At 41.0% G+C, this 57,671-nt stretch carries 42 protein-coding genes and 1 pseudogene (1 of these 43 cut by a window edge); 39 read left to right on the top strand and 4 right to left on the bottom strand.

From position 1 onward, the window contains the following. The first annotated feature begins 3 nt into the window (after positions 1-3). From rpoZ to HMPREF9180_RS07695, 10 genes are all read left to right on the top strand, one after another. Complete coding sequence (gene rpoZ, locus HMPREF9180_RS07740) at positions 4-318, top strand: DNA-directed RNA polymerase subunit omega (protein WP_006145972.1); 315 nt, start codon at positions 4-6, stop codon at positions 316-318. Positions 319-402: 84 nt separating this feature from the next. Further along, on the top strand, positions 403-2,799 hold the full coding sequence (locus HMPREF9180_RS07735) for a primosomal protein N' (protein ID WP_006145971.1): 2,397 nt from the start codon (positions 403-405) through the stop codon (positions 2,797-2,799). An 11-nt stretch (positions 2,800-2,810) separates the two neighbouring features. Further along, positions 2,811-3,746, top strand: a complete 936-nt coding sequence (gene fmt / locus HMPREF9180_RS07730) for a methionyl-tRNA formyltransferase (protein ID WP_006145970.1) — start codon at positions 2,811-2,813, stop codon at positions 3,744-3,746. Next, a complete protein-coding gene (rsmB, locus tag HMPREF9180_RS07725; RefSeq protein ID WP_006145969.1) occupies positions 3,739-5,052 on the top strand; it encodes a 16S rRNA (cytosine(967)-C(5))-methyltransferase RsmB in 1,314 nt (437 codons plus the stop codon). Before fmt ends, rsmB begins: the two co-directional genes overlap by 8 nt. A 15-nt stretch (positions 5,053-5,067) precedes the next feature. After that, a complete protein-coding gene (locus HMPREF9180_RS07720) occupies positions 5,068-5,805 on the top strand; it encodes a Stp1/IreP family PP2C-type Ser/Thr phosphatase (RefSeq protein ID WP_006145968.1) in 738 nt (245 codons plus the stop codon). Then, entirely contained in the window at positions 5,802-7,649 is a 1,848-nt protein-coding gene (gene pknB, locus HMPREF9180_RS07715) for a Stk1 family PASTA domain-containing Ser/Thr kinase (RefSeq protein ID WP_006145967.1), read from the top strand. The genes HMPREF9180_RS07720 and pknB overlap by 4 nt, the downstream gene beginning before the upstream one ends. A gap of 99 nt (positions 7,650-7,748) precedes the next feature. Continuing rightward, positions 7,749-8,507 carry a threonine/serine exporter family protein gene (locus HMPREF9180_RS07710; RefSeq protein WP_006145966.1) on the top strand — a complete coding sequence of 253 codons (759 nt, stop codon included), beginning with the start codon at positions 7,749-7,751 and terminating at the stop codon, positions 8,505-8,507. A gap of 1 nt (position 8,508) precedes the next feature. After that, complete coding sequence (locus HMPREF9180_RS07705; protein ID WP_006145965.1) at positions 8,509-8,958, top strand: threonine/serine exporter family protein; 450 nt, start codon at positions 8,509-8,511, stop codon at positions 8,956-8,958. 174 nt (positions 8,959-9,132) lie between these two features. Next, a complete protein-coding gene (locus HMPREF9180_RS07700) occupies positions 9,133-10,305 on the top strand; it encodes a hydroxymethylglutaryl-CoA synthase (protein ID WP_025168733.1) in 1,173 nt (390 codons plus the stop codon). Then, positions 10,305-11,579: a hydroxymethylglutaryl-CoA reductase, degradative gene (locus HMPREF9180_RS07695; protein ID WP_006145963.1), complete on the top strand. Its 1,275-nt coding sequence runs from the start codon at positions 10,305-10,307 to the stop codon at positions 11,577-11,579. Before HMPREF9180_RS07700 ends, HMPREF9180_RS07695 begins: the two co-directional genes overlap by 1 nt. Before the next feature lie 36 nt (positions 11,580-11,615). Here the strand turns inward: HMPREF9180_RS07695 and HMPREF9180_RS07690 are convergent, their stop codons facing one another. Continuing rightward, the gene (locus HMPREF9180_RS07690) at positions 11,616-12,581 is read right to left on the bottom strand and encodes a LacI family DNA-binding transcriptional regulator (RefSeq protein WP_006145962.1); all 966 of its coding nucleotides are present in this window, start codon (positions 12,579-12,581) and stop codon (positions 11,616-11,618) included. Continuing rightward, positions 12,562-14,016, bottom strand: a complete 1,455-nt coding sequence (locus HMPREF9180_RS07685) for a sucrose-6-phosphate hydrolase (protein WP_025168732.1) — start codon at positions 14,014-14,016, stop codon at positions 12,562-12,564. The genes HMPREF9180_RS07690 and HMPREF9180_RS07685 overlap by 20 nt, the downstream gene beginning before the upstream one ends. Before the next feature lie 363 nt (positions 14,017-14,379). Here HMPREF9180_RS07685 and HMPREF9180_RS07680 point away from each other — a divergent pair, with 363 nt between their 5' ends. Both HMPREF9180_RS07680 and scrK read left to right on the top strand, forming a co-directional pair. After that, on the top strand, positions 14,380-16,275 hold the full coding sequence (locus HMPREF9180_RS07680; protein WP_006145959.1) for a sucrose-specific PTS transporter subunit IIBC: 1,896 nt from the start codon (positions 14,380-14,382) through the stop codon (positions 16,273-16,275). A 138-nt stretch (positions 16,276-16,413) separates the two neighbouring features. Then, positions 16,414-17,301, top strand: a complete 888-nt coding sequence (scrK, locus tag HMPREF9180_RS07675; RefSeq protein WP_006145958.1) for a fructokinase ScrK — start codon at positions 16,414-16,416, stop codon at positions 17,299-17,301. 43 nt (positions 17,302-17,344) lie between these two features. Here scrK and HMPREF9180_RS07670 read toward each other — a convergent pair whose 3' ends face one another. Then, on the bottom strand, positions 17,345-18,535 hold the full coding sequence (locus HMPREF9180_RS07670) for a cation diffusion facilitator family transporter (RefSeq protein ID WP_006145957.1): 1,191 nt from the start codon (positions 18,533-18,535) through the stop codon (positions 17,345-17,347). Between the two features lie 269 nt (positions 18,536-18,804). Between HMPREF9180_RS07670 and HMPREF9180_RS07665 the strand changes: the two genes are divergently transcribed. The 13 genes from HMPREF9180_RS07665 (at position 18,805) to HMPREF9180_RS07605 (ending at position 35,257) form a co-directional block, all read left to right on the top strand. Next, complete coding sequence (locus HMPREF9180_RS07665; protein ID WP_006145956.1) at positions 18,805-21,489, top strand: cation-translocating P-type ATPase; 2,685 nt, start codon at positions 18,805-18,807, stop codon at positions 21,487-21,489. A gap of 104 nt (positions 21,490-21,593) precedes the next feature. Beyond that, positions 21,594-22,004 carry a peptide deformylase gene (locus HMPREF9180_RS07660; RefSeq protein WP_025168731.1) on the top strand — a complete coding sequence of 137 codons (411 nt, stop codon included), beginning with the start codon at positions 21,594-21,596 and terminating at the stop codon, positions 22,002-22,004. Between the two features lie 45 nt (positions 22,005-22,049). After that, positions 22,050-22,772 carry a peroxide stress protein YaaA gene (yaaA, locus tag HMPREF9180_RS07655; RefSeq protein WP_006145954.1) on the top strand — a complete coding sequence of 241 codons (723 nt, stop codon included), beginning with the start codon at positions 22,050-22,052 and terminating at the stop codon, positions 22,770-22,772. 133 nt (positions 22,773-22,905) lie between these two features. Then, a complete protein-coding gene (locus tag HMPREF9180_RS07650; RefSeq protein ID WP_006145953.1) occupies positions 22,906-24,192 on the top strand; it encodes a homoserine dehydrogenase in 1,287 nt (428 codons plus the stop codon). A 1-nt stretch (position 24,193) separates the two neighbouring features. Then, complete coding sequence (gene thrB, locus HMPREF9180_RS07645; RefSeq protein ID WP_006145952.1) at positions 24,194-25,063, top strand: homoserine kinase; 870 nt, start codon at positions 24,194-24,196, stop codon at positions 25,061-25,063. A gap of 122 nt (positions 25,064-25,185) precedes the next feature. Next, on the top strand, positions 25,186-26,124 hold the full coding sequence (msrB, locus tag HMPREF9180_RS07640) for a peptide-methionine (R)-S-oxide reductase MsrB (protein WP_006145951.1): 939 nt from the start codon (positions 25,186-25,188) through the stop codon (positions 26,122-26,124). A 50-nt stretch (positions 26,125-26,174) separates the two neighbouring features. Further along, positions 26,175-27,899 (top strand): ABC transporter ATP-binding protein, encoded by a 1,725-nt coding sequence (locus HMPREF9180_RS07635; RefSeq protein WP_006145950.1) that lies wholly within the window; start codon positions 26,175-26,177, stop codon positions 27,897-27,899. A gap of 1 nt (position 27,900) precedes the next feature. After that, on the top strand, positions 27,901-29,649 hold the full coding sequence (locus HMPREF9180_RS07630) for an ABC transporter ATP-binding protein (protein ID WP_025168730.1): 1,749 nt from the start codon (positions 27,901-27,903) through the stop codon (positions 29,647-29,649). A gap of 121 nt (positions 29,650-29,770) precedes the next feature. Further along, entirely contained in the window at positions 29,771-31,030 is a 1,260-nt protein-coding gene (locus HMPREF9180_RS07625) for a TRZ/ATZ family protein (protein ID WP_006145948.1), read from the top strand. Positions 31,031-31,208: 178 nt separating this feature from the next. Continuing rightward, positions 31,209-32,304, top strand: a protein-coding gene (gene prfB / locus HMPREF9180_RS07620) for a peptide chain release factor 2 (RefSeq protein WP_154645149.1) whose coding sequence is annotated in 2 segments (ribosomal slippage) — positions 31,209-31,280 and positions 31,282-32,304 — 1,095 coding nt in all. Because the reading frame shifts where the segments join, the coding sequence is not laid out codon by codon here. A gap of 15 nt (positions 32,305-32,319) precedes the next feature. Next, positions 32,320-33,012, top strand: coding sequence for a cell division ATP-binding protein FtsE (ftsE, locus tag HMPREF9180_RS07615; protein WP_006145946.1), 693 nt, complete (start codon positions 32,320-32,322; stop codon positions 33,010-33,012). After that, entirely contained in the window at positions 33,005-33,931 is a 927-nt protein-coding gene (ftsX, locus tag HMPREF9180_RS07610; RefSeq protein ID WP_006145945.1) for a permease-like cell division protein FtsX, read from the top strand. Before ftsE ends, ftsX begins: the two co-directional genes overlap by 8 nt. 171 nt (positions 33,932-34,102) lie before the next feature. Then, on the top strand, positions 34,103-35,257 hold the full coding sequence (locus HMPREF9180_RS07605; RefSeq protein WP_025168729.1) for an MFS transporter: 1,155 nt from the start codon (positions 34,103-34,105) through the stop codon (positions 35,255-35,257). Positions 35,258-35,297: 40 nt separating this feature from the next. Here the strand turns inward: HMPREF9180_RS07605 and HMPREF9180_RS07600 are convergent, their stop codons facing one another. Next, on the bottom strand, positions 35,298-35,918 hold the full coding sequence (locus HMPREF9180_RS07600; protein WP_006145943.1) for a TVP38/TMEM64 family protein: 621 nt from the start codon (positions 35,916-35,918) through the stop codon (positions 35,298-35,300). Between the two features lie 136 nt (positions 35,919-36,054). On the opposite strand from HMPREF9180_RS07600, the gene HMPREF9180_RS07595 reads away from it, so the two are divergent. From HMPREF9180_RS07595 to pnp, 14 genes and pseudogenes are all read left to right on the top strand, one after another. Next, the gene (locus HMPREF9180_RS07595; protein ID WP_025168728.1) at positions 36,055-38,700 is read left to right on the top strand and encodes a DEAD/DEAH box helicase family protein; all 2,646 of its coding nucleotides are present in this window, start codon (positions 36,055-36,057) and stop codon (positions 38,698-38,700) included. 74 nt (positions 38,701-38,774) lie between these two features. Beyond that, positions 38,775-41,765: a type I restriction endonuclease subunit R gene (locus tag HMPREF9180_RS07590; protein ID WP_006145941.1), complete on the top strand. Its 2,991-nt coding sequence runs from the start codon at positions 38,775-38,777 to the stop codon at positions 41,763-41,765. A 51-nt stretch (positions 41,766-41,816) separates the two neighbouring features. Next, positions 41,817-44,060, top strand: coding sequence for a hypothetical protein (locus tag HMPREF9180_RS07585; protein WP_006145940.1), 2,244 nt, complete (start codon positions 41,817-41,819; stop codon positions 44,058-44,060). A 12-nt stretch (positions 44,061-44,072) separates the two neighbouring features. Then, a complete protein-coding gene (locus HMPREF9180_RS07580; RefSeq protein WP_006145939.1) occupies positions 44,073-45,227 on the top strand; it encodes a restriction endonuclease subunit S in 1,155 nt (384 codons plus the stop codon). A 16-nt stretch (positions 45,228-45,243) separates the two neighbouring features. After that, positions 45,244-46,440, top strand: coding sequence for an HAD family hydrolase (locus HMPREF9180_RS07575; RefSeq protein ID WP_006145938.1), 1,197 nt, complete (start codon positions 45,244-45,246; stop codon positions 46,438-46,440). Between the two features lie 28 nt (positions 46,441-46,468). Then, positions 46,469-48,247, top strand: coding sequence for a P-loop NTPase fold protein (locus HMPREF9180_RS07570; protein ID WP_006145937.1), 1,779 nt, complete (start codon positions 46,469-46,471; stop codon positions 48,245-48,247). A gap of 18 nt (positions 48,248-48,265) precedes the next feature. Next, positions 48,266-49,021, top strand: a complete 756-nt coding sequence (locus tag HMPREF9180_RS07565) for a hypothetical protein (protein ID WP_006145936.1) — start codon at positions 48,266-48,268, stop codon at positions 49,019-49,021. A 46-nt stretch (positions 49,022-49,067) separates the two neighbouring features. Next, positions 49,068-50,669 carry a type I restriction-modification system subunit M gene (locus tag HMPREF9180_RS07560; RefSeq protein WP_006145935.1) on the top strand — a complete coding sequence of 534 codons (1,602 nt, stop codon included), beginning with the start codon at positions 49,068-49,070 and terminating at the stop codon, positions 50,667-50,669. Positions 50,670-50,772: 103 nt separating this feature from the next. Continuing rightward, positions 50,773-51,177, top strand: coding sequence for a YbgA family protein (locus tag HMPREF9180_RS07555; protein ID WP_006145934.1), 405 nt, complete (start codon positions 50,773-50,775; stop codon positions 51,175-51,177). After that, the gene (locus tag HMPREF9180_RS07550) at positions 51,161-51,526 is read left to right on the top strand and encodes a TIGR02328 family protein (RefSeq protein ID WP_006145933.1); all 366 of its coding nucleotides are present in this window, start codon (positions 51,161-51,163) and stop codon (positions 51,524-51,526) included. Before HMPREF9180_RS07555 ends, HMPREF9180_RS07550 begins: the two co-directional genes overlap by 17 nt. A gap of 185 nt (positions 51,527-51,711) precedes the next feature. Further along, positions 51,712-52,005, top strand: a pseudogene (locus tag HMPREF9180_RS07545) (helix-turn-helix domain-containing protein). Between the two features lie 259 nt (positions 52,006-52,264). Then, positions 52,265-54,514 (top strand): 5-methyltetrahydropteroyltriglutamate--homocysteine S-methyltransferase, encoded by a 2,250-nt coding sequence (gene metE / locus HMPREF9180_RS07540; protein WP_006145931.1) that lies wholly within the window; start codon positions 52,265-52,267, stop codon positions 54,512-54,514. Between the two features lie 62 nt (positions 54,515-54,576). Further along, the gene (metF, locus tag HMPREF9180_RS07535) at positions 54,577-55,437 is read left to right on the top strand and encodes a methylenetetrahydrofolate reductase [NAD(P)H] (protein WP_006145930.1); all 861 of its coding nucleotides are present in this window, start codon (positions 54,577-54,579) and stop codon (positions 55,435-55,437) included. Positions 55,438-55,872: 435 nt separating this feature from the next. Beyond that, positions 55,873-57,671: the 5' portion of a polyribonucleotide nucleotidyltransferase gene (gene pnp, locus HMPREF9180_RS07530; RefSeq protein WP_025168726.1), read on the top strand. It continues 406 nt past the right edge of the window; the window shows 1,799 of its 2,205 coding nt (coding positions 1-1,799); it begins with the start codon at positions 55,873-55,875; its stop codon lies off the right edge, out of view.

Raw genomic sequence — 57,671 nt, 5'->3', positions numbered from 1 at the left:
CAAATGATGCTTAAACCCTCTATTGATACCTTGCTTGACAAGGTCCCATCAAAATATTCACTCGTAATTTTAGAAGCAAAACGTGCCCATGAACTTGAATCTGGTGCACCTGCAACCCAAGAATTTAAATCCGAAAAATCAACTCTTCGTGCTTTGGAAGAAATTGAATCTGGGAATGTAACCATCCACCCAGATCCAGAAGGAAAACGCGAAGCTGTTCGTCGTCGAATCGAAGAAGAAAGACGATTGAGAGAAGAAGAAGAAAAGAAAATCAAAGAGCAAATCGCGAAAGAAAAAGAAGAAGGTGAAAAAATTTAAGGTTGGGGGGACTCAATCTTATTTTTTCTATTGCAAGAATACTCAATCAATTAAAAGGATTTAACTAGCGGAGGAGGTGAGGATATGACTATTGCAAAAATCATTGTGGATGTCCCCTTGATGCAGACGGACCAACCATACAGTTATAAGGTTCCTGAGGAATTTGCAGGGATGCTGGAAGTCGGTATGCGAGTTCACGTTCCCTTTGGAAAGGCCAATCGCTTGATTCAAGGGATCGTACTTGGAATGGAACAAGAAAATGATGCGGAAGTGGCAGAAGATGACTTGAAAGAAATTGCTGAGGTGCTGGACTTTTCTCCAGTCTTAACGGAGGAACAACTCTGGTTGGCTGAAGAACTACGTAAGTCAGTTTTTTCATACAAGATTTCTATCTTAAAAGCCATGCTCCCTGGATTTTTGAACTCTAGTTATGATAAAATCCTCTATCCTCTGGAAGGCTTGAGTCAGGAAGATAAAGAGCGATTGTTCGGTTCGCAAGAATCTCTAGCCTTTTCATCTCTCGACCTAGAAAAGCAGGCTGAGATGATGCGATTGACTCGAAAAGGACTCTTGAAGCTAGAGTATCAGGCTGTAGACCAGAAGAAGGTCAAAACACAGTCTTGGGTTCAAGTGAATCTTGATAAATTAGAAAAGCTAGAAATCTCAAATCGTGCCAAGAAGAAATTGGAACTGCGAGAATATTTATTAGCACATCTTGAAACAGTTCCTTTGGCTGATTTGTTAGAATATTACTCACGCGAACAAATTAACTTCTTTGTGGAACATGGTGCAATCACCATGGTGCAAAAGGAAGTCCAGCGCTCAGCTGCCTACTTTGAAGGAATCGAGTCAAATCAAGCCTTAGAGTTAAACCCAGAGCAAAAAGAAGCCTGTGAGGCGGTTGTTGGAGCGATTGGAAAGAAACATCCTCCATTTCTTCTACAAGGAATCACTGGAAGTGGGAAAACCGAGGTTTACCTGCAGATTATCCAAGGTGCCTTGGATATGGGAAAAACAGCGATTGTTCTTGTACCAGAGATCTCTCTGACACCTCAAATGACCGAGCGCTTTATTGCTCGTTTTGGTGAGCAAGTTGCCATCCTCCACTCAGGCTTGTCCAACGGTGAAAAGTACGACGAATGGCGCAAGGTGGAGCGTGGAGATGCTCAGGTAGTCGTTGGGGCTAGATCTGCTATTTTCGCTCCTTTGAAAGATTTAGGCGTTATCATTATCGATGAAGAGCATGAGGCTAGTTACAAGCAAGACAGCAATCCGCGTTATCATGCTAGGGATGTGGCTATTTTACGAGCTCAGTACAATCGAGCTGCCCTAGTCCTTGGTTCTGCAACACCAAGTCTAGAAAGCCGTGCGCGTGCTGGCAAGGGTGTTTATCAGCATTTGCGCCTGACTAAACGTGCCAATCCTTTAGCAAGTGTTCCTGAAGTTCAACTGATTGACTTCCGTGATTACATCGGGCAGAATGAAACATCAAACTTTACACCTCCTCTGATTGAGGCCATTCAAGATCGCCTGGCTAAAAAAGAGCAGGTTGTTCTCATGCTCAATCGCCGTGGTTATTCTAGCTTTGTCATGTGTCGGGAATGTGGGACTGTTGATACATGTCCTAACTGTGATATCTCCTTGACGCTACACATGGATACCAAAACCATGAACTGCCATTATTGTGGCTTTTCGAAGGAAATTCCACATGTCTGTCCAAACTGTCAGAGTCGTAGCATTCGTTATTATGGAACAGGGACTCAAAAGGCCTATGATGAGCTAACAGAACTCTTTCCAGAGGCACGCATTCTACGCATGGATGTGGATACAACTCGTAAGAAGGGCAGTCACCAAACTCTACTAGACCAGTTCGGAAAAGGAGAGGCAGATATTTTACTGGGGACACAGATGATTGCCAAGGGATTGGATTTTCCAAATGTGACCTTGGTTGGTGTTCTCAATGCGGATACAGCCTTGAATCTACCTGACTTCCGTTCTTCTGAGAGGACTTTCCAACTCTTGACACAGGTAGCCGGTCGTGCCGGTCGCGCTGAAAAAGCAGGTCAGGTCTTGATTCAGTCCTATAATCCTAATCATTATGCCATTCGTTTTGCAAAGGATCAGGACTACGAAGGTTTTTATGCCTATGAAATGGGAATCAGACGTCAGTTGGGTTACCCACCTTATTATTTCACTATTGGTATTACCTTGTCTCAGAAGAAAGAAGAAGAGGTTATCAAACGTGCTTATCAAGTCATGGAAATTTTGCGGTCAGGTTTATCGGATGCTAGTATCATCCTTGGACCAACGCCTAAACCTATTGCTCGCACTCATAACCTCTATCATTACCAAATTTTGATTAAATACCGTTTAGAAGATGAGTTGGCTTCTACCCTTAATCAGGTCTTAGCTCTAACTCAAGAACGAGAAAATAGCGAACTTCGTCTCAGTATTGACCACGAACCACAACAATTTTTATAAAAGGAGAAAAGATGACAAAACTAATCTTTATGGGAACGCCTGACTTTTCAGCGACCGTTTTAAAGGGCCTTTTGACAGATGATCGCTACGAGATTGTTGCGGTTGTAACTCAGCCAGACCGTGCTGTCGGCCGTAAAAAAGTTATCCACGAAACCCCGGTTAAACAAGCAGCCAAAGAGGCAGGACTTCCTATCTACCAACCTGAAAAATTATCGGGTAGTCCAGAGATGGAAGCTATCATGAATTTGGGAGCTGATGGGATTGTGACTGCAGCTTTTGGGCAATTTCTCCCAAGCAAACTTCTTGATAGCATGGATTTTGCAGTCAACGTTCATGCTTCTCTTCTTCCAAAGCACCGTGGTGGTGCTCCTATTCATTATGCCTTGATTCAAGGTGATAAAGAGGCAGGAGTGACCATTATGGAAATGGTCAAGGAAATGGATGCAGGAGACATGATTTCTCGTCGCAGTATTCCCATTACCGATGAGGACAATGTTGGAACTTTGTTTGAAAAATTGGCCATTGTCGGTCGTGATTTGCTTTTGGATACTCTTCCTGCTTATATAGCTGGTGAAATTCAGCCTCAACCACAGGATCCAAGTCAGGTTACATTTTCCCCAAATATCAAACCAGAGGAAGAAAAATTGGACTGGAACAAGACCAATCGTCAACTTTTCAACCAAATCCGTGGGTTGAATCCATGGCCAGTTGCCCACACTTTTCTAAAGGGAGAACGCTTCAAAATCTATGAAGCCCTGCCAGTAGAAGGTAATGGAAATCCGGGTGAGATACTCTCTATCGGTAAAAAAGAATTAATCATCGCAACTGCAGAAGGGGCTCTGTCTCTCAAACAGGTTCAACCAGCAGGAAAACCTAAAATGGACATTGCTTCCTTCCTCAACGGCGTGGGACGAAGTTTGGCAGTAGGAGTACGCTTTGGTGAATAAAGTAGAAACGGCTAGAAGTCTAGCTTTAGAGGTATTGGAGGACGTTCTTGTCAATCAAGCTTACTCAAATATCACCTTAAATAAACACCTTAAGGGAAGCCAATTGTCAGTAGTTGACAAAGGTTTGGTGACAGAGCTGGTGTATGGTACCGTAGCTCGAAAACTCACATTAGAGTGGTATATTTCCCACTTTATTGAGGATAGAGATAAGTTAGATAGCTGGCTCTATGTTCTACTTCTTATGAGCCTTTATCAACTTCAATATCTAGATAAACTTCCTGACCATGCAGTGGTCAATGAAGCGGTAGAAATTGCAAAATCTCATAAGAAAGGCAGTGAAAAACTTGTCAATGCTGTTTTGCGCCGTATTTTGCGTGAAGGTTTGCCAGATATTACTAGTATCAAACGTAAAAATAAGCGTGATTCCATTGCTTACTCTCTTCCAGTTTGGTTGGTTTCTAAGCTCAAGGAAGAGTACGGAGAAGAGCGAGCTCAAGCGATTTTTGAAAGTCTTTTGCAACGGAATAAAGCCAGTATCCGAGTGACAGATTTGAGCCGAAAAGAGGAAATCAAAAAATTGCTCGGTGCAAGTGATTCCATTTTGTCGGTTGCAGGTTTGGTCAAAGAGCAGGGGCATTTTGCAGGCCATGACTTATTTTCAGAGGGACTTATTACCATCCAAGATGAATCTAGTCAGTTAGTAGCGCCAACACTCGCATTACAAGGAGATGAGCAAGTTTTAGATGCTTGTGCAGCTCCTGGTGGGAAAACGGCTCATATAGCTTCTTATCTCACAGTGGGTCAAGTCACAGCTCTGGATCTCTATGACCACAAACTCACCTTAATTCAAGAGAATGCAGAACGTTTAGGCGTAGCAGACCGTGTACAAACGCAGAAACTGGATGCTCGAAAAGTGCATGAATTTTTTGGTGAGGATCAATTTGATAAGATTCTAGTTGACGCCCCTTGCTCGGGGATTGGACTTTTGCGTCGGAAACCAGATATCAAATACAATAAAGAAACAGCTGATTTCACGTCTTTACAGGAAATTCAGCTTGAAATACTAGGTAGCGTTTGTCAAACGCTACGTAAAGGTGGTATAATAACTTATAGTACCTGTACTATTGTCTCAGAGGAAAACTTTCAAGTCGTTCAGGCTTTTTTAGAAAGTCATCCCGAGTTTGAGCAGGTGAAACTAGAACATGAATGCAAGGATATTATGAAAGATGGATGTATTTTAATTACTCCTGAATTGTATGGAAGTGACGGATTTTTTATCAGTCAATTTCGCAAGATATCCAATTAGGAAGGAACTGACACAATGGAGATTTCATTATTAACAGATGTGGGTCAGAAACGAACAAATAATCAGGACTATGTCAACCACTTTGTCAACCGAGCAGGTCGTACAATGATTATCTTGGCTGACGGGATGGGAGGACATCGCGCTGGAAATATCGCTAGTGAAATGGCGGTGACTGACCTAGGTGTTGTTTGGGTAGATACTCAGATTGACACCGTGAATGAAGTTCGTGAATGGTTTGCAGAACATCTTGAGATCGAAAATCAAAAAATTTATCAAATGGGTCGTGATGATGCCTACAAGGGAATGGGTACAACTCTAGAAGCCCTTGCAATCATAGATAATCAGGCTATTTATGCCCACATTGGAGATTCTCGTATCGGCTTGATTCGTGGTGAGGAATACCATCAATTAACAAGCGATCATTCTTTGGTGAATGAATTACTCAAGGCAGGTCAATTAACACCTGAAGAGGCCGAGTCTCATCCACAAAAGAATATTATTACCCAGTCTATCGGACAAAAAGATGAGATTCAACCAGATTTAGGGATTGTAAGCTTGGAGGCTGGTGATTATCTTGTTATGAACAGTGATGGCCTAACTAACATGATTTCAGGAAGCGAGATCTACGACATCGTGACAAGTGATATTCCACTTGATGACAAGGCAGAAACTTTGGTGCGTTTTGCAAACAATGCCGGAGGACTTGACAACATTACTGTTGCCTTGATTGCGATTGAGGAGGAATCAAAATGATTCAGATCGGCAAGATATTTGCCGGACGATATCGGATTATCAAACAAATTGGTCGTGGAGGCATGGCAGATGTCTACCTGGCTAAAGATTTGATTCTGGATGGGGAAGAAGTAGCAGTAAAGGTTCTAAGGACCAATTACCAGACTGACCCTATCGCTGTTGCACGTTTCCAGAGAGAAGCGCGTGCGATGGCGGACTTAGATCATCCTCATATCGTTCGAATTACGGATATCGGTGAAGAAGATGGTCAGCAGTACCTAGCTATGGAATATGTAGCGGGTCTTGACCTCAAACGCTATATCAAAGAACACTATCCTCTCTCAAACGAGGAAGCTGTTCGTATCATGGGGCAAATTCTTTTGGCTATGCGTTTGGCACATGCTAAAGGCATTGTTCACCGTGATTTAAAACCACAAAATATTCTTTTGACTCCTGATGGCACTGCAAAAGTTACAGACTTTGGGATTGCAGTGGCCTTTGCGGAAACTAGTTTGACACAGACCAACTCCATGTTAGGTTCTGTCCACTATCTATCACCTGAGCAGGCGCGTGGTTCTAAAGCGACTGTACAGAGTGATATCTATGCAATGGGAATCATTTTCTTTGAAATGTTGACGGGACATATTCCTTATGATGGAGATAGTGCCGTTACTATTGCACTTCAGCATTTCCAAAAACCTCTTCCATCTGTTATAGCTGAAAATCCTTCAGTCCCACAATCGTTGGAAAATGTAGTTATTAAAGCGACGGCTAAAAAGTTAACAGACCGTTATCAAACAGTTTCAGAGATGTATGTGGATTTATTAAGCAGTTTATCCAATAATCGTCGCAATGAGCCAAAGTTGGTATTTGATGATTCAAGTAAGGTTGATACAAAAACCTTACCAAAGATTCCTCAGTCTACTTTAACTTCAATTCCTAAAGTACAACAGCCAGTTGATCGTCCTCAGACACAAAAACCAAATAAAAAGGCAACAAGTAAAGAAGTTGCTCCAAAACCAGTCAAGAAACGTCGTTTTAGAGCAAGATACTTGGTGCTTTTAGCTAGTTTTGTACTTGTTTTAGCTTCTCTCTTCTGGATTATATCAAAGACACCAGCTACTGTTGAAATTCCAAAAGTCGCTGGTCAAACCGTCGCTGAGGCTAAGGAAAACCTTAAAAAAGCGAATTTTGAAATTGGTGAGGAAAAGACAGAAGCGAGTGATACGGTAGAAGAAGGGAGAGTTATCCGAACAGATCCAGATGCTGGCTCAGCTCGCAAGGAAGGGACTAAAGTCAATCTCATCGTCTCTTCAGGTAAACAATCATTTAAGATTGGAAACTATATTGGGCGTAAATATACTGATGTTTTTGCTGAGTTGAAAGAGAAAAAAGTTCCTGAAAATCTTATCAAGAAGGTTGAAGAAGAATCCAACGAATTCGAAGTCGGTACAATCATGAAACAAAGTTTACCGGAGGGAACAACTTACGATCTCAGCAAGGTAACACAGATTGTCTTGACTGTAGCCAAAGAGAAGACGACCATGACCATGCCAAATTATATTGGATATAGTCTTGAAGTTGCTAAAAAAGATCTTAATAATAGGGGTATTACTAATATTGAGATAAAAGAAGTGGATACTGTACAAGAAAGGATTAGTGAAGGAGAGGTTGCGAAACAAATTCCCGCACCATATGAAAAACTAGATATAAACAACCCGATCGTTAAATTATATATCTATAAACCTAAAACAACAACGACAACAAATCCTACCATAAGTAATCCTAATCGTGGAGAAACATCTCCGCAGAATAGAGAACAACAGTCTAATCAAACAACCTCAAATCAATCAGGTGGACATTGAGGGGATAACTAATCAATCTTTGTCACAGTTTTTGTGACAAAGATTTTTTTTCCTCCGAATTTATGATAAAATAAAAGGGAGTTTTGAAAGGAGGGAAACATGGACGAATCTAAAAAGCTGAATGCAGTTATTGATGTCATCATGCTAGCAGGAACGATACTGCTTCGAAATGGATCTGAGATTTATCGTGTTGAAGATACCATGATTCGGATTGCTCATTCACAGGGTATCATGGATTGTAATGTTTTAGCTATGCCTGCAGCCATTTTTTTCTCCATTGAAAATACAAATATTTCTCGAATGAAGCGAGTAACCTCTTCGGCTTACAATATTGAGAAGGTTTGTGATGTCAATCAAATTTCAAGGCAACTTGTGTCAGGGCAGATTGATTTGGAAACAGCTTTTAATCAACTAAAGGAATTGAATGCCAAAGCATCTCCCTACACCAATGTTCAGTTAACTATTGCAGCAACACTCAGTGCCCCCTTCTTTTCAATTATGTTTGGTGGGAATCCCTACGATGCCATTGGAGCAGGGGTGGCGACCTTATTTGCCTTCACTTTTTCTCTCTATGTAGAAAAGTTTATTCGCATTCCTTTCATGACAGCTTTTGCAGGAGCTCTGGTCTTTGGCCTGATTGCACAATTTTGGGCGCGTTATTCTGGTTTGCCATCTACAGCTGATTTAGTCATTGCTGGTGCGGTCATGCCATTTGTACCTGGGATTGCTCTGACAAATGCTGTTCGAGATATTATGACTAACCACATTAACTCTGGTATGAGCAAGATGTTTGAATCCTTGCTGATTACCCTTGCCTTAGGGGCTGGAACATCAGTCGCCCTTGTACTCATGAACTAATATGACAGTAGCAACATTTTTATTGCAAGCTCTAGCAAGTCTGCTTGCCATTATCACTTTTTTAATCGTTTTAAATGTCCAACGTTCTATGCTTGTCCCTGGTGGAGTTTTAGGAATGTCCATCTGGCTACTCTATCTATTACTCAAGGAGCCAACTAATGTTATTTTGGCGACCTTTATTGCTGCTGTAATTGGTTCTTGTATCAGTCAGATTATGAGTATTATCTACAAAACACCAGCCGTTGTTTTTGCTTTAGCAATACTGGCACCACTAGTACCAGGTTATCTGTCTTATCGAACGACTTCCTTCTTTGTGACAGCTGACTTTAGCCATGCTATTTCTAGTGCCATGCTAGTCATGATGTTAGCCCTTGTTATTTCCATAGGGATGGCAAGTGGAACAGTTTTATTGAAATTGTATAATCATCTTAGAAAGGGTCGAGCTAGCTAAGACTCGATTTTTTCTTGGCTCTACATTTTTGAGAGTTAGTATGGAAAAATGGGATAAGATTTTAAACACAAACTTGATTTGGGGATTCAAGTCTTTTTTCGCTCATTTGACCTCAATTGTGATAAAATAGAGGTGAGCGAATTTTTACAATGAATGATAAAAATAGAGGTAAATATGACAATCGGTATTGATAAGATTGGTTTTGCAACCAGTCAATACGTTTTGAAATTACAAGATCTAGCAGAAACCCGAGGAATTGATCCTGAAAAATTGAGTAAAGGGCTACTTTTAAAAGAATTGAGTATTGCTCCTTTGACAGAGGATATTGTGACATTGGCGGCTAGTGCAGGAAATTCCATCCTGACTGAAGAAGATAAGCAAGAGATTGATATGGTTATCGTTGCGACAGAATCTGGAGTCGATCAGAGTAAAGCAGCTGCGGTTTTTGTACATGGTTTGCTTGGAATTCAACCATTTGCTCGTAGTTTTGAAATCAAGGAAGCTTGCTATGGTGCAACTGCGGCACTTCACTATGCTAAGTTACATGTAGAAAATTCTCCAAAATCAAAAGTTTTAGTACTTGCCAGTGATATTGCAAGATATGGGGTCGAAACTCCTGGGGAACCAACTCAAGGTGCAGGTTGTGTTGCTATGTTGATTAGCCAAAATCCACGTATTATGGTTTTCAATAACGATAACGTTGCGCAAACTCGTGATATTATGGATTTTTGGCGTCCAAATTATTCAACGACACCATTTGTAAATGGGGTCTACTCAACGCAACAGTATCTTGATAGCCTAAAAACGACTTGGGTAGAGTATCAAAAACGTTATGAATGTAGCCTGGATGATTTTGAAGCAGTATGTTTCCATTTACCATATCCCAAGTTGGCTCTCAAAGGATTGAAAAAAATCCTTGATAAGTCCTTTCCTCAAGAGAAGAAAGATGTGTTGCAAAAACACTTTGATGAGTCTATTATTTATAGCCAAAAGGTTGGAAATATCTATACTGGTTCACTCTTCTTAGGTTTACTATCTTTGTTGGAAAACGCAGACAGCCTTAAAGCTGGGGATAAGATTGCTCTCTACAGTTATGGTAGTGGTGCAGTATCCGAGTTCTTTAGTGTGGAATTAGTTGAAGGTTTTGAAAAGCAGTTGCAGAAAAATCGCCTAGCACTTCTAGATAGACGCCAAGCTTTGAGTGTTGCCGATTATGAACGAATGTTCTTTGAAGAAGCGAAATTGGATGAATCTGGTTCTGCGACGATGTCAGGTTATGAGGGACAAGATTTTGCCCTCATTGAGATTGTAGATCATCAACGTCGCTACAGCAAGGTTGAAAAATAATGAAAAATAGTTGGAATGGATTTGCTAAAAAATCTATCGAAGAGCGCCTGGAGCTAGTAAAAGCTCAGGCACTCACTTCTCTAGAAGCCAAAAAAAGTCTTGAGCAAAATGAAAATCTTAGTCTAGCAGTCGCGGACCAGCTGAGTGAAAATGTAGTGGGTACCTTCTCCGTTCCTTACTCAGTAGTTCCAGAAGTTCTGGTAAACGGTCAGGAGTACACAGTCCCTTACGTGACAGAAGAACCCTCTGTTGTTGCTGCAGCTAGTTTTGCTAATAAAATTATTAAACGGGCAGGGGGCTTTACTGCTCAAGTTCACCAACGACAAATGATTGGTCAGGTTGCCCTTTACAATGTTCCAGATGAAGAGCAGGCTCGTCAAAATATTCTTGATAAAAAAGCAAGTCTCCTTGAAATGGCTAATCGAGCTTATCCTTCTATTGTAAAACGAGGCGGTGGTGCGCGTGATTTACATGTGGAGCAGATTTCTGGAGAGACAGACTTTTTAGTGGTTTATCTTCATGTGGACACCCAGGAAGCCATGGGAGCCAATATGCTCAATACCATGCTTGAAGCTTTGAAACCTAGCTTAGAAGATTTTAGCCAAGGACAAAGTTTGATGGGAATTTTGTCAAATTACGCGACGGATTCTCTAGTGACAGCTACTTGTCGCCTTGGTTTTCGTTATCTGAGCCGTCAAAAGGATGAAGCGCGAGAGTTGGCCGAAAAAATGGTTCTAGCTAGTCAATTTGCCCAGGCTGATCCCTATCGAGCAGCCACCCATAACAAGGGAATCTTTAATGGGATTGATGCCCTCTTGATTGCGACTGGAAATGATTGGCGAGCTATTGAGGCGGGTGCTCATGCTTATGCAAGTCGCGATGGTAGCTATCGAGGTCTTAGTCGTTGGACCATAGATTTAGAAACTGAAGAGTTAGTTGGAGAAATGACACTTCCAATGCCAGTTGCAACCAAGGGCGGCTCTATTGGTCTCAATCCTCGAGTCGTTCTCAGCCATGACTTGCTAGGTCATCCATCTGCCAAAGAATTGGCCCAAATTATCGTTTCGATTGGTCTCGCTCAAAACTTTGCAGCACTTAAGGCTCTGGTCAGTACAGGGATTCAGCATGGACACATGAAACTTCAAGCAAAATCTCTAGCGCTTTTAGCAGGTGCGACTGAGGCAGAAGTACCTAAACTAGTGGAAAGCTTGATTGCTGAAAAAACTTTTAATCTAGAAAAAGCCCAAACGTTATTGAAACATTTAAGATCATAAGAAAAACTCAGACTGATTCAGTCTGAGTCTTTTTGTTTAAATACTTTTTCCTGGTAGGAGGGAAACTGGTAAGAAATAACCGGTTGTGGCAACTTCTTTTCCTTCGATTTTTTGAAGTAGTAAATCAACTGTCAGGCGAGCAATTTCTTCCAAGGGTTGTTTAATGGTAGTAAGGTGAGGATAGAAATTCTCGATAAAATAAGTTCCATCATAGCCAATAACCTTGAGTTCTTCTGGAACAGAGATACCAAGCTCCTGGGCAATCTTCATAACCAAGATGGCTGTTAAATCGTCTGATGCGAAAATAGCATCTGGTTTTTGCTTAGTCAAGATATTTTTGATTTCCATTTCTTTTCGAAGGGGTGAAAAGTCACTGGAAACATTGATAATGGGAGCCTTGGGTAAGATTGAAGCAAAACCAGCATGACGAAGTCCAGTTGGAGAATTGGAGTTGTCATTACCCGTAATCATGATGATAGTCTTGGCTCCAGTTTTAGCCAAGGTCTGAGCGGCTAGGACTCCGCCAGCATAGTTATCAGAAGAAACGACAGGAATATCTGGTGACAAGTTTCGGTCAAAGGAGATGATAGGAGCCGTAACGCGATTGTAGTCTTCAATCCCTAAGTTATGGCTACCAGAGATAATACCGTCCACTTGGTTGGCTTCTAGCATTTCAAGATATTCACGTTCTTTTTCCGAATCGTGTTCACTGTTACAGATGATTGTCTTATAGCCTTTTTTGAAGAGTTCGTGCTCTAATTTATCAATTAACTCTGCGTAGAAAACATGGCTAATTTTAGGGAAAATTAGCCCAATTAACTTGGCTGATTTACCTTGAAGACTGCGAGCCAGGTTGTTAGGTTTATAGCCTAGCTCACGCATAGCATCTTTAACCTTTTGAATAGTTTTTTCTGACAGGTAGCCTTTTTTATTGATAACACGTGAGACAGTAGTTGGGCTGACGCCTGCTAGTTCTGCGACATCAGTTAGTTTTGCGACCATATTCTAATTCGTAGTAAGTTCCAGTTGGGTTTCCAGATTTAATGAGGATTCCATTTTGATCCTCATGAGGGAAGACACGACCAGAAAATACTTTTTCTCCTTTATTGATAAAGATTTCAAAGACTGAGTTGTCGATGAAGATATTGACAGTAGTTGCTTGATTAGTAACTGAGCAAGAGCGAGTAGTTCCAAATTCTTGAGCATATTGTTCTCCAGCTTGACTACGATCAACGGTTACTTGGCCATTGACAAGGTCAAAACTGATAGAGAGTCCTTTGCCATCTTTATCAGCAAGAAGAACGATTTCATTTTGACTATCAGCTTCTAGGTTAAGCTCGATCTCGTAGGTGTTTTTGGTTTCAGAACGATTTGAAAATTCCTCTTCTGAAGCACGAAGATCCTTGATAGCTGCTACAGGGTATTGATAGAGTTTGCCGTCTTTAATGGTAAGTTCTTTTACCAATGAGAAAGTTCCTTGGTGATCAAAACGATCAGATGGATATGACACATCTGGTAAACCAAGCCAACTAACAGCAAGGGCACGTCCATCAGGGGCATTGAAGGCTTGAGTGGCATAGGCTTCAAAACCATAATCGAGGTTGTGTAGTTCAGACACATCTACCATACGAGCATTTTCTGGATCAAAGGAAGTGCCGATTTTATACATGTTTGGATAGATATTGTCGTATTCAAGAACCTTTTTATCCAAACCTTGTGGGCAGTAAAGAAGGACAGGTTGTTCTCCGACAAAGACTAGATTTGGGCACTCCATCATATAGGCAGTGCGGTCATTGTTAAAGTCAAGATCAGCAACTTCTTGCCAGTTTGTATAATCATTATCGATAGCCTTATAGAGACGAACAAAACCTTTTTTCTCCAAGTCCTGGCCACCAACGATAGCGTAGTATTGCCCTTTAAAGTTAAAAATCTGTGGATCGCGGAAGTGGTCAGTAGCATCAGCAGGCTGATCAATCAAGATTTTATCAATCTTTTTAATATTTCCATCCTTATCCATCAAGGCACCGATCTGATAAGGGTGGCGTACCCAATTGTCATCACGGACATTTCCAGTATAAAAAAGGAATAATTGATCGCCAAACTGCATAGCAGATCCAGAGTAAGCACCGTGGCTATCAAGTGGAGTATCAGGTAAGATTTTTACACCGGTTTCAGTAAAGTGCACCAAATCGTCGCTTTCAAGTTGAACCCAAGATTTTAACCCATGAGCTGCACCAAAGGGGAAGTTTTGGTAAAAGACAATCCACTTACCATCAAAATAAGAAAAGCCGTTTGGGTCGTTGAGGAGACCTTCCTTTGGCTCAATGTGATAGCTGACATGCCATGGGGATTGTGCCATCTTTTCTTGGATTTCTTTTCTTTCTTCTTGTGTCCAATCTTCATAACGTCTGTAACGACGTTCAGTAGTCCATTCCATTTCTATTTCCTCCATAAATTCTACTATCTTAATAGTAAACGTTTCCTTATAAAAAAGCAAGTCTTTCACACTAAATTTAAGAAAAAAATGTCAAACGGTTGACAGAGTTCAGAAACGAAATTTTATAAAAATTGATGAAAATATGAAAGTTTTTGAAAACTTTAAAGTAAAAACCTTGAATTCAGAGGATGTTTACTGCTATGTTAATGAAAAAATAGCAAAAACAATCAAAATCGGAGAATTGACAAAATTTTTTCTGCAAAACGCTTGACATATTTTTTAAACGTGATAGAATAATATTCGTAGGGCGGATAAAATCGCTTTCAAACAAGAACAAAATTTTTTATAAGGAGATTTTTGCAAATGACGAATACAGAAATTGCAAAAAAAGTCATCGAAGCCTTGGGCGGACGTGAGAATGTTAACAGTGTAGCCCACTGTGCAACTCGCCTACGTGTTATGGTGAAAGATGAAGCGAAGATCAACAAAGATGCTATCGAGAGCTTGGAAAAAGTTCAAGGTGCTTTCTTTAACTCAGGTCAATACCAAATTATCTTTGGTACTGGTACAGTAAACAAGATGTACGATGAAGTCGTAGCTCTTGGTTTGCCAACATCATCTAAGGATGAGATGAAGGCAGAAGCTGCTAAACAAGGAAATTGGTTCCAACGTGCCATCCGTACTTTCGGTGACGTCTTTGTTCCAATCATTCCAGTTATCGTAGCAACTGGTCTCTTCATGGGTGTTCGTGGTCTCTTGAATGCTCTTGGAATGACACTTCCAGAAGATGTGACAACTTACACTCAAATCTTGACTGACACAGCCTTTATCATCTTGCCAGGTTTGGTTGTTTGGTCAACCTTCCGTGTATTCGGTGGTAACCCAGCCGTTGGTATCGTTCTTGGTATGATGCTCGTTTCAGGTTCACTTCCAAATGCCTGGGCTGTTGCTTCTGGTGGAGAAGTAACTGCTATGAACTTCTTCGGATTTATCCCAGTTGTTGGTTTGCAAGGTTCAGTTCTTCCAGCCTTCATCATCGGGGTTGTCGGAGCTAAATTTGAAAAAGCTGTTCGTAAAGTGGTTCCAGATGTACTTGATCTCTTGGTAACACCATTCGTAACACTCCTCGTAATGTCAATTCTTGGTTTGTTTGTTATCGGACCAGTCTTCCACGTTGTTGAAAACTATATCCTTCTTGGAACAAAAGCTATCCTTAACTTGCCATTTGGACTTGGTGGTTTCTTGATTGGTGGAGTTCACCAATTAATCGTCGTATCAGGTGTTCACCATATCTTCAACTTGCTTGAAGTTCAATTACTTGCTGCTGACCATGCTAACCCATTCAACGCTATCATCACAGCTGCCATGACTGCTCAAGGTGCTGCGACAGTAGCCGTTGGTGTGAAAACTAAAAATCCTAAACTTAAAACACTTGCTTTCCCAGCTGCTCTTTCTGCCTTCCTTGGTATTACTGAGCCTGCTATCTTCGGGGTTAACTTACGTTACCGTAAGCCATTCTTCCTTTCATTGATTGCTGGTGCAGTCGGTGGTGGATTGGCATCTATCCTTGGACTCGCTGGTACTGGTAATGGTATCACAATCATCCCTGGTACAATGCTTTACATTGGTAACGGACAACTTGCACAATACCTTCTTATGGTAGCTGTATCATTTGCACTTGGTTTTGCACTTACTTACATGTTTGGCTACGAAGATGAAGTAGAAGAAGTTTCAGGAGCAATTTCTGAAGCTGAAACTGACCGTTTAACAGAGGAAGCAGTGACTGGTACTGTTGTTGCACCTAGCGAAGGTATCATCCAAACACCAATCGTTGGTGATGTAGTTGCCCTTTCAGATGTCAATGACCCAGTCTTCTCAAGTGGAGCTATGGGACAAGGTATCGCTGTAAAACCTAGCCAAGATGTTGTTTACGCACCAGCTGATGCTGAAGTGACAATCGTCTTTCCAACTGGGCATGCTTATGGTTTGAGAACATCTAACGGTGCTGAAATCTTGATTCACGTTGGTATCGACACTGTTTCAATGAACGGTGAAGGCTTCAACCATAAAGTTGCTCAAGGTGACAAGGTTAAAGCTGGAGATGTTCTTGGAACATTTGACTCTGCTAAGATTGCTGCTGCAGGTCTTGATAACACAACAATGGTTATCGTGACGAACACTGCTGACTTTGCTTCAGTAAATCCAGTTGCTTCTGGATCAGTTGCTAAGGGAGATGTAATCATCGAAGTTGAAGCTTAATAGATTCATAAAAACGAACGAATGTCATGTTTGTTCGTTTTTCTTGAATGGTAAAATTTACAGAAGAAAATCTGAAATATAGAGTAACTTTCATTCTGGAAAATGCTATAATAGAAAAATAAATACAAGAGGTTTGTCATGACAAAATTATATGGAAGCTTGGAAGCAGGTGGTACGAAATTTGTCTGTGCTGTCGGTGATGAAAACTTTAACGTTGTAGAAAAAGTACAATTTCCAACAACAACTCCTATCGAGACAATCGATAAAACCATCGAATTCTTTTCAAAATTCGATAATCTTGCAGGACTTGCCATTGGTTCATTTGGTCCTATAGATATCGATAAAAACTCTAAAACCTATGGTTTTATCACAACAACTCCAAAATCTCACTGGGCAAATGTTGACTTGCTTGGTGCCCTTCGTCGCGCTTTAAATGTACCAATGTACTTCACAACAGACGTAAATAGCTCTGCCTACGGTGAAGTGGTTGCTCGTAATAATGCTGGTAGTCGTATCGAAAACTTGGTTTATTACACAATCGGTACAGGTATCGGTGCAGGTGTTATCCAACGTGGCGAGTTTATTGGCGGTGTTGGTCACCCTGAGATGGGTCATTATTATGTAGCTAGACACCCAATGGATATTGAAAAAGAATTTAAAGGTGTTTGTCCTTTCCATAATGGATGTTTGGAAGGTTATGCAGCTGGTCCAAGTTTGGAAGCTCGTACAGGTGTTCGTGGAGAAAACATTGAACTCAACAACTCTGTCTGGGATGTTCAAGCCTACTACATTGCTCAAGCCGCAGTGAATGCGACTGTAACTTTCCGTCCAGATGTCATCGTCTTTGGTGGTGGGGTTATGGCTCAACAACATATGCTTGACCGTGTACGTGAGAAATTCACAGCCCTACTCAATGGCTACCTCCCAGTTCCAGATGTACGTGACTATATCGTGACTCCAGCTGTTGCTGGCAATGGTTCAGCTACACTAGGAAACTTCGTTCTTGCTAAGAGCGTTGCAAAATAAGAATATAGAAAAACTCCCAACTTTCTCAGTTGGGAGTTTTGCTTTAGTCTTTTTCTATTTTTGTTTCCTGATGGAAAATATTTTGCCAAGTTTCGTGGCGGCGCCAGATGCTGGTATGAATGGTATCACCGACTTGGTAGCGGATGAGTTTTGTTTTCTGGCTGATAGAGGTTAACTGAAGCTCTTTAATGGCAGAGGTTAATTCTTTTTCAGCCTTATAGGCATCCTTGTCCAGTTCTTGTCCGTCCTGGCGGATATAAATGAAATCTTCTGCAAGTAACTCTTCCAGTTGATTTCCTTGGTCAATCAGTTGCTCTCTCATGAGCAATTTTTTATAGACATTATCTAGGATTTCATCCTCAGGGATTGGTGCTGGTTCGATATGAATGTCTGTATCAAAGACACCAAATCGTTCTGATAACATGGATTCAACCTGGTCCGCAATTTCGTGACTTTCAAAAACAGACAGATCTGGGTTCATTTCCAGAGTGATGTCCAGATAAATATTGCTTCCGTAGGTACGACCGCGTTGTGATTTGACCTTGCTAATCTTAGGAATTTCCATGATAGCTTTTTGATAATCTTCTAGCAAGTGTTCATCAAAACCATCAGAAAGGCTGAAGGATGACTCGATAAAGATATCATAAGCAGTTTTAAGAATAAAGAAGGTAATGATAATCGCGACCAACTTATCCACGATTGGATAGTTGAAGCTACTAGCCAGGATAGCAATAGAAGTTCCAAGAGATGTCACGGCATCTGACAGATTGTCCTTAGCTGCTGCCTTGAGAGCCTTTGATTTAGCTTGCTTACTCAGATGGGTATTGTAGAGATAAACGGCAAACATGATGATAGCAGAGATGACACCCAGAGTCGCCCCAAGTGGGTCAATGACCGTTTGCTCTCGGCTGAGTATTTTTTGGATGGTATCACGTAGAACATCAAATCCAACGTAAAACATGATGATGGAAGTGATGAGACTTGCCAAATCCTCTATTTTCCAGTGGCCGAAGCGATGATCTCTATCTGCCGGTTGGCGAGCCAAACGAATCCCGATGAGAAGGGCCACGTTTCCAACGATATCTGAAACGTTGTTAAAACCATCTGCCACCAAACTGGATGAATGGAGGAGGTGTCCGGTCGCTAGCTTAGCTGCAGACAAGAATAGATAGGTCAAGATGCTGATAATGGCACCACGCTCAGCTAATTTTAAGTTTGAAACTGATTGATTCATCTAACTCCCTTTCTAACATTTTAGTATTCTTTCATTATACTGGTTTTCTAAGGAAAATTCAAATGTGGGAAGTAAGTTAAATACACCTCAAGACTTGAAAACTTTTGAAATTCTGATATAATAGAACTACTCAAGGGAGTAGCTGGCGGTTAACCGCGATAGTGTCGTCATTACGAATCATTTCCGGCACTATATTAAACAGCGAGACTTGTTTTTTTAAAAAACAGGTCTCTTTTTTTGTAAAAAGAGGCCAAAAGGAGGAGACTGTTTTGTCAAAAGAACAAAATAAAGACTTGTTTTACACACAAACCTCAGAAGAAGTCCTAAAGAATCTGGACTCATCTGTCGAAGGTTTGTCAACTGCTCAAGCTCAAGAACGCTTAGCGACTTATGGTCGTAATGAGTTAGAAGAGGCCGAAAAACGTAGCCTGCTAGCTAAATTCCTAGATCAATTTAAGGATTTGATGATTATCATCTTGCTTGCGGCAGCGGCACTTTCTGTGATTACAGAAGGAATGGACGGTCTAACGGATGCCATTATCATCTTGGCCGTTGTTGTCTTGAATGCTGCCTTTGGGGTTTACCAAGAAGGGCAAGCAGAAGCAGCCATTGAAGCGCTGAAAAATATGTCTAGCCCGATGGCTCGTGTTCGTCGTGATGGTCATGTGATTGAGATTGACTCAAAAGAATTGGTACCCGGAGATATCGTCTTGCTTGAAGCTGGGGATGTTGTACCTGCAGATATGCGTTTGTTTGAAGCGGCTTCTCTTAAAATCGAAGAAGCAGCTCTTACAGGAGAATCTGTCCCAGTAGAAAAAGATGTGACAGGCCTTGTCGAAGCAGATGCTGGTATTGGGGACCGTGTTAATATGGGTTACCAAAACTCAAACGTAACGTACGGACGTGGTATCGGTGTTGTTACCAACACTGGTATGTATACTGAAGTTGGTAAGATTGCGGACATGTTGGCTAATGCTGACGAGACAGAGACACCATTGAAGCAAAGCTTGGAACAATTATCTAAGGCCTTGACTTACTTGATTGTTGTGATTGCAGTTATTACCTTCTTGGTTGGTGTCTTTGTTCGTGGTGAACATCCTTTAGAAGGCTTGATGGTGGCGGTTGCCCTTGCGGTTGCTGCGATTCCAGAAGGGCTTCCTGCCATTGTAACTATCGTTCTATCTTTGGGAACTACAACCCTTGCAAAACGGAATTCAATCGTCCGTAAATTGCCAGCGGTTGAGACTCTCGGTTCAACAGAAATCATTGCATCTGATAAAACAGGTACCTTGACTATGAACCAAATGACTGTTGAGAAGGTTTATACCAACGGTCAATTGCAAAGCTCGGCATCTGAAATTGCTGCTAACAACAATACGCTACGTATCATGAACTTTGCCAATGACACCAAGGTGGACCCATCTGGCAAGCTGATTGGGGATCCAACGGAGACAGCTCTTGTACAGTTTGGTTTGGACCACAACTTTGATGTTCGTGAAGTCTTGAAGGATGAGCCACGTGTGGCTGAATTACCATTTGACTCAGACCGTAAACTCATGTCTACTATTCATAAAGAGGCTGACGGTTCATACTTTATCGCTGTTAAGGGTGCTCCTGACCAATTGCTCAAGCGTGTGACTCGTATTGAAGTTAATGGGGAAGTTCGTCCAATCACAGAAGAAGACAAGAGTGCTATTCTTGCAACCAACAAAGATTTGGCTAAACAAGCCCTTCGTGTTTTGATGATGGCTTATAAGACAAGCCATGAAATCCCAACCTTGGAATCTGAAATCGTTGAGTCTGACCTCATCTTCTCTGGTTTGGTCGGAATGATTGACCCTGAACGTCCTGAAGCAGCAGAAGCTGTACGTGTCGCTAAAGAAGCAGGTATCCGTCCAATCATGATTACAGGTGACCACCAAGATACAGCGGAAGCTATTGCCAAACGTCTTGGAATCATTGATCCAAATGATACAGAAGACCATGTCTTCACTGGTGCTGAGTTGAATGAACTCACTGATGAAGAATTCCAAAAAGTCTTCAAGCAATACTCTGTATACGCACGTGTATCACCTGAGCACAAGGTTCGTATCGTGAAAGCATGGCAAAAAGAAGGCAAGGTTGTTGCCATGACAGGTGATGGAGTCAACGATGCGCCATCACTTAAGACAGCTGACATTGGTATCGGTATGGGGATTACTGGTACAGAGGTTTCTAAGGGAGCTTCGGATATGGTCCTTGCCGATGATAACTTTGCAACTATTATCGTAGCGGTTGAAGAAGGACGTAAGGTCTTCTCAAATATCCAAAAATCCATCCAATACCTCTTGTCTGCTAATATGGCTGAGGTCTTCACCATTTTCTTTGCAACCCTCTTTGGTTGGGATGTGTTGCAACCAGTGCATCTTCTCTGGATTAACTTGGTAACAGATACGCTTCCAGCCATTGCTCTTGGTGTTGAACCAGCTGAACCAGGTGTTATGACCCACAAACCTCGTGGACGTAAGTCTAACTTCTTTGATGGTGGTGTCTTCGGAGCAATCATTTATCAAGGGATCTTCCAAACCATGCTAGTTTTGGGTGTTTATGGTTGGGCTCTTCTCTTCCCAGAGCACCAAGGTCATACTGAAATCCATGCGGATGCCCTTACCATGGCTTTTGCAACTCTCGGTTTGATCCAATTGCTCCATGCCTTTAACGTTAAGTCAGTTTACCAATCCATCTTTAAAGTGGGACTCTTTACGAACAAGACCTTTAACTGGTCTATCCCAGTTGCCTTCGTCCTCTTTGTGGTGACAATTTTGGTTCCTGGATTTAATAATCTCTTCCACGTTTCAAACTTGAGCTTGACTCAATGGATGGTGGTCGCTGTAGGAGCACTTATGATTGTAGTCCTTGTTGAAATTGTCAAAGCAGTTCAACGAGCACTTGGAAAAGATAAAAACGCTATTTAGGCATAAAAAAGTCATCTTCGGATGGCTTTTTTGCTTTTATATATGGTAAACAGAGATAGATTTTATGCTATAATCAAGTTGAGAAAAAGATGGAGGAAAGAGTCTTGAAAAAGAAAATTGTAACAGATATTTTATTTCTATCGCAAGTATCCCGACCTGCTAGTCAGGAGGATTTACCTCTAGCAAAGGACTTACAGGATACCCTACAGGCCAATAAAGAGACCTGTGTCGGCCTAGCAGCTAATATGATTGGGGTGCAAAAGCGCGTGATTATCTTTAATCTTGGAATGATTCCCATGGTTATGTTTAATCCAGTTCTCCAATCTTTTGAAGGACCATACGAGACAGAGGAAGGTTGTTTGTCTTTGGCAGGTGTAAGACCGACAACTAGGTATGAGAAGATTACAGTAAGCTATAGAGATATCCATTGGCAAGAGCAAACCATTACCCTGACGGGTTTTCCAGCACAGATTTGTCAGCATGAATTGGATCATTTGGAAGGTCGTATTATTTAAGCTCAAATCCTTGGTAGTCCTAGAAAAATATGCTACACTAACACTATGAAAATTCTAATTCCAACTGCAAAAGAAATGAACACTGAAATCCCTAGTTTAGAAGCAAAACCCTTGCGTCCTGAAAGTCAGGCAGTGCTGGATGAATTGGCCAGATATTCTGCCCAAGATTTGGAGAACTTTTACAAAATATCTGCCGAAAAAGCGCAAGAGGAGTATGACCATATCCAGGCCTTGAAAAATGCAACTGCGACAAACTATCCAGCCTTGCAACTCTTTGATGGACTCATGTATCGCAATATCAAACGAGAAAACCTAAGCAAGGCAGAGCAGACCTATCTAGAGGAACACCTCCTAATTACCTCCGCTTTTTATGGAGTAATTCCAGCCTTTGAACCGATTGCTCCCCACCGACTGGACTTTTTAATGAAGTTGAAGGTGGATGGTAAAAGTTTAAAAACACATTGGCAAACGGCATACAGTGAAGCTTTGGAGGGTGATAATCTCATTTTTTCACTGTTATCCTCAGAGTTTGAGACTGTATTTCCAAAAGAAATCCGTGAAAAAATGGTGACCTTCAAGTTTATGGAAGAAAGAGATGGAAAACTAAAAATTCACTCTACCATTTCAAAGAAAGCTAGAGGGGCCTTCTTAACAGCTTTGATGGAACATCAAGTGACCTTAGTTGAAGAAATTAAAAACCTTAGCTTTTCGGGATTTAACTATCAGAGGGATTTGTCTACCCAAAATGAGTATATTTTTGTCAAATAAGAAAGGCGAAAGCTTGCGATGATACTACTAATCGTACGCTTTTTTGTTTGCGAAGTCTTTTCGGTTGGAGTGGTAGGAATTTTCACAAAATTCTGGTATAATGTTTTTATTATAAAATTTCAAGGAGACACAGATGTCAGTTAAGATTGCATTACTTGGATTTGGTACAGTTGCGAGTGGTGTTCCTTTCCTTCTCAAGGAAAATGGAGAAAAAATAACCCAATCAGGTCATTCAGAGATTGAAGTAGCAAAGGTTTTAGTTAAGGATGAGGAAGAAAAAAATCGTTTACTTGCTGCTGGGAATGATTTTCATTTTGTAACAAATATTGACGAAATCTTGTCAGACAAAGATATTACAATTGTTGTTGAATTAATGGGGCGTATCGAGCCAGCCAAAACCTTCATGACACGTGCTTTAGAGGCAGGAAAACATGTCGTTACTGCCAATAAAGATCTTTTAGCGATGCATGGAACTGAATTGTTAGAGATTGCTAAGAAAAATCATGTTGCTCTTTATTATGAGGCAGCAGTTGCAGGAGGAATTCCAATCCTTCGTACATTAGCGAATTCCCTAGCTTCTGATAAAATTACGCGTGTCCTTGGTGTTGTCAACGGTACTTCCAACTTTATGATGACCAAAATGGTAGAAGAAGGCTGGTCTTACGAAGATGCGCTTGCTGAAGCTCAACGTCTTGGATTTGCTGAAAGTAACCCAACCAATGACGTTGACGGGATTGATGCGGCTTATAAGATGGTCATTTTGAGCCAGTTCGCTTTTGGGATGAATGTCAAGTTTGAAGATGTTAGTCATCAAGGAATTCGCAATATCACTCCAGAAGATGTAGCAGTTGCCCAAGACCTTGGGTACGTGGTTAAATTAGTAGGTTCTATCGAAGAAACACCTTCTGGAATCGCTGCCGAGGTTACTCCAACCTTCCTTCCGAAAGCTCATCCACTTGCAAGTGTTAACGGTGTTATGAATGCGGTCTTTGTGGAATCCATCGGTATCGGTGAGTCTATGTACTATGGACCAGGTGCAGGTCAAAAACCAACTGCAACAAGCGTTGTAGCTGATATTATCCGTATCGTTCGTCGTTTGAATGACGGTACCATTGGAAAAGACTTTAATGAATACAGCCGTCCAGTAGTTTTGGCTCAGCCAGAAGATGTCAAAGCCAACTATTATTTCTCAATTTTGGCTCCTGATTCTAAAGGCCAAATCTTGAAATTGGCTGAGATTTTTAATGCAGAAGATATTTCCTTCAAACAAATCCTACAAGATGGGAAACAAGAAGGCAAGGCTCGTGTCGTTATCATCACTCATAAAATCAACAAGGCACAACTTGAAAATATTACAGCAGCTTTGAAGGCCTTGGCTGAGTTTGAACTTCTCAATACCTTCAAGGTTTTAGGAGACTAAGATGAAGATTATTGTACCTGCTACAAGTGCCAATGTGGGTCCAGGTTTTGACTCGGTTGGTGTAGCTGTAACTAAATATCTAGAAATTCAGGTTTGTGAAGAACGTGAAGAATGGATGATAGAACATCAACTAGGCAAATGGATTCCACGTGATGAACGTAATCTTTTGCTGAAGATTGCTCTGCAAATTGCTCCAGACCTCCAACCTAGACGTCTGAAGATGGTCAGTGATATTCCTCTTGCGCGTGGACTAGGTTCATCGAGCTCTGTCATCGTTGCAGGGATTGAACTGGCAAATCAACTCGGAAACTTGAAGCTAAGCAAGCATGAAAAATTACAATTGGCGACTAAGATTGAAGGGCATCCTGATAATGTTGCACCAGCTATCTATGGAAACCTCGTCATTGCTAGTTCGGTAGAAGATCAGGTTTCAGCAGTTGTAGCGCCTTTTCCAGAGTGTGCCTTTCTAGCTTATATTCCAAACTATGAATTGCGCACTAGAGATAGCCGTGGTGTCTTGCCCAAGAAACTTTCTTATAAGGAAGCTGTTGCAGCAAGTTCTATCGCCAATATAGCCATTGCAGCCCTATTGACAGGAGATATGGTCAAAGCTGGTCAAGCTATTGAGAGTGACCTCTTCCACGAGCGTTACCGTCAAGAATTGGTACGAGAATTTGCGACGATTAAAAAAGTTGCCAAGAAAAATGGCGCTTATGCGACTTACTTGTCCGGTGCTGGTCCAACTGTCATGGTTCTTGCTGAGCCTGACAAGATGCCTAAGATTAAGGCTGAGCTTGGAAAACAACCGTTCAAAGGTAAGCTTCACGACTTGGAAGTAGATACACAAGGCGTTCGCGTCGAAGAAAAATAAAGATAGCGATAGGATGGGGAAACTCTTTAAGAGGGCTTCCTATCCTTTTTTTGAAAATGAAACGTGGGATATGAAATGTTTCCCGTGTTTAGCGACCGATAGACGGTCAAGGAGGATTTGAAATGGCAGAAATATATCTAGCAGGTGGCTGCTTTTGGGGCTTAGAAGAATACTTTTCACGTATTTCTGGAGTACTTGAAACGACTGTTGGTTACGCTAATGGTCAGGTAGAAACTACCAATTATCAATTAATCAAAGAAACAGATCACGCTGAGACTGTGCAAGTTATCTATGATGAAAAGATAGTGTCGCTCCGTGAGATCTTGCTCTATTATTTCCGAGTCATTGATCCACTGTCTATCAATCAACAAGGAAATGACCGTGGTCGTCAATATCGTACAGGGATTTATTATCAAGACGAAGAGGATTTGCCAACTATCTATGCAGTCGTTCAAGAGCAGGAGCGTATGCTTGGACGCAAGATAGCAGTAGAAGTGGAGAAACTTCGTCACTATATCCTAGCTGAGGACTATCACCAAGACTACCTCAAGAAAAATCCTGGTGGCTATTGCCATATCGATGTGAGAGATGCAGAGAAACCCTTGATTGATGCGGCTAACTATGAAAAACCTAGTAAGGCAGTTTTACGAGAAAATTTGTCAGAAGAGTCTTATAGAGTTACCCAAGAAGCTGCGACGGAAGCTCCCTTTAGCAATGCTTACGACCAAACTTTTGAGGAAGGAATTTATGTTGATATCACGACTGGTGAGCCCCTCTTCTTTTCCAAGGATAAGTTTGCCTCAGGCTGTGGTTGGCCAAGTTTTAGTAGACCGATTTCTAAAGAGCTTGTCCATTACTATCAGGACTTGAGCCATGGTATGGAGCGAATCGAAGTCCGGTCACGTTCAGGCAATGCCCACTTGGGGCACGTCTTTACAGACGGACCTCAGGAACTGGGTGGATTGCGTTATTGTATCAATTCTGCTTCTTTACGATTCATTGCTAAGGATGAAATGGAAGAGGCTGGCTACGGCTACCTACTTCCATATTTGAACAAATAAAAAAGATGGTGGTTTTTCCACCTTCTTCATTTTGAAAATAGAAGGGACGTATGAAACAATTACTTTCTTACTTTAAACCCTACATTAAGGAGTCTTTCCTAGCGCCATTGTTCAAGTTGCTAGAAGCCGTTTTTGAACTCTTGGTTCCTATGATTATAGCTGGAATTGTTGACCAATCCATCCCTCAAAAAGATCAAGGGCATCTGTGGCTGCAAATAGGTCTCCTCTTTGTTTTTGCAGTTATTGGCGTTTTGGTAGCTTTAGTGGCTCAGTTTTACTCAGCCAAGGCAGCAGTAGGATTTGCCAAGGAGTTGACCAATGACCTCTATCGTCATATTCTTTCCTTGCCCAAGGATAGTAGAGACCGTTTGACGACTTCGAGTTTGGTGACGCGTTTGACTTCAGATACTTATCAGATTCAGACAGGGATTAATCAATTCTTACGCCTTTTTTTAAGGGCGCCTATTATTGTTTTTGGTGCCATTTTTATGGCTTATGGTCTCTCGCCTGAATTGACCTTCTGGTTTTTGGTCATGGTTGCCATTTTGACCTTTGCCATTGTCGTGTTATCACGCTTGGTCAATCCTCTTTATAGCATTTTGAGAAAGAAAACAGACCAGCTGGTTCAGGAAACACGCCAACAGATACAAGGTATGCGTGTGATTCGTGCCTTTGGCCAAGAAAAACGAGAAATCGAGAACTTCCAAGTACTTAATCAAGTCTATACGGCTATCCAAATGAAAACAGGCTACTGGTCCAGTCTCTTGACCCCCTTGACCTATTTGATCGTGAACGGAACTTTGCTGGTGATTATCTGGAATGGTTATCTTTCTATCCAGGGAGGCTGGCTCAGTCAGGGTGCCTTGATTGCTCTGATTAACTATCTTCTACAAATCTTGGTAGAGTTGATAAAACTAGCCATGCTCATCAATTCACTCAACCAGTCCTATATATCTGTCAAGCGGATTGAGGAAGTCTTTGCAGAAAAGCCTGAGGATATACTGGCAGAAATTGCGCAAAGGGAAGGTTCAATGAACCAGTCCTTACGAGTTGAACATTTAACCTTTACCTACCCAGATGCTGCCCAACCATCCTTGCGAAATCTTTCTTTTGCTATGCAACAAGGACAAATTCTTGGAATCATTGGGGGAACTGGTTCTGGTAAGTCAAGTTTGGTACAGGTCCTTCTCGGTTTGTACCAACCAGATAGTGGTAGTATAGCCCTATCCCAGGCTGGGAACAGTCCTCAAAATCTAGCCCAATGGCGGTCCTGGATGGCTTATGTCCCTCAAAAGGTTGAACTCTTTAAGGGAACCATTCGTTCTAACTTGACTCTGGGTATGGAAGAAACAGTCTCCAACCAAGAACTATGGCAGGCCTTAGAAATTGCCCAGGCCAAGGATTTTATTAGTGACAAGGAAGGTCAGCTGGACGCAGAGGTTCAAGCAGGTGGTCGTAATTTCTCAGGTGGGCAAAAGCAACGTTTGTCTATCGCCCGAGCAGTTTTACGACAAGCTCCTTTTCTCATCCTCGATGATGCGACGTCAGCCCTTGATACCATCACTGAGTCCAATCTTCTCAAAGCTGTTCAAGATAACCTACCAAACACCAGTTTGATCTTGATTTCCCAACGAACTTCAACCTTGAAGATTGCTGATCAAATTCTCCTTTTAGAGAAAGGGGAGCAATTAGCACTTGGAAATCATGAGGAATTGATGAAGACTAGCCAAATCTATCGTGAAATCAATGTATCCCAACATGGAAAGGAGGACTAGAATGAAAGGCAAACATGCAAGCCAAGCCTTCAAACAATTAGCAAAAGATTTAGCTGGCCATCCCGTCCTTCTTTTCCTAGCTTTCTTGGGAACCATTGCTCAGGTAGCCCTATCAATCTATCTGCCAATCTTGATTGGGCAGGTGATTGACCAAGTCTTAGTGACGGACTCATCTCAGGTATTCTGGCAGATTTTCCTCCAGATGATTTTGGTGGTCATCGGAAATACGCTGGTACAGTGGGTCAATCCCCTCCTATATAATCGACTGATTTTCTCCTACACCAAAGATTTGCGCGAAAAAATCATTGAAAAGCTCCATCGTCTTCCGATTGCCCTTGTAGATAGACAAGGTAGTGGGGAAATGGTCAGCCGTGTAACGACAGATATCGAACAGTTGGCAGCGGGATTGAATATGATTTTCAACCAATTTTTCATCGGAGTTTTGATGATTTTGGTCAGCATTCTTGCTATGCTCCAAATCCATCTATTGATGACTCTCTTGGTTCTGCTCTTAACCCCTCTATCTATGGTCATTTCACGCTTTATCGCAAAGAGATCCTACCATCTCTTTCAAAAGCAGACAGAGACTAGGGGAATTCAGACTCAGTTGATAGAAGAATCGCTCACCCAGCAAAACATTATCCAGTCCTTCAATGCTCAGGAAGAATTTATCGAGAGACTTCATGAGGCAAATGACAATTACGCAGGTTATTCTCAGTCGGCTATCTTTTATTCATCGACAGTCAATCCTTCCACCCGTTTTGTCAATGCCCTCATTTATGCCCTACTAGCAGGTGTTGGAGCTTTACGCATCATGGCGGGTTCCACTTTGACGGTTGGTCGTTTAGTGACCTTTTTGAACTATGCGCAGCAGTACACTAAGCCTTTTAACGATATTTCATCAGTCTTAGCCGAGTTGCAAAGCGCCTTAGCTTGTGCAGAACGTGTCTATACTGTTTTAGAAAGTCCTGAGATTACAGAAACAGGTTTTAAAGAATTGAACAGTGACCAAGTCAAGGGAGCTATTTCCTTTAAGCATGTTTCTTTTGGTTACAATCCTGAAAAGATCTTGATTAAGGATCTGTCTATTGATATTCCAGCTGGTAGTAAGGTTGCTATCGTTGGCCCAACGGGTGCTGGGAAGTCTACCCTTATCAATCTCCTCATGCGTTTTTACCCGATTAACTCAGGAGCTATTTTGCTAGACGGTCATTCTATTTACGACTATACTAGAGCCTCTCTTCGACAGCAGTTTGGGATGGTGCTCCAAGAAACTTGGCTCAAGCAGGGAACCATTCATGACAATATTGCTTTTGGCCATCCTCAAGCAAGTCGAGACCAGGTCATTGCCGCAGCCAAGGCAGCAAATGCGGATTTCTTTATCCAACAATTGCCACAGGGTTATGATACCAAGCTTGAAAATGCAGGGGAATCTTTGTCTGTTGGTCAAGCTCAGCTTTTGACCATTGCCCGCGTCTTTCTAGCCATTCCTAAGATTCTCATCTTAGACGAAGCAACTTCATCCATCGATACCCGGACAGAGGTGCTGGTTCAGGACGCCTTTGCCAAACTCATGAAGGGACGGACAAGCTTTATCATTGCCCACCGTTTATCGACCATTCAAGATGCTGATTTGATTCTTGTCTTGGTCGATGGAGATATTGTCGAATATGGCAATCATGAGGAACTTATGACGAGAAAAGGCAAATACTATCAAATGCAACAAGCAGCGGCTTTTAGCCCAGAATAAATGGGAAAGCCATTGTAATGCCAATGAACAAACAAGAAAAGTTGCCTTCGGGTGACTTTTTTGTTACAATAGCTAGAAAAATTATCCAGTATGAATACTTATATAGAAAAGGAGCCTAGGGATGAAAGTCTTTCAGCATGTAAATATCGTGACTTGTGACCAAGATTTCCCTGTCTATCTAGATGGGATTTTAGCTATTAAAGAATCCCAAATTGTCTATGTCGGTCAGGAAAATCAAGAGATTCTCGAGCAAGCAGACCAAATCATAGACTATCAGGGGGCTTGGATCATGCCTGGCTTGGTTAACTGCCATACTCACTCTGCCATGACAGGCTTGAGAGGCATTCGCGATGACAGTAATCTCCATGAATGGCTGGAGGACTATATCTGGCCAGCAGAAGCAGAATTCACACCAGAGGTGACTACAAAGGCCGTCAAAGAGGCGCTGACAGAGATGCTCCGGTCAGGAACAACAACTTTCAATGATATGTACAATCCTAATGGAGTGGATATAGCTGAGATTTATGAGGTGGTTAAGGCATCCAAGATGCGTTGCTATTTTTCTCCAACCCTTTTTTCATCAGACGTGGAGACGACGGCTGAAACTATAGCCAGAACTCGAGTTGTTATCGAGACAATCAAAGGTTATCAAGACCCAAATTTCAAGGTGATGGTGGCTCCTCACTCGCCCTACAGTTGTAGTCGAGATTTGCTGGAGGCAAGTCTTGAGCTAGCAAAAGAAGAAAACATTCCCCTTCATATCCACGTGGCAGAAACACAGGAAGAGTCAGGCATTATCCTGAAACGCTATGGCAAACGCCCATTAGCATTTCTAGATGATCTTGGCTATTTAGATCGTAAAGCTGTCTTTGCCCATGGTGTGGAGTTAAATGAAGCAGAAATAGAACGCTTGGCAGATTCGCAAGTCGCTATCGCCCACAATCCTATCAGCAACCTCAAACTAGCCTCAGGGATTGCACCAGTTGTCCAACTTCAGAAAGCAGGAGTACCAGTTGGTATCGCAACGGACTCAGTTGCTTCTAATAATAACCTTGATATGTTTGAGGAAGGACGCACAGCAGCCCTTTTACAGAAAATGAAAAGTGGCGATGCCAGTCAATTTCCAATCGAAACCGCCCTCAAGGCACTGACAATCGAGGGTGCTAAGGTGTTAGGAATGGAAGATGAGATTGGTAGTCTAGAAGTTGGCAAGCAAGCAGATTTTCTCGTTATCCAGCCCCAAGGAAAAATCCATCTCCAACCTCAAGAAAACATGCTATCTCACCTCGTTTATGCCGTCAAATCCAGTGATGTTGACGACGTCTACATTGCAGGTGAGCAGGTTGTGAAAAACGGTCAAGTGCTGACAGTTAACTTGTAAAATTAAGTATAAATTTACGAAATCTCATGAGAAAATTCTTGTGAGATTTTCTAGTTTTTAGGTGAAATTATGGGCCTTACTTCTTGCCTAAATATTTTGATAATAAAATAAAAAAACACCGATTAGATAAATAAGAAAAATTATGGTATAATAAAACGATACAATTAAAGGAGTATGTATGGACATTTCAGAAATCCGTCAAAAAATTGACGCAAATCGTGAAAAATTAGCTTCTTTCAGGGGGTCTCTTTGACCTCGAAGGTTTAGAGGAAGAGATTGCCATTTTGGAAAACAAAATGACAGAACCTGATTTTTGGAACGATAATATTGCGGCCCAAAAAACATCGCAAGAATTAAACGAACTAAAACATACCTATAATACCTTCCACAAGATGGATGAGTTGCAGGATGAAGTTGAGATTTTACTGGACTTTTTGGCGGAGGACGAATCCGTTAAGGATGAGTTGGTTGAAAAACTCGATGAGTTAGCTCAGATGATGACCAGCTACGAAATGACCCTTCTCTTGTCAGAACCTTATGATCACAATAATGCTATCCTTGAAATCCATCCAGGTTCAGGGGGAACAGAGGCTCAAGACTGGGGCGATATGCTCCTTCGTATGTATACTCGCTATGGAAATGCCAAAGGCTTCAAGGTTGAGGTCTTGGACTACCAAGCAGGTGATGAAGCAGGAATCAAGTCAGTAACCTTGTCTTTTGAAGGGCCAAATGCATATGGTCTTCTAAAATCAGAGATGGGAGTTCACCGTTTGGTTCGTATCTCACCATTTGACTCTGCTAAACGTCGCCACACCTCATTTACTTCTGTAGAGGTCATGCCAGAGTTGGATGATACCATCGAAGTTGAGATCCGTGAGGATGACATCAAGATGGATACCTTCCGTTCAGGGGGAGCAGGTGGACAAAACGTCAACAAGGTTTCAACCGGTGTCCGTTTGACCCACATCCCGACAGGTATCGTTGTAGCATCAACTGTTGACCGTACCCAGTACGGGAACCGTGACCGTGCTATGAAGATGCTCCAGGCAAAACTCTACCAGATGGAGCAGGAAAAGAAAGCTGCTGAGGTAGACTCCCTCAAGGGTGAGAAAAAGGAAATTACATGGGGAAGCCAAATCCGCTCCTATGTATTTACACCTTATACAATGGTAAAAGACCATCGTACCAACTTTGAAGTAGCGCAAGTCGATAAGGTTATGGATGGAGACCTAGATGGTTTCATCGATGCTTATCTGAAATGGCGTATCAGTTAAAAGAAAGGAAGTCACATGTCAATCATTGAAATGAGAGATGTTGTCAAAAAATACGACAACGGGACAACTGCCCTACGTGGCGTCACTGTAAATATTGATGCAGGAGAATTCGCCTACATCGTAGGACCTTCCGGTGCCGGTAAATCAACCTTTATCCGTGCCTTGTACCGCGAAGTAAAAATTGAGAAAGGAAGCTTGCAGGTCGCAGGTTTTAACCTGGTTAAGATTAAAAAGAAAGACATTCCATTCTTACGTAGAAACGTAGGCGTAGTCTTTCAGGATTACAAACTTTTGCCAAAGAAAACCGTTTATGAGAATATTGCTTATGCAATGGAAGTTGTTGGTGAAAGCCGTCGTAACATCAAAAAACGTGTTATGGAAGTCTTGGACCTTGTCGGTTTGAAGCACAAGGTTCGTTCATTCCCAAATGAGCTTTCAGGTGGGGAGCAACAACGTATTGCCATTGCGCGTGCTATTGTAAACAATCCTAAGGTCTTGATTGCCGACGAACCAACAGGGAACTTGGACCCAGATAACTCATGGGAAATCATGAACCTCTTGGAGCGTATCAATCTTCAAGGGACAACTGTTTTGATGGCGACCCACAACAGCCAAATCGTAAATACCTTGCGCCACCGCGTTATTGCCATCGAAAATGGTCGCGTGGTACGTGATGAAGCGAAAGGAGAGTACGGATACGATGATTAGTAGATTTTTCCGCCATCTATTAGAAGCTTTAAAGAGCTTAAAGCGTAATGGATGGATGACCATTGCTGCTATCAGTTCAGTAATGATTACTTTAACCTTGGTTGCTATTTTTGCCTCAGTTATCTTCAATACTGCAAAATTAGCAACTGATATTGAAAATAACGTTCGCGTCATGATTTATGTTCGAAAGGATGTCGAAGATAACAGTGAAACCATTGTAAAAGAAGGTCAAACTGTTACGAACAATGACTACCACAAGGTCTACGATGCTCTAAAAGCCATGCCAGCTGTTAAAAGTGTTACCTTCTCAAGCAAAGAAGAACAGTACCAAAAGCTAACTGAAACTATGGGTGATGAGTGGAAGGTTTTCGATGGAGATGCTAATCCACTTCACGATGCATATATCGTAGATACCAATTCACCAAGTGATGTAAAACCAGTAGCTGAAGAAGCTAAGAAAATCGAAGGTGTTTCTGAAGTTCAAGACGGTGGTGCCAATACGGAACGCCTCTTCAAGTTGGCTTCCTTCATCCGTGTTTGGGGATTGGTCATTGCAGGACTCTTGATCTTCATCGCAGTCTTCTTGATTTCAAATACCATTCGTATCACCATCATTTCACGTAGTCGTGAAATCCAAATCATGCGTTTGGTTGGTGCCAAGAATAGCTACATCCGTGGCCCATTCTTGCTAGAAGGTGCCTTTATCGGATTGTTGGGAGGAGCTCTCCCATCAGCTTTGGTTTACTTTATCTATAACCGAGTGTTCCAATCTGTCAACCCATCCTTGGTTGGTCAAAACTTATCTTTGATTACACCGGATCTCTTTATTCCATTGATGATTGCTCTCTTGTTCGTCATCGGAATCTGTATCGGTTCACTTGGTTCAGGAATCTCAATGCGTCGATTCTTGAAAATTTAAGTCAAATATCTTGATAAAACATATAAAAGTGGGATGTCATCAAGACTTTATAGTGCTTGATGCCCCGCTTTTTCTTTTGGTCTCATTACTTAGTCACTTGCCAATTTTTGGGAAACAGTGTATGATAGGAAAGGACCTTTTTTACTAACATGAATCATGAATGAGGATAAGATGAAACAATTTTTAGAAAAAGTGAGTATACTCTCTCTGTCATTAGTATTAATCACATCGTTTTCAATTTCGAGTGCCCTGCCAGCCATGTTTGACTATTATCAGGGCTATTCGACCGGTCAGGTAGAACTCTTAGTCAGTCTTCCTTCTTTTGGAATTATGGCTATGCTGTTATTGAATGGAGTTTTAGAGCGGATTTTTCCAGAACGTCTCCAACTGACTCTAGGACTTTTAGTTTTGTCAATTAGTGGAACAGCCCCCTTCTGGTATCAGGGTTATTACTTTGTCTTTGCGACACGTCTTCTCTTTGGACTTGGAGTTGGAATGCTGAACGCCAAGGCAATCTCTATCATCAGTGAGCGTTATCAAGGCAAGACTCGTATCCAAATGCTTGGTTTTCGTGGCTCAGCTGAGGTAGTAGGTGCTTCTATCTTGACGCTGGCGGTGGGGCAACTTTTGGCTTTTGGTTGGACCGCTACTTTCTTAGCCTATGCAGCAGGTTTAGTGGTTCTTGCACTCTTCCTTCTCTTTGTACCCTATGGTAAAGCTGAAATATTCGCTTCAAAGCAAAAGACAGAAGAAACAGTGAGTTTGACTCGTTCTATGCTACAGCTAATTTTCTTCCTAGCCATTGGGGCTGCAGTCATTGTATGTACCAATACAGCCATTACATTCCGAATTCCTAGTCTCATGATTGAGGCAGGTTTCGGAGATGCTCAGTTGTCTAGTCTAGTATTAAGTGCCATGCAGTTGATCGGTATTTTAGCGGGAATTAGCTTTTCTTTCCTCATATCTGCCTTCAAGGAAAAATTGTTATTGGTTGCAGGAGTCACCTTTGGAATTGGGCAAATCATCATTGCCATAGCACCATCACTCTGGGTGGTTGTTGCAGGATCTATCCTGGGAGGATTTGCCTACAGCATTGCTCTGACGACAGTCTTTCAGTTGATATCTGAGAAAATTCCAGCTAAACTCCTCAACAAAGCAACTTCCTATGCTGTTTTGGGCTGTAGTTTTGGTGCATCTTTAACGCCATTCGTTCTTTCAGGGATTAGCTTTGTGACTTTAGATGGTCGCATGACATTTATCATTCTAGGAGCATGGATGATTGCCACATCAGTCCTTGTTTCCTTTTTATTGAAAAAAGAAGTCTAACAAAGAAAAACTCAAGGATTCTCCTTGAGTTTTTTGTGTATTAGCCAACCATTTGCCAAAAGAAATCGATGATATAGGTCAAGCCATAGGTGTAAACGACCAGGGTAAAGGGTTTGGTCAGGATGATAATGGTCATATACCGCTTGAAGCTCATTTTAGTCAGAGCGGCTAGCATGCAGAGAAAATCCGCTGGACTAACGGGCCAAATCATCATAAAGATAAAGAATCGGTCAAAGCGATTGTCCTTATCCAACCAGCCAATGTACTTATCATAGGTCCGCTTGCTGACGACAGACTGAACAAAGGGGGCTCCGTAGAGACGCACCAAGTAAAAGATAATGGCGCAACCAATAACAATGCCAATATAGTTGTAAATCGTCCCCACGATATGCCCGTAGATAAAGACACCGGCAACGGATGTCAGAGCACCAGGAATGATAGGAACAACTGTCTGCAAAATCTGTAGAAAGATAAAGAGCGGTGGCCCCCAGAAACCAGCCTGTTGGATAAAAGCAGATAGGGTTTCCTTGGAGTGCAAAATTCCAGCCTGATAGGCCCAGATACAGAATATCACCGTACCAACTCCACCGATGATGGAGGAAATATTGATTGCTTGCTGTAGAAGGGGAGAAACAGCTTTCATTTCTTTATCGTGTGACATGTAAACTCCTCTTGTGTAGTATGATTCTACTATACCATATTTTAGGGAGAAAGACTATATGGGATACTTCGTGTGACTTTGCCTCAAGTATGGTAAAATGGGAATAAGAAAATGACAGCTTAGAATGAGGAAAATCATGTTAGGATTGAAGTTTAATGGCACTTGGCGCAACTACCAAAAACAGGTCTTGGATAACTTCCAAGAATACCAAGCAGATGGTCATGTTCACTTGGTGGCAGCGCCAGGTTCAGGGAAAACAACCATAGGAATCGAGTTGATTGCCCGCTTTGATAAGCCTGCTCTCGTTTTGGTACCGACGGTGACCATTCGAGAACAATGGGTGGATAGGATTCGCCAGGCCTTTTTAGAGGATGAGAACCAGATTACAAGTCTCGTGTCTCAAAATCTCAAGGACATGAAGCAAATCACCATCGCTACCTACCAAGCTTTTCACAGTGCTATGCAACAGGTACAATCTCAAGAAGATAACGGCGAGGTTGAGGACTTTGTAGGCTTTGATCTGCTTGCCAGACTCAAGGAAAGGGGTGTCGAAACCCTCTGTCTGGACGAATGCCATCACTTGAGAAATGAATGGTGGAAAAGTCTAGAAGACTTCCGTAAAAACTACCAGCAACTGCAAGTCATCTCTCTCACTGCGACACCGCCTTATGACAGTGAACCAGAACTCTGGGATCGCTATCTCCAGATGTGTGGAGAGATTGACCAAGAAATCACGGTGCCAGAACTGGTCAAGGAAGACACTCTTTGCCCTCATCAGGACTTTGTCTATATCTGTTTTCCGACCAAGGAAGAGGACAAGCGCTTGGAAGAGTTTGAAGACACCAAGTGGCAGTATGTCAGCCAACTAGTCGTTGATCCTGATTTCCAAGAGTTGATTCGGAGTTCCAAGGTTCTCAAAGGGGAAATCTCTGCGGATATGCTCCTAGAAGATCCTAAGTATCTCTCAGCGCTCCTCATTTATCTACAAGCTCAAAAGCTGGAAATTCCCAAGTATCTACGAGATTTACTAGGAGCTGAAGGCTTGCCTGCCCTTAATTACTATTGGTTAGAAGTTCTCTTGCAAGGCCTTCTCTATCAGACTCCTGACTGGTATGAGGATCCGCAGGAGACAAAGAAAAAAATAGAAGCAGAACTGAAATCAAGAGGGTTGATTGAAAAACGTCAGGTTTTCTTGGTCAAATCCAAGGCCAATGACCAAATTCTCAACCAATCTCTAGGAAAACTAGCTGGGATTGCATCTATCTTTGAGACCGAATATGCCAGTCTAGGTCAGGGCTTGAGACAGTTGGTCTTAGCGGACTATATCCGTAAGGATTTTGCCAGTTATCTGGGAGATGACCAAGCACCAATCACGCAATTAGGCGTCCTCCCATACTTTGAAACCATTCGCAGAAGTGCGCAGAAGCAAGGCTTGTCTGTCCCTATAGCAGTCCTTTCTGGTAGTGTCGTGATCATACCTGCCAGTGTCAAGGCAGAACTTCAAGCACTCATTCCAAACACTAGCTTAAGCTTCTCTGTCATTGGAAAACTCGACCAAGAGTCCTATCTCCAAGTAGGCTTTCCATCCAGCTTTAAGGGGATGGTCGCAGCTGTGACCGAGCTCTTCCAACGTGGTTCTATCCAGGTCTTGGTCGGAACCAAGTCTCTCTTGGGAGAAGGATGGGATGCCCCTTGCGTCAACTCTCTCATCCTCGGAAGTTTTGTCGGAAGCTTTATGCTCAGTAATCAAATGCGGGGCCGTGCCATCCGTATCTGGCCAGGACATCCAGATAAGACTAGTAATATCTGGCACCTAGTAGCCATCAAACCTTATAAAAATCCAACCTTTTCTAAGGAGGATCAAGAGGAACTAGACCTCAATCCATATCAGGACCTGCAGACCCTTGCCCGCCGTATGGACCATTTCCTTGGCTTGTCCTATAAGGAAGATACCATCGAAACAGGTCTGGACCGCTTAAACTTTCCTGAGTTCCCATTTAAGAAAAAGAAACTCGAAGAGTACAACGAGAAGATCATGGAACTATCCAAGGATCGTGCCTCCCTTCGTAAAAAATGGCAGGAATCTCTCATTGTTGCTGACAAGATTGAGATTGTCAATGAAGTGGCGACCGACAGCAAACGAATCCCTCTGCTTGCCTTAGCGGATGCTGAAAAGTGGCTTCGCTACGCTCTGATGGTATTTGCTATTAGTCTCCTGGCTTATGTCGTTCGACTAACCTTCTTTGCCTTGCCATGGTTGACCGCTCTTTGCGGTCTCTTCCTAGCTATCACTGCCTTTCGCTTTTACAGCTACAAGAGTCCTTATAAACGCTTGCGCCAGATCGGTGAAGCTATTCGCAAAGTCATGGTGACTGCCGGACATTTGTCTGATGACCAGTCGCGCGTGCAGGTCGATGAGGACAAGGATAGCTTTAATGTCTTTGCCTATCTAAAAGGTGGCAGTATGCGAGACAAGGAACTCTTTTCCAAGGCCTTAGGAGAATTCTTTGCCCCTGTAGACAATCAACGCTACCTCTTAGTCGCTAAAAAAGCACCAGCAGGACAGTCCAAGTATTTTGTAGTTCCTAGCCTCTTTGAAAAACGCAAGGAAGATGCCCAGCTCTTCCAAAATGCCGTCGCACCACACATAGGCAACTACCAACTCGTCTACACCCGCAACGAAGCAGGCCGAAAAATCCTGCTCGAAGCCAGACTCAAATCCCTAGCCAACAAAAACGACCGCATCATCACCAAGAAAAAGGTCAAAAGCGCTTTGAAATAGAAGGAAGTGAGCGTTTTCTATCCGGAATATGATATAATAATAGGGAGAATTTTGTCCCTGAAGGAGAAATATAGATGCAGGTAAAACCAGAACTGGAAATAGAAAAACAACTGATAAACCAGCTGGTAACTGGTGAAAGCCAATGGACTTATAGAGAAGACCTAAAAACAGAAGAACAACTATGGGACAATTTCTTTGAGAAATTAGCCCAAAACAACGTTGCTCTGCTAGCAGACCATCCCTTGACTGAACAGGAAAAACGCCAGATTCAGAATCAACTCAACTTTGTTAGCTACTATGATGCTGCTAAGTGGTTGGTCGGAGAAAACGGCATTGCCAAAGTCGAGGTTCAAAGAGAAGATGCTAGCCTAGGCATCATCCGTTTGTCAGTCATTTGGCGTGACAATATCGCAGCAGGAAAGTCTAGCTACGAAGTTGTCAATCAAGTCCAACGAGAAAAAGTAAATCCTATGGACCAAGACCGTAGACTGGATGTTACTCTTCTTATCAACGGCTTGCCTATGATTCAAATCGAGCTCAAGAGTTCCCAAGCAGCCTTCATCGATGCCTTTCATCAGATAAAAAAATATGACCGTGAAGGGAAATTCCGTGGTATTTACTCTAGCTTGCAGATGTTTGTTGTGACTAACAAGGTAGATACTCGCTATATCGCTGCAGCTCGTGAAAATAAACTTAACAAGCAATTTCTAACCAAGTGGGTAGATAAGGACAATCATCCTGTGACAAATCTGACCAGCTTTGCTCACGAGGTTCTTTCGATCCCTCGTGCCCATCAGATGGTCATGCAGTATTCTGTCATTGACGATAGCAAGAAATCTCTCATCCTTTTGCGTCCTTATCAGATCCATGCCATCGAAGCGGTGCAGGAAGCCTCTCGCCAGCAAGCATCAGGCTATGTTTGGCATACAACAGGTTCAGGAAAGACCTTGACTTCTTATAAGGTAGCTCGCAATCTCCTTCAGATTCCATCCATCCAAAAGACGATTTTTGTCGTTGACCGCAGGGACTTGGACCAACAAACCACATCATCTTTCCTATCTTATGCGACCAATGACGTCATCGATATCGATGAGACAGATAATACCCATGATTTGGTCAAGCGCTTAGGAAGTAATGATAAGCGTGTCGTGGTGACCACCATCCAGAAAATTACTACCATGATGCGTAAGTTTGACCAAGGTCTTTACCAACGAGATGCGGACAAAATCAAAGGACTCCGAGTGGCCTTTGTCGTGGATGAATGCCACCGTGCCGTGACACCGCAAACACAAAAAGACATTAAAGCCTTTTTCCCACAATCCCTCTGGTATGGTTTTACAGGAACGCCCATCTTTAAGGAAAATAAACGCCAGCAGGTCGGCGACCTCGCCCAAACCACCCAGAAACAGTATGGAGACCGTCTCCATGAGTATACGGTCAAGGAAGCCATCCATGACGGAGCTGTCTTAGGCTTTAAGGTAGACTATCGCAATACCCTCATCACAGACCAGTCTGAAAATGAAATACCAGATACCGTCTATGAGAATGAGGAGCACATGCTGGAAGTCTTGGACGCCATTATCAATAAATCACGCCAACAACTAGGCTTCCAAAAAGGAGTGGGCAATACCTACAATGCCATCCTCACTGTCAAGTCTATCCCTCAAGCCCAAGCCTACTATGACCTCCTCAAAAAAGTCAAGGCTGGACAGACACGGGTCAAGGTATCTGAGAGAGTCAAGATGGTCCTTCCAGACTTTCCAAAGGCGACCATCACCTACTCGGTCACAGAAAATGAAGAAGACTCAAGAGCCAACCAAGACCACATGAAACAGGTCTTAGAGGACTATAACCAAGAGTTTGATACTCACTTTACAATGGCGGATCTTCGTGGCTTTAATACAGATGTCAATAACCGCCTTGCCCGTAAGCAAGATAAATATCTCTACCGCAATGAGCAGTTGGACTTGGTTATCGTGGTCAATCGTCTCTTAACGGGATTTGATGCCCCTTGTCTATCAACCCTCTTTATCGATAGAAAACCTATGCAACCGCAGGACTTGATTCAGGCCTTTAGTCGAACCAATCGTATCTTTGACTCCAGTAAGACCTATGGTCATATCATCACCTTCCAAAAGCCTCTAGCATTTAAGGAAGCAGTCGATAATGCCCTCAAGCTCTACTCAAATGGTGGTGAAAATGATGTCCTAGCACCTAGCTGGGAAGAGGAAAAGAGAAACTTTTTGAGAAGTTGTAGCGACTTCCAAAATCTCATCACAGATGACCCTGTAGAAGGACTCCAACTGGAACAAATCTCTACGCCACAGTTGAGAAAAATCGCCAAGGCCTATCAAGGATTTGATAAGTACCTAGCTTCAATCCGCGTGTATAAAGAGTATGATGAGGACGAAATTTACGCCCAAACAGGACTCAGTGCAGAAGAGTTAGAAGTTTATCTTGGTTTTTATCAGAATATCCTAGCAGAGTTGAAAAGTCGTTCAGAAGATGGTGATGAAGATGGGGAGCCACTGGATATCCACTACGAACTAGAGTCTATCCAAGTGGATGAGATTAACTATGCCTATATACTTACCTTGATCCAAAGCCTGATCGAGCAAGAGCAAAGTCAGGAAAAGAGTCTCAGTGCACAGGACAGAGAAGCAGTGGATACCTATATCCAAAGTCTTGAGAAGACCAATCCAAATCTGGCACAAATCATCTCAGAACTTTGGCAAGAAGTACAGGCAAATCCTGACCGCTACAGAGGTCAATCCATCGCCAATATCCTTGACCAGATGATTGAAGCAGTCATCCAGCAGCATATCCAAGACTTTAGTAAGACCTGGTATGTGGGTGAAGATGAACTCCGCTACTATGTCAATCACTACCGCAAGGGAGCAAAAAAACAACTAGGAGAAAGCCAACTGACCAAGAGTCAGCGCTACAAGGACTATAAAGTTGAGGTGGCAGATGCCCTCAACCCACTCCTCTATAAAAAACACATCAAAGAAGCCTATACCCAACTGATTGAAGAAGTGATTGAGCCGTTGAGAGTGGGGAGGTAGTCATTCGAATTTTATAAACATGAATACAATATTTGAAATGAAGGATTATCCATGAAAAAAAATTATATTGAACATGAAGTAAAAGTAAAACTCATGGATTCAATACTTAATAATGACAGAGATTACCAATGGTTTCTAGATTATCTTGAAAATAATTTTGATAACGATGATATTGATTCATGGGAAGACTTTGAGAATAGGTATGTGTCTTTTTCAAAAATAATTGATTATTTCTCTAAAATCCAAAAGATTGAAGATGAAGAAATGAAAACGGATATTGTTCTGTTAAAAGATATTATTTTGATTTCTAGATTCAAATTAGATTTAATTACATGGTCACAATTATCTATTAAAGTCCAGTCAAATTTTGGGAAAATATTAGCAGTAGCACTATATATCACTAAATTGATGAGTTTAAAAAATCAATTAAATGATGAAATTAATTTTGGGATTTTTTCTATTAAGAATTTTTGGCAAGCATATAATTTAGATGAAGTTATTGAGCGTAAAGAATTGATTTACGATTATTTAGAAAGTATTTCAATAAAAAACTTTGACACAAAGAAAGAAATTATTTCTTCTAATTTAAGTCATGAGAATACAACTTGCTCAATGCAATTCCTTGCTGTATTAAAATCATTAGCTTTTAATACAACTACATTTTCTTACAATTATAAAAAATATGAATACAATGTGATTACATGGCAAGAGAGAGTTGTATTAGGATTTGTAACTCGTCCACTTGATGTCTTATTAAAAGATGAGGTTTTTAATTCACGTTTTTCAGTTGAACAATTAAAAAAATTAATCGATTATTTCCATGGCGATGGAGTAGTACGATATATAATTGAGACTATAATTTATGAAAAATTCAATATCTTGCCTTCATCTATGGTAGTTGAAAACCATATACAGTTACTGCTCTTCAACGTTTCTATGAAGTCTGATTCCGAACTATTAAATTCAAGTTCAGTCTTATTTTTATCAAAACTTTTTAAAGAAAAAGATTTTAAAAAGATAAGTATCAGTAATTATTTGCGTTATAAATTCATGCAAGCTATTCAAAATGTTGAAGAACCAAAAACAATAGAGAAATTAAAAGCTCTAGGTTTTCCAACTAGCAAGCAACAAAATGAAAGATTAAAAAGTTATTCACGTAATCTTTATAAATCAATTTCTAATGTCCAAAATATTGCTGATTTAATTCGTTATTTTGATAGTGTATCACTTGTTGTATATTTAGATAATGAGTATTTCTTTCAAATACGCCAAAAGTTTCGGGAAGTCGTAATTGAGAAAGAAGAAACACAATCACTAGAAACGGCCAATATGTTTCTAATGTATATGAAATTTTTATACTTTCTAAGTGATAATCGTGGTGAACAGTTAAATAAAAATTTGTTAATAAATGAAATTATTTCTATTCAAAATTTGTGGGAAAATAAATATTATGAACAAGAACTTAACAATATGCAAGAGTTCAGTTACCAACAACAAATCCCAGATACTGAAATAAAAAAACTTAATGACTTGATACAGAATTATCCACTTGGATTTGCAAAACAATGTATATTAGTTACAGAAGAAAAGACTATCGAAATCATGGAATTAGCTTCTGAAAATTCTTTGCTATATTTTATAAATAGAATAATAATTGACCCAATATTTCCTAAAGATAGTCCGGATATAGAATTGGATAGACATGATGTTGACCAATTGCTAGATAAACAAGTAAAATCAATTATTGATAATAAGAGTTATAAGTTTCGTAATATTTTAAAACCAAATAAATATATTCTTGCTTTACATGAAAATTATATCCGAAACGTGACTTTTTTAACTACTATTTTTAATAGAACAGAGGAGCTGTATCTTTATTTAAATAGTTGTAGCAAATTTAATTTTATTGAATTTGACAGAGAGATTAAAATTGCACATATTACTCAGTTATTTCCGTTACTGGAAGAAAAAATTAGAGAACTTGCGAGACTGTCTGGTTATAATCCTTTTAAGATGAAAAAGAAGGAATTTATGAATTACCGAGATCCAAGTTCAATTCTCAGAGAGATAATTACTGAAGTTTTTAATCTTACAGATAGCTTTGAGAATATTCCTGATTTGTTATTTGTTTATCATTTTATGTATAATAGTAATTCACTCAATATTCGGAATGAGTGTATACATGGTAGAGACTTTTTAAGTAATGGAAGATTGATTCTTGCATTCAAAATTACATTGCTTTCTATTCTAATGATTGACAGTCGAATTAAAATAATTAAAGAAAATTCGAATTGACGAGAGTAAATTATGACAAAAGTAAATAAACCAAAAATAAGATTTAAAAAACATAATGATATTTGGGGAAATACCAAGTTAACAGAAAAAGCACCCATTATTATGGGACAATCACCTGATAGTAAAAACTATACTGATAACCCTAATGATTATATCCTAGTTCAAGGCAATGCAGACATGAAGAATGGTAGAGTATTTCCAAGAGTTTGGACTACTCAGGTTACTAAATTAGCTGAAAAGGGTGATTTGATTTTAAGCGTTCGAGCACCTGTTGGTGATATAGGAAAGACTGACTATACTGTAGTTTTGGGCCGAGGTGTGGCTGCAATAAAAGGTAATGATTTCCTCTTTTATTTATTATCAAAAATGAAGCAATCTAACTATTGGGCGAGATTTTCTACAGGTTCAACTTTTGAAAGTATTAATTCAGGAGATATTAGATTTGCAGAAATTATGATACCAAGTCCAGAAGAACAATCCGCCATCGGCTCCCTCTTCCGCAACCTTGACGACCTTCTGGCTTGCTACAAGGACAATCTTGCCAACTATCAATCTCTCAAGGCGACTAAGCTTTCCAAGATGTTTCCCAAAGCAGGACAGACCGTTCCTGAGATTCGTTTGGATGGATTTGAAGGTGAGTGGGAAAATAAAATACTTTCTGAAGTTACAAATATTACAATGGGACAATCTCCCAAGTCAGAAAACTATACAGATAATCCGAATGATTATATTCTAGTCCAAGGGAATGCAGATATTAAAGATAAGCAGGTCGTTCCTAGATTATGGACCACGGAAGTTACTAAAACGGCGGAAATTGGCGATATAATTCTAACTGTGAGAGCTCCTGTTGGTGATATTGGTAAAACGGATTACAATGTAGTTATTGGTCGTGGTGTCGCGGCAATAAAAGGCAATGACTTTATTTTTTATACTTTAGAAAAAATGAAAATGACTGGTTTCTGGAATAGATTAAGTACAGGATCAACATTTGAATCAATTAGTTCGAATGATATAAAAGAAGCAATTATTCAAATTCCAACTCTTGAAGAACAACAAGCTATCGGCACCTATTTCTCAAACCTCGATAACCTCATCAACTCACACCAAGAAAAAATTACTCAGATCGAAACACTCAAAAAGAAACTCTTACAAGATATGTTTATTTAACTGAAAGGGGCTAAATATGCCAGACACGACTTTTAAACGTGAAAAGAAAACAGACAAACCGGTTATTGCACTTTGCTATGATTTTGATAAAACTCTATCTCCAGATGATATGCAAGCTCAAGGATATATCCAAACAGTACAACCAGAAGGAAGTGATGTAATTGGTGATTTCTGGAAAGAGTCAAATAGTCGTGCCGCAGCAAACAATATGGATAAAAACCTTGCTTATATGTATACAATGAAGAAAAAAGCACGTGGGCAAATTGTTTTTACAAAAGAAAAACTTGCGGACTATGGCTCTAAAGTAGCATTATTCGAGGGAGTTAAGGATTGGTTTAAGCGCATTAGAGATTATGGAGCAGAAAGAGATATTATTATCGAGCATTATATTATTTCTTCCGGTTTGAAAGAGATGATAGAAGGAACATCAATTGCGAATGAGTTTAAAGAACTATACGCAACATCTTTCTATTTTGATGAAGACGGGGTGGCTGTTTGGCCTGCTCAAGTAGTTAATTATACTAACAAGACACAGTTCCTTTTCCGTATCTCAAAGGGAGTACTTGATGTAAATGATGATGCTGTTAATGATTCTTTTGCACCAGATGAAATCAGAGTTCCTTTTCGGAATATGGTTTATCTAGGGGACAGCGATACGGATATTCCTTGTATGAAATTAGTAAATTCTCAAGGCGGATATTCTATAGGTGTTTTTAATCCAGATGAAAAAGATAAAGTGAAGGCGAAAAATAAAGTCTATAAAATGATGAGGGATAATCGTATTTCCTATTTTGCCCCTGCAGATTATTCGGAAGGTAGCGAGCTTGATGAACTAGTGAAATTGATCATTGATAAAACTGTGTACAACGAAAAATTGTACAAGAAAAAGTATATTAATCAGAAGGAAGCTATCGAACAAGAAAAACCAAGAGAAGAACAGGAGAAAATAGACTTGATCAACTCTTTGGAAAGTAGTGCTAGTTTCAAAAGTACTCATGCTATTGTTGAAAAATTATCAAAATATACTAGTTGGAAACCAGAAGAAATAGAAGATCTCATAGAAATTGCAGTGGAAAATACACAGGTATTACATATTTTGAATGACCAAGATATTAAAAAGTTTTACCAGTATCTAATTGAACAACTTGGTAGCAATACTGATGAGTTAATTAGAGACAAAGTTGAAAATATTCAACAAAAATTTGAATCATAAATTGTAGACGAGAAGATTTAAGTGAGATATGGTGGAGAAAAATTTTATAGAACTAGATAAAATTGATACCTCAACTGCGGCGCAAAATTTTGCAAAATTATTAAACGAGAATAAGACATATTTTCTTAATGGTCCCTGGGGATCAGGTAAATCTACTTTTCTTAAAGAAGTTGACGATATAAACCAAATTAAACTAGTTACCATTGATTTTTGGAGATTAAATGACAGTCGCTCGACTCTAGAAACAGTTTTTGCGAAGCTACATCCATATGTTTACTGGGGCCTTAGATTAATTGTAATTCTATGCATTGCATTATCAATCCTAATGACTAATGTAGTTGATTTAGGTCTAAGTGTTCTTGTACCTACTTGGGTTATATTGAGTGCGGGAGTGGTTGCTTTAATAGTTGCAATCCATCAGTTTTTGAAAATAAAATCAGATGGAATTTATAGTTGGTTGTTGACGAAAAATTATCCTTCGTTTACGAAGACAGTCTTAGTAGTTGATGACTTTGATAGAATGACCATGGAACAGCAGGAAGCAAGTTATAAACTGTTTAGTTTACTCAAAGGAAAACTTCCGATTATTTTTATTGGAGATATAGATATAATTCATCGAAACGAGAGTAATTATCTTTCAAAAATTATTGATCGACGAATTGAGCTGCCATTTGTTCTCCATCCTACAAAAATATGGACTGATTATTTCGAACAATTGGAAAAGAGGCTAGAAATAAAGCTTTCTGATAGATTTAAGAGGGTGTTCATAACAGATGAAAGAAATTTACGGGACAGAGAACGCTTTAACGATTATGTTAACCTGGAATTGATTGGACGTAATAAAGAGAAATATGTTCAAATTGAGCAACAACTAGTTGTTATATATCTTTTTCTATATTATCCAAGATTTTATGAAAGTTTAAAGACCGGTAAAGGGTCTATTAAATTAGATTCTAATAAACAGTTAATAAAGGAACTTCATAATATATTGTTTGAAAAAAATAATTCATATCCAAGTTGTTATCTTTCAAATAGGGAAGGATACCTTATAAATGAAGTACCATCAAATAGACTCACTGAAGAATTGATTCAGATTATTGATGAGGAACAACAACTTTCTAATGAAATTTTACTTTCACAGAATGATTTCCTAGATTTTATCAATGGAGAATACGAAAAACTAACAAATCAACAACAAGATTTATTGTTTTCAAACGCTTTAAAATTATCTACTCATAGTGAAGATAACCTGCTAGTAAATCTTATTATACAAAAGAAGGTTAAGACTAAAATTCCTGAATATAGGATAGGGACTCAAGAAGTGGATATTGAATTAGTTAAAAAGACTTATTTTTTTGTAGAGAGTGTTTTAGGTAAAGCAGATGTAAGCGAGATATTCTATTTTATTTTCAAACATAAAATTTTTAGGTATCAAGATATGGTAGGTCTTGATATAGGATTAAGTCCTTACAATAAAGAATTCTCGTCATACAGGTGGAAATATATAATAATAATGATGCACTTGTATGAACTTGATAAAAAACTTCAATATTTTGATTGGGACAATACTATCTGGGGAGCCATAATTAAACTAAGTACAGAAGAGTTTCTCCGTTTTTGGCTAGAATTTGGATTTATAAGTAATAAAGATCAGAATAAATCTGGGTATGATTCTAAAAATAAAGAATATATTTTTGTAAAAGATTTTGACACTTATGCTGACGAAGCAGATATTATTTTCTTAAAAGGAAGTATTAAGGAAAGATTAAACAAACTTGAAAAAGAAGGATTCAAATTCGAAGATTAAAAGATAAAAGGAGCATTCATGGTATCTGTAACACAACGTATCAAAGAAATTAACCAACCTCGAGGTGGCTACTTGCCCATCAAGTTATTTTCAGTAGAGCAGTTCGAAGATCACAGAGTTCTTCATCCGGTAGAGTCTGTATCTCCTAGTTTAGTGGGGATTTGTGTGGACTACTTGACCCGTTTTATGAAAGGGACAGAAGCCCGTGATGCTTTCAGAATTTCTCTCATGGGAGCTCAGATGGTGGGCATGGGAGACCTAGCAGAAGCACTGCTCGATTTGGTGACAGGATTGGATGATTTATCGATAGAAAGTGCGTGTCGTCTAGCGTCCTTTGATGTCGTCTTTCGTGCAGGGAAGCAGTATTATAAGCCTTTTGAGGAAATTTCAGTGGATGCAGAAACGATAGAGAATATTTGTATCATGGTGGAGAGAAGCCTTTGTTTCTTTGATCTCTATGGTCCTTTGGTGAAAGATGGCTTTAACTTTCTTGGAGGTTATACAGATACGATTGACAAGGGTGATGGAGATTTTCTTACCAAGGATACATTATGGGATTTTAAGGTGACTAAAACAGCTCCTAATAAAGACCATACACTACAAGTCCTTGTATACTATATCATGGGCTTACATTCCTTTGACCCTGACTTCCTTTCTATCGAAAATCTTGGATTTTATAACCCTCGAAAAAATATCGTTTATCAACTTCCTGTCTCTGATATTCCTTTGGACTTGGTTCAAACGGTAGAAAGAGAAGTGATTGGCTATTCCTAAGCAACCACTTTTTGAAGAATATTTGTAAAACTTAGAAAGAAACACTATGGAAACAACACAAACGTCCCAGTCGCTCTACCAAGCCCTGTGGAACTCAGCGGATGTTCTCCGCTCCAAGATGGATGCCAATGACTACAAGTCCTATCTCTTGGGCATGGTCTTTTACAAGTACCTGTCTGATAAGATGCTCTTTTTCGTGGCTGAGACCATGGAAGAGGGGACAGATAGTCTTGAGGATGCCCTTGAGGTCTATCGCAACTACTACGAGGATGCGGAGACCCATGAGGATCTGGTCTCTGTTATGAATGATGAGCTCAACTATATCATCAAGCCAGACCTGACTTTTACGGCTCTGGTAGCACGTGTCAATGAGGGGACTTTCCAGCTGGAAGATTTGGCCCAAGGTTTTCGTGATATCGAGCAGAGTGACGACCTCTATGAAAATCTCTTTGAAGATATCGACCTCTACTCTAAAAAGCTAGGAGCAACTCCGCAAAAGCAAAACCAAACGGTAGCAGCAGTCATGAAAGAGTTGGCTGTGCTAGACGTGGCTGGTCACGCTGGCGATATGCTGGGGGATGCCTATGAGTATCTGATCGGTCAGTTTGCGACTGACTCGGGCAAGAAAGCTGGTGAGTTTTATACGCCTCAGCCTGTTGCCAAACTCATGACTCAGATTGCCTTTTTAGGTCGTGAGAATCAGGAAGGCTTTACCATCTATGATGCGACTATGGGTTCTGGCTCTCTCTTGCTAAATGCCAAGAAATACTCTCATAAACCGCAGACAGTCGTCTACTTTGGTCAGGAGCTCAATACTTCGACCTATAACCTAGCTCGGATGAACATGATCCTACACGGCGTTCCTGTTGAGAATCAATTTCTCCACAATGCCGATACACTGGATGAAGACTGGCCAACTCAGGAGCCGACCAACTTTGACGGTGTTCTCATGAACCCTCCATACTCTGCCAAGTGGTCTGCAAGCTCTGGCTTTATGGCTGATCCTCGTTTCTCTCCATTTGGGAAACTGGCGCCCCAGTCCAAGGCTGACTTTGCCTTCCTCCTACATGGATATTACCACCTCAAGCAGGATAATGGAGTCATGGCTATCGTTCTTCCCCATGGTGTTCTCTTCCGTGGAAATGCAGAGGGAACTATTCGTAAGGCCTTGTTAGAAGAAGGTGCCATTGATACGGTTATCGGTCTACCAGCCAATATCTTCTTTAATACCAGCATTCCGACTACGGTTATCATTCTCAAAAAGAACCGTACCAATCGCGATGTCTACTTTATCGATGCTTCTAAGGAGTTTGATAAGGGCAAAAACCAAAATATCATGACGGATGCTCATATCGAGAAGATTCTGGAAGCCTACAAGTCACGTGAGGAGATTGATAAGTTTGTCCATCTGGCAAGCTATGAAGAAATCGTCGAAAATGACTACAACCTCAATATCCCTCGCTATGTAGATACCTTTGAGGAAGAAGAAGTAGAGCCGCTGACAGACATCGTCAGCAAGATTAACGAGACAAATAAAGCAATCGAAAGCCAAACAGCTTCTTTACTCGAAATGCTCGGTCAACTCCACGGAACCACACCAGAAGCCGATGCTGAGCTTAAAGAGTTTTTGAAAAACTTTAAAGGATAATGGGGTTAATTTATTCGCTCATATTCCGCTCATAATTCGCTCATTTTATAGATATAACTTTGTTTCCGTATTTCCTGGGAACTAGTAGAAGTTAAGGAGAAATATGGAAAATAACAACCAACGTGCCCTTTGTCAGCAACTCTGGGCGGAAAATAAATACCTTGTTTTGAGCCATTCCAGCAATATTTACAAGGATATTCGCCAGTATCTCAAGCAAGAGGTGGTGGAGCTGAGACAGGTTCAAGAGATGATTGACCGTGCCTGCCAGATCCAAGAACACAGGGGTCAGGTTTGCAATGCCTTTCAGCATATTTGGGGCTATTTTAAAAAGCAAGCAAGCCTTGACGAACGCAAAGACTATATGCTCTTGCTGGATCGCTATCGCTTCGGTCAAGCTTCTAAGCAAGACTTGATTGCTAAGACTCGAGATTTACTTGAACGTTACCCAAATAGCTATCTTCAAAATTCTACCTTGCTGAAAGGAGACTCCCATGAGACTTTGGCATGAGGCTTTGATTTCACAACTTCCCCGTCCTCAGCTCTTGGGGCAACATCGAGAGTGTTGCGCCCTTCGTGGCAATGGCTGGGGCAGAAAGCATGCGACGGTTGACTATGTCTTTACCCACTCGCCCTATCGTCTCTATGCCTATCATCGTTTGATCATGGAGGAGATGGCTGACCGTGGCTACAAGGTCAGTCCAGAGTGGTTGGATAAGAACTACCGTGGCAAGACCTGCCCTCCTTATCAAGACTTAGCAGAGGAAAAGCTGAACAGTCCTATCTATAGTGAACATGACGACTCCTACTATGAGGAGTGTCTGGCTAATCTCCGAGAGAAGGGGATAGAGTTGGATTAAGAGTCAGTATGACTTCTAATTTAGAACTCTTTTCGTAATTTTTTCGAATAATAAAAATGAGACCTTTAGAATTTTCTAAGGTCTTCTTTTTATAAGTATTTGAATTTACTTTTAATAACTTTTAAGTTATAATTTTAAAAAAGCCAAGCGTGAACTGAAGGACTTAAAAGAAAGAGGATTAAGTGATGAAGAATAGTGCCATTGGGAGTAATTGGAAGGATGTCCGGTCAGAACTCTTCACCAAGGAGGAAATCCTTGAAAGTGATATGTGAGTGGCTATCATGAGTGAATTGATCGAGGCTAGACGTGAGCAAGGAATCAGTCAGAAAAAGCTAGAAGAACTTAGTGGAGTGAGTCAGCCTGTCATAGCTAGGATGGAAACAGGAAAGACTAGCCCTCAGTTGGATACGGTCTTAAAGGTTTTAGCCAGTTTAGGAAAGACACTAGCAGTCGTTCCACTTGAACAGGGGAAAAGTTAATTAAACTGACCTATAGTCTTTTCTAATAACAAGCCATAGTCGGCTTTCAATTTGTTGCTATTTTGTTCTGAACGTAGCTATTTAAAAAGTCTATGAACAGTTATCTACCAAAGGATTTGGGGAATCTTCTCCAAATTCTTTTTTGTGCTTTAAAAAGCCATATAGTTTCAAACTATATCAAAGCCTAATTTTTTACAATTATACAGACGCTTTCTTTTCTGTTAAGATAGTTTCAACAACAATTTTTGGAGGACAAAACATGTCAACTACAATTATCGGTTTCCCTCGTTTGGGTGAATTCCGCGAATTAAAATTTACAACTGAAAAATACTTTAGAAAAGAAATCTCAGAAGAAGAACTCTTGGCTGCTGCTAAAGAATTGCGTGCAAAACACTGGAACATCGTCAAAGAAAAAGGCATCACTGAAATCCCATCAAATGACTTTTCTCACTATGACAACTTCCTTGATGCTGCTTTCCTTTTCAACGTAGTTCCTGCATCTGTTCAAAACTTGGAATTGTCTGATCTTGAACGTTACTTTGCTTTGGGACGTGGTTACCAAGGAGAAAAAGGGGATGTTCGTGCCCTTCCGATGAAGAAATGGTTCAACACTAACTACCACTACATCGTTCCTAAATTTGAAAAAGACACTCAAGTAAAATTGGCTGGTCACAAGATTTTTGATGAGTTCCAAGAAGCAAAAGAACTTGGTCTTAACACTCGTCCAGTCCTTGTAGGTCCATTCACTTTCCTTCAATTATCAGACTTTGAAGAAGGCGTGAAAGCAGAAGACTTCGTCGATAGCTTAGTGGCTGCTTACCAAGACGTTTTTGCCAAATTGGCTGAACTTGGTGCAACTCGTATCCAATTGGACGAAGCTGCTCTCGTCAAAGACTTGACAGAAGAAGAAAAAGCACTCTTCTTGAACATTTACAACAAGCTTTTGGCTGATAAAAAAGGTCTTGAAGTTTTGCTTCAAACTTACTTCGGAGACGTTCGTGACGTTTATGCTGACCTTGTCAAATTGCCAGTAGATGCTATCGGTCTTGACTTCGTTGAAGGTAAGAAAACTCTTGAACTCGTTAAAGGTGGATTCCCAGCTGACAAGACTCTCTATGCAGGTATTGTCAATGGTAAGAACATCTGGCGCAACAACTACGAAAAGAGCTTGGCTGTTCTTGAGCAAATTCCAGCTGAAAACATCGTTTTGACAAGCTCATGTTCACTTCTTCATGTGCCATTTACAACAGCTAACGAAGAATTTGAACCAGCTATCTTGAACCACTTTGCTTTTGCAGTTGAAAAATTGGAAGAACTTCGTGACTTGGATGCTATCCGCAACGGTCAAGGTGCAGAGGCTCTTGCAGCAAACAAAGAACTCTTTGCGACTGAACGTGTTGGTGAAAATGCAGAACTTCGTGCGCGTATCGCTGCTTTGACAGACGCAGACTACACTCGTTTGCCAGCCTTCGCAGAACGTGAAGCTATCCAAGAAGAAGCATTCAAACTTCCACCTCTTCCAACAACAACCATCGGTTCATTCCCTCAAACCAAGGAAGTTCGTGCTAAACGTTTGGCCTTCCGTAAGGGTGAATTGTCACAAGAAGAATATGATGCTTTCCTTGCTAAAACTATCGATGAATGGATCAAATGGCAAGAAGAAGTTGGATTTGACGTGCTTGTACACGGTGAATTCGAACGTAACGACATGGTTGAGTACTTCGGTCAAAACTTGTCTGGTTACCTATTCTCTAAAAACGGTTGGGTACAATCATACGGTATGCGTGGGGTGAAACCACCAATCATCTGGGGTGATGTCACTCGTCTCAACCCAATCACTGTCAAATGGTCTAGCTACGCACAAAGCCGTACGGACAAACCTGTTAAAGGTATGTTGACTGGACCTGTTACTATCCTTAACTGGTCATTCCCACGTGAAGACATCTCTATCAAGGATTCTACTCTTCAAATCGCTCTTGCAATCAAGGATGAAGTTCTTGACCTTGAAGCTGCAGGCGTGAAAATCATCCAAATCGACGAGGCTGCTCTTCGTGAGAAATTGCCACTCCGTCGTAGCGACTGGTACGAAGACTACCTTGACTGGGCTATTCCAGCCTTCCGCTTGGTACATTCAACTGTAGCACCAGATACACAAATCCACACTCACATGTGTTACTCAGAATTTACAGATATCATCCCAGCTATCGACAACATGGATGCGGACGTTATCTCATTTGAAGCTAGCCGTTCAAATCTTGAAATCTTGGACGAACTCAAAGCTCAAAACTTCCAGACAGAAGTGGGTCCTGGAGTTTACGATATCCACTCTCCTCGTGTGCCTAACGAAGGCGAAATCGACCACACCATCGAAGCCATCCTTGCCAAAGTACCAAGCAAGAAAGTATGGATCAACCCTGACTGTGGTTTGAAAACACGTGGTATCCCAGAAACGAAAGAAAGCTTGATCCGCCTTGTAGACGCTGCGAAAGCTGCGCGTGAGAAATTGTAAGAAAAGAAAATTCTCTCTACATGGTTGAACAGTAAGAAATCAACTAGAAAAGGTTCATATATATGTCACGTCAAACACCGTCCCTCTCATTTGAAGTTTTCCCTCCAAACCCAGAAGTAGGCAATGACAAAATTATTGCAGCCCTGAAAGACATGCAGGGCTTGGCACCACACTTCATCAGTGTGACTGCTAGTAATAATAAATTTAATATCAAAGAGACGACGGTTCGTTTGGCAGACTATATCCAAAATGACTTGGAGATCCCAACCATTGCTCACTTGCCAGCTATCTATTTGACTAAGGACAAGGTGGCTGAGACCATTGCGGATTTGGATAAAGTTGGGGTTCAGAAAATCTTGGCTTTGCGTGGGGATATCATTCCAGGTGTTGAGCCACAGAAGGATTTCCGTTACGCCACAGACTTGATTGAGTTTATCAAGGAGCAGGCCCCACACTTTGATATTGTTGGTGCTTGTTACCCAGAAGGGCACCCGGATTCGCCAAACCAAATCTCAGATATCCAAAATCTCAAGAGAAAAGTGGATGCAGGCTGTTCAAGTCTTGTCACTCAGCTATTCTTTGACAATGAGCGTTTCTACGATTTCCAAGACAAGTGTACCTTGGCAGGGATTGATGTTCCCATTCATGCAGGTATCATGCCAATCCTCAATCGTAACCAAGCGCTTCGTCTCTTGAAGACTTGTGAGAATATCCATCTCCCACGTAAATTTAAGGCTATCTTGGACAAGTATGAGAATGACCCTGAGTCACTCAGAGCAGCAGGACTTGCCTATGCAGTAGATCAAATCGTGGACTTGGTAACGCAAGACGTAGCAGGGGTACATCTCTACACCATGAACAATGCAGACACTGCTCAGTACATTCACCAAGCAACCCATGCCTTGTTCAATCACCAACCTTAAAATAATAAAAAGCAAACCATTCTTCTTTTCATAGCAGAATGGTTCCTTTTTTATAGAAAAGACCGTACTTTTTAAGAAAAATATGATAAAATAGACTCTGTACGTACTTGATACAAAGATGAGGGTATAAACGATATTTAAGCAGTCTTAATCCTATGTCAAAGAGATGTAAGTTAAAGAATCAGATCTAAAGTAATTTCGGAGTTGAACACGGGCTAAATCCCTAGTGAAAAAGATAGATTTCCTTTTGAGTTGCTTAACGGTTTAGTATCTTGAGTAATTGAACCCGGCCGAAAAGCTGTGTAAAAAAGATAAACTGTCTTGTCTTCATCGAAGACTTCACCAGTTTCCTATTTTTACTGTGCTTTTGACGTCCTTAGTATCTTGATCTTTGTAGGCAAGGCGTATAATTTTATCAATCCAAAGGGGATTAAAATGACAAAACATGTGTTTCAAACGACTTTTGCGGGTCGTGAGTTGATCGTAGAGACTGGTCAGGTTGCTAAGCAAGCAAATGGATCTGTTGTCGTACGTTACGGTGAGTCAACTGTCTTGACTGCTGCCGTTATGTCTAAGAAGATGGCAACTGGGGACTTCTTCCCGCTTCAAGTCAACTACGAAGAAAAAATGTATGCGGCTGGGAAGTTTCCTGGTGGCTTTATGAAACGTGAAGGACGTCCTTCAACAGATGCGACTTTGACAGCGCGTTTGATCGACCGTCCAATCCGTCCAATGTTTGCGGAAGGTTTCCGTAATGAAGTGCAAGTCATCAATACTGTTCTTTCTTACGATGAAAATGCATCTGCACCAATGGCAGCCATGTTTGGTTCATCATTGGCGCTTTCTATCTCAGATATTCCATTTGACGGACCAATCGCTGGGGTACAAGTAGGCTATGTGGATGGCCAAATCATCATCAACCCGACTCAAGAACAAGCAGAGCAATCGCTTCTTGAATTGACAGTGGCAGGTACTAAGCACGCTATCAACATGGTAGAGTCTGGTGCCAAAGAATTGTCAGAAGAAATCATGCTACAAGCTCTTCTCAAAGGACACGAAGCTGTCAAAGAATTGATTGCCTTCCAAGAAGAAATCGTAGCGGCAGTTGGTAAAGAAAAAGCAGAAGTTGAATTGCTTCATGTAGATGCTGACTTGCAAGCTGAAATCATCGAAGCCTACAACAGTGACCTTCAAAAAGCTGTCCAAGTAGAAGAAAAATTGGCGCGTGAAGCTGCAACTCAAGCAGTGAAAGACCAAGTCACAGCCGTTTACGAAGAAAAATATGCAAATCACGAAGAATTTGACCGTATCATGCGTGATGTGGCTGAAATCTTGGAACAAATGGAACACGCAGAAGTGCGCCGTTTGATCACAGAAGACAAGGTTCGTCCTGACGGTCGTAAGGTCGATGAAATCCGTCCTTTGGATGCGGGTGTTGACTTTGTTCCCCGTGTGCACGGTTCAGGTCTCTTTACTCGTGGACAAACTCAGGCTCTTTCTATCTTGACTTTGGCGCCAATGGGGGAAACTCAAATCATCGATGGTTTGGATCCAGAGTACAAGAAACGCTTTATGCACCACTATAACTTCCCACAATACTCTGTTGGTGAAACAGGTCGTTACGGTGCACCTGGTCGTCGCGAGATTGGTCACGGTGCTCTTGGTGAGCGTGCCCTCGCTCAAGTATTGCCAAGCTTGGAAGAATTCCCATACGCTATCCGTTTGGTAGCAGAAGTTTTGGAATCAAATGGTTCTTCTTCTCAAGCCTCTATCTGTGCTGGAACTCTTGCCCTTATGGCTGGTGGTGTGCCAATCAAGGCTCCTGTAGCAGGTATTGCTATGGGTCTCATCTCAGATGGAAATAACTATACAGTATTGACAGATATCCAAGGTTTGGAAGACCACTTTGGAGACATGGACTTCAAGGTTGCAGGTACTCGTGACGGGATTACAGCCCTACAAATGGATATCAAAATCCAAGGGATTACTGCAGAAATATTAGCAGAAGCTCTTGCTCAAGCCAAGAAAGCTCGTTTTGAAATTCTTGATGTCATCGAAGCAACGATTCCTGAAGTTCGTCCAGAATTGGCTCCAACTGCTCCGAAAATTGATACCATCAAAATCGATGTGGACAAGATTAAGATTGTCATCGGTAAAGGTGGAGAAACCATCGATAAGATCATCGCTGAAACAGGCGTTAAGATTGATATCGATGAAGAAGGAAACGTATCTAT

The organism is Streptococcus peroris ATCC 700780 (assembly GCF_000187585.1).
Classification (GTDB): domain Bacteria; phylum Bacillota; class Bacilli; order Lactobacillales; family Streptococcaceae; genus Streptococcus; species Streptococcus peroris.
This window is presented reverse-complemented; position numbering and strand designations above follow the sequence as displayed.

Excerpts from the sequence above, each read along its gene's own strand:
- pknB (WP_006145967.1), top strand. The coding sequence starts at position 5,802 with ATGATTCAGATCGGCAAGATATTTGCCGGACGATATCGGATTATCAAA.
- HMPREF9180_RS07590 (WP_006145941.1), top strand. The coding sequence starts at position 38,775 with ATGCAGGTAAAACCAGAACTGGAAATAGAAAAACAACTGATAAACCAG.
- HMPREF9180_RS07735 (WP_006145971.1), top strand. The coding sequence starts at position 403 with ATGACTATTGCAAAAATCATTGTGGATGTCCCCTTGATGCAGACGGAC.
- rpoZ (WP_006145972.1), top strand. The coding sequence starts at position 4 with ATGATGCTTAAACCCTCTATTGATACCTTGCTTGACAAGGTCCCATCA.
- HMPREF9180_RS07705 (WP_006145965.1), top strand. The coding sequence starts at position 8,509 with ATGACAGTAGCAACATTTTTATTGCAAGCTCTAGCAAGTCTGCTTGCC.
- HMPREF9180_RS07635 (WP_006145950.1), top strand. The coding sequence starts at position 26,175 with ATGAAACAATTACTTTCTTACTTTAAACCCTACATTAAGGAGTCTTTC.
- HMPREF9180_RS07550 (WP_006145933.1), top strand. The coding sequence starts at position 51,161 with ATGAGACTTTGGCATGAGGCTTTGATTTCACAACTTCCCCGTCCTCAG.
- HMPREF9180_RS07680 (WP_006145959.1), top strand. The coding sequence starts at position 14,380 with ATGACGAATACAGAAATTGCAAAAAAAGTCATCGAAGCCTTGGGCGGA.
- HMPREF9180_RS07700 (WP_025168733.1), top strand. The coding sequence starts at position 9,133 with ATGACAATCGGTATTGATAAGATTGGTTTTGCAACCAGTCAATACGTT.
- HMPREF9180_RS07690 (WP_006145962.1), bottom strand. The coding sequence starts at position 12,581 with ATGGTCGCAAAACTAACTGATGTCGCAGAACTAGCAGGCGTCAGCCCA.
- HMPREF9180_RS07560 (WP_006145935.1), top strand. The coding sequence starts at position 49,068 with ATGGAAACAACACAAACGTCCCAGTCGCTCTACCAAGCCCTGTGGAAC.
- HMPREF9180_RS07685 (WP_025168732.1), bottom strand. The coding sequence starts at position 14,016 with ATGGAATGGACTACTGAACGTCGTTACAGACGTTATGAAGATTGGACA.
- HMPREF9180_RS07695 (WP_006145963.1), top strand. The coding sequence starts at position 10,305 with ATGAAAAATAGTTGGAATGGATTTGCTAAAAAATCTATCGAAGAGCGC.
- HMPREF9180_RS07585 (WP_006145940.1), top strand. The coding sequence starts at position 41,817 with ATGAAAAAAAATTATATTGAACATGAAGTAAAAGTAAAACTCATGGAT.
- ftsX (WP_006145945.1), top strand. The coding sequence starts at position 33,005 with ATGATTAGTAGATTTTTCCGCCATCTATTAGAAGCTTTAAAGAGCTTA.
- HMPREF9180_RS07720 (WP_006145968.1), top strand. The coding sequence starts at position 5,068 with ATGGAGATTTCATTATTAACAGATGTGGGTCAGAAACGAACAAATAAT.
- yaaA (WP_006145954.1), top strand. The coding sequence starts at position 22,050 with ATGAAAATTCTAATTCCAACTGCAAAAGAAATGAACACTGAAATCCCT.
- HMPREF9180_RS07650 (WP_006145953.1), top strand. The coding sequence starts at position 22,906 with ATGTCAGTTAAGATTGCATTACTTGGATTTGGTACAGTTGCGAGTGGT.
- HMPREF9180_RS07630 (WP_025168730.1), top strand. The coding sequence starts at position 27,901 with ATGAAAGGCAAACATGCAAGCCAAGCCTTCAAACAATTAGCAAAAGAT.
- metE (WP_006145931.1), top strand. The coding sequence starts at position 52,265 with ATGTCAACTACAATTATCGGTTTCCCTCGTTTGGGTGAATTCCGCGAA.
- thrB (WP_006145952.1), top strand. The coding sequence starts at position 24,194 with ATGAAGATTATTGTACCTGCTACAAGTGCCAATGTGGGTCCAGGTTTT.
- HMPREF9180_RS07595 (WP_025168728.1), top strand. The coding sequence starts at position 36,055 with ATGTTAGGATTGAAGTTTAATGGCACTTGGCGCAACTACCAAAAACAG.
- metF (WP_006145930.1), top strand. The coding sequence starts at position 54,577 with ATGTCACGTCAAACACCGTCCCTCTCATTTGAAGTTTTCCCTCCAAAC.
- HMPREF9180_RS07565 (WP_006145936.1), top strand. The coding sequence starts at position 48,266 with ATGGTATCTGTAACACAACGTATCAAAGAAATTAACCAACCTCGAGGT.
- scrK (WP_006145958.1), top strand. The coding sequence starts at position 16,414 with ATGACAAAATTATATGGAAGCTTGGAAGCAGGTGGTACGAAATTTGTC.
- HMPREF9180_RS07670 (WP_006145957.1), bottom strand. The coding sequence starts at position 18,535 with ATGAATCAATCAGTTTCAAACTTAAAATTAGCTGAGCGTGGTGCCATT.
- HMPREF9180_RS07600 (WP_006145943.1), bottom strand. The coding sequence starts at position 35,918 with ATGTCACACGATAAAGAAATGAAAGCTGTTTCTCCCCTTCTACAGCAA.
- HMPREF9180_RS07580 (WP_006145939.1), top strand. The coding sequence starts at position 44,073 with ATGACAAAAGTAAATAAACCAAAAATAAGATTTAAAAAACATAATGAT.
- HMPREF9180_RS07625 (WP_006145948.1), top strand. The coding sequence starts at position 29,771 with ATGAAAGTCTTTCAGCATGTAAATATCGTGACTTGTGACCAAGATTTC.
- HMPREF9180_RS07710 (WP_006145966.1), top strand. The coding sequence starts at position 7,749 with ATGGACGAATCTAAAAAGCTGAATGCAGTTATTGATGTCATCATGCTA.
- HMPREF9180_RS07575 (WP_006145938.1), top strand. The coding sequence starts at position 45,244 with ATGCCAGACACGACTTTTAAACGTGAAAAGAAAACAGACAAACCGGTT.
- fmt (WP_006145970.1), top strand. The coding sequence starts at position 2,811 with ATGACAAAACTAATCTTTATGGGAACGCCTGACTTTTCAGCGACCGTT.
- msrB (WP_006145951.1), top strand. The coding sequence starts at position 25,186 with ATGGCAGAAATATATCTAGCAGGTGGCTGCTTTTGGGGCTTAGAAGAA.
- HMPREF9180_RS07605 (WP_025168729.1), top strand. The coding sequence starts at position 34,103 with ATGAAACAATTTTTAGAAAAAGTGAGTATACTCTCTCTGTCATTAGTA.
- HMPREF9180_RS07570 (WP_006145937.1), top strand. The coding sequence starts at position 46,469 with ATGGTGGAGAAAAATTTTATAGAACTAGATAAAATTGATACCTCAACT.
- HMPREF9180_RS07555 (WP_006145934.1), top strand. The coding sequence starts at position 50,773 with ATGGAAAATAACAACCAACGTGCCCTTTGTCAGCAACTCTGGGCGGAA.
- ftsE (WP_006145946.1), top strand. The coding sequence starts at position 32,320 with ATGTCAATCATTGAAATGAGAGATGTTGTCAAAAAATACGACAACGGG.